The organism is Symbioplanes lichenis, assembly GCF_030709675.1.
In the GTDB taxonomy this organism is placed as follows: Bacteria; Actinomycetota; Actinomycetes; order Mycobacteriales; family Micromonosporaceae; genus Actinoplanes; species Actinoplanes lichenis.
Genome location: NZ_JAUZQD010000008.1, coordinates 1 through 55488 on the forward strand (window position 1 = coordinate 1; position 55488 = coordinate 55488).

Here is a 55488-nt window from a genome sequence, read left to right on the forward strand (position 1 = left end):
CCGGCCTCCCCGCCCCCCCCCCCCCCCCCCCCCACCCCGGGGGGGGCCGGGGCTGCCCCCACCCCCCCCCCCCCCCCGGCCGGTGCTGATCTGGGTCAGATGCGCTCGACGTGGGCGCCCAGCGCCGAGAGCTTGTTCTCGAAGTCCTCGTAGCCCCGGTTGATGAGGTCCACGCCGTAGACGCGCGAGGTGCCCTCGGCGGCGAGGGCCGCGATGAGGTGGCTGAAGCCCGCGCGGAGGTCCGGGATCACCAGGTCGGCCGCGTGGAGCTTGCTCGGGCCGGCGATGACCGCGGAGTGCTTGAAGTTGCGGCGGCCGAAGCGGCAGGGGGTGCCGCCGAGGCAGTCGCGGTAGACCTGGATCGTGGCGCCCATGGAGTTGAGGGCCTCGGTGTAGCCCAGGCGCTGCTCGTACACGGTCTCGTGCATGATCGAGAGGCCGCGGGCCTGGGTGAGGGCGACGACCAGGGGCTGCTGCCAATCGGTCATGAAGCCGGGGTGCACGTCGGTCTCCAGCGCCACGGCCTGCAGCTCGCCGCCCGGGTGCCAGAACTTGATGCCGCCCTCGACGCCGGTGACGCCGGGGCGGGACACGCGGGCGTCGGTGACCTCGTACTGGCCGCCGATGGAGCGGAAGACGTTGAGGAACGTCATCATGTCGGCCTGCTGCGCGCCGAGCACCTCGATCTCGCCGCGGGTGGCGAGGGCAGCGGCGGCCCAGCTGGCGGCCTCGATGCGGTCCGGGATCGGCTTGTGCTGGTAGCCGTAGAGCCGGGGCACGCCCTGGATCTCGATGACCCGGTCGGTGTGGACCTTGATGATCGCGCCCATCTTCTGCAGGACGCAGATGAGGTCGACGATCTCGGGCTCGATGGCGGCGTTGCGCAGCTCGGTGACGCCCTCGGCGCGGACGGCGGTGAGCAGCACCTGCTCGGTCGCGCCGACGCTGGGGTACGGGAGCTCGAGCTTCGTACCGTGCAGGCCGTTGGGCGCCGTCAGGTGCATGCCCTGGGGGGTCTTGTCGACGATCGCGCCGAACTCCCGCAGGGCCTGGATGTGGAAGTCGATCGGCCGCGGGCCGATGTGGCAGCCACCCAGGTCCGGGATGAAGGCGTGGCCGAGCCGGTGCAGCAGGGGCCCGCAGAACAGGATCGGAATCCGCGAGGAGCCGGCGTGGACGTTGATCTCGTCGCTGCTGGCACTCTCCACGTTCGTGGGGTCCATGATCAGCTCGCCGTCGTCGGTGCCCTTCGCCACCTTGACGCCGTGCAGCTCGAGGAGGCCGCTGACGACCTCGACGTCGCGGATGCGCGGGACGTCGAAGAGCGTGCTCGGGGTCTCCCCGAGCAGGGCGGCCACCATGGCCTTGGAAACCAGGTTCTTGGCGCCACGGACCCGGATCTGCCCGTTCAGCGGCGTACCGCCGTGGACGGCCAGGACGTCGTCGGTCAACGCAACCTCCTGAGGCGGGCGCATCAGTGCGCCCGGAGCGAGTAGGGGTGCTGCCGGCGGTGGGGGGTTCACCGGTGGCAGCCGCCCGGGCAGCATAGCCCTGCGTGACCATCACGAAAATCACCACAACACTCAGCGGGGCACGAATTGCTGATGATTAAGCCAAGAAAAAGGTGCGGTGGAGCGCTGGGCTTATCCTTGACTACCCGCTGTGACGGATTTACGGCAGCGCGAGCATCTGGTCGAGGGCCACGCGGGCGTATTTCGCGGTGTCCTCGTCGACCGTGATCTGGTTGGGCACCCGCCCCGCGACCAGCTCCTCGAGCGCCCACACGAGGTGGGGGAGATCGATGCGGTTCATGGTCGAGCAGTAGCAGACCGTTCGGTCGAGAAACATGATCTGTTTGTCCGGGTGGGCGAGCGCCAACCGGCGTACGAGATTGAGCTCGGTGCCCACCGCCCAGGCCGAGCCGGCGGGGGCGGCGTCGAGCGCCTTGATGATGTATTCGGTCGAGCCCACGTAGTCGGCGGCGCGCACGACCTCGTGGCGGCACTCCGGGTGGACCAGCACGTTGACGCCGGGGACCCGCTCGCGCACCTCGCGCACGCTGTCGATCGTGAAGCGCCCGTGCACCGAGCAGTGCCCGCGCCACAGGATCATCTTCGCGTCGCGCAGCTGCTCGGCCGTCAGGCCGCCCTGCGGCTTGTGCGGGTCGTAGAGCACGCAGTCGTCGAGGTCGAAGCCCATCTCGAGGACGGCGGTGTTGCGGCCCAGGTGCTGGTCGGGGAGGAAGAAGACCTTCTGACCCTGCTCGTACGCCCACCGCAGCGCGCGCTCCGCATTCGACGACGTGCACACGACGCCGCCGTTGCGGCCGACGAAGCCCTTGATGTCGGCGGAGCTGTTCATGTAGGTCACGGGGACGACGTCGCCCGCGATGCCGAGATCGGTGAACTGCTCCCACGCGGTCTCGACCTGCCCGAGCACCGCCATGTCGGCCATCGAGCAGCCGGCCGCGAGGTCGGGCAGGATGACCTGCTGGGCGGCGCTGGTCAGGATGTCGGCGCTCTCCGCCATGAAGTGCACGCCGCAGAAGACGATGAACTCGGCGTCGGGCTTGGCGGCGGCCTCGCGGGCCAGCTTGAACGAGTCGCCGGTGACGTCGGCGAACTGGATGACCTCGTCGCGCTGGTAGTGGTGGCCCAGCACGAAGACGCGGTCGCCCAGGGCGGCCTTGGCTGCGGTGGCCCGGGCGACCAGGTCGGGGTCGCTGGGCGCGGGCAGGTCGCCGGGGCAGTCGACGCCGCGCTCGCTGGCGGGGTCGGTGCCCTGGCCGAGGAGCAGCAGCGCGAGAGGGGTGTTCGCGGGTTCGGTCCAGGTCGACGTCACGCCGTCCATGTTTCCACAGCGTGACGTCGATCGAGGTGTGGCGAAGCACTCACCGGCCGGCGCCCGAGCGGCGAACGCCAGGCGGGCGTCGCGCGAACCGCCGCGCCGGGCGAGCGGGCGGACGGCGCCGTGCGATCCGCCGCTCCGCCCGCCGGGCGAGCGGGCAGACGGCGCCGCGCGAGCAGCGGGCGGAAGACGGCTCAGCGCGGCCGGCGGCTCTGGAACCGGGTCGCGAGTTGCTTCAGCTTCGCCTGGTTCTCCGGCTTGGCCAGCTGGCGGCGCCCCTCAGCGACCACCTTCTGGCCCTGCGGGCTGGCAAGGAATTTCTGCAGTCTCTGAACAAGCGTGGGCATGCCTATAAGGTTGCCAGCCCCGCCTGAGCGAAACCTGTACTTTCTGCTCGTGCGCGTACTCATCTGCCCCGACAAGTTCGCCGGAACGCTCAGCGCCGCCGAGGTGGCCACCGCCGTGGCGGAGGGCTGGCACGAGGTCGCGCCCGCCGACGAGTGCGTGCTCCGGCCGCTGTCCGACGGCGGCCCCGGCTTCGTCGACGTTCTGGGCACCGCGCTCGGCGGGCGCCGGCTGCCGGTCGCCACGGTCGACCCGCTCGGGCGTCCCGCGCGCGGCGACGTACTGCTGGCGGGCAGCACGGCCTATGTCGAGAGCGCCCAGGCGTGCGGCCTGCACCTGCTCACCGCGGAGGAGCGGGACCCCAACCGCACGACGTCGTACGGGCTGGGCCTCCTGCTGGCCGCCGCGGTCGAGGCCGGCGCGTCCGAGGTGGTCGTCGGGCTGGGCGGGTCGGCGGTCAACGACGCCGGCGCCGGGATGCTCGCCGCGCTGGGTGCGGGGCCGGTCGACGTCGGCGGCTACGCGCTTCCCTACGGCGGAGCAGCCCTGGGTACGGCCGAAGCGCTCGCCGGATCGCCCCAGCTGCGCCAGGTCAACCTGGTCGCCGCGACGGATGTGGACAACCCGCTGACCGGCCTGTACGGGGCCAGCAACGTCTTCGGGCCCCAGAAGGGCGCCTCGCGCGACGACGTCATGCGACTGGACGCCGCGCTCGAGCACTTCTCGGCCGTGCTCGGGAAGGCTTTCGATGTTGACGGTCTGGCCTCGATGCCCGGGGCGGGCGCGGCCGGAGGCATCGGCGCGGCGCTCCTCGCCCTGGGCGGCCGGGTGACCTCCGGCATCTCCCTGGTCACCAGTCTGATCGGCCTCGACGCGTCGCTCGCGGCGGCCGAGCTGGTCATCACGGGCGAGGGCTCGTTCGATCACCAGTCGCTGCGGGGCAAGGTCACCGCCGGCATCGCCAACCAGGCCCGCGACCACGGCCTGCCCTGCGTCGTCGTCGCCGGCCGCAACGAGACGGGTCACCGCGAGGCGGCCGCCGCGGGCGTCACCGAGACGTACGCCCTGGTGGAGCATTTCGGGTCGACCGAGCGCGCGCTGGCGGAGCCAGCCGTGGGCCTGCGTGAGATCGGCGCCCGCCTGGCCCGCCAGTGGAGCCGCTGAGCCCGTGGTGCCGCTGAGGATCCCGGTGTCGGACATCTCGCCCCCGGCCGTTGGGAATAGGCGGCGGGAGAGTTAGCGTTGGCCTCTACGGCACATCAGCTGACCGGCAGGGAGAACCGCACGTGACCACTGAAGCGCACACCGAGTCGACCGAGGCCACCACGGCCGCGCCGACCGGCGTCATTTTGACCGACGTCGCGGCTGTCAAGGTCAAGGCCCTGATCGAGCAGGAAGGGCGCGACGACCTGCGGCTCCGCATCGCCGTCCAGCCCGGCGGCTGCTCCGGCCTCCGCTACCAGCTCTTCTTCGACGAGCGCTCGCTCGACGGCGACGTCGTCAGCGACTTCAACGGCGTCGAGGTCGTCGTCGACCGCATGAGCTCCCCCTACCTCGCGGGCGCCACGATCGACTTCGCCGACCGCATCGACGCCCAGGGCTTCACGATCGACAACCCCAACGCGCAGAACTCCTGCGCCTGCGGCGACTCCTTCCACTGACGCGAAGGTGGCCGGGGCCCTGTGTCCGCCGGAAGCGCGGACCGGGGCCCCTTCGCCTCACCGGGGGCCGAGCCCCCGAGCCTCCCACGGTGCTCACCGGTCACGCTTGCTGCCGGGCGACCCGCGGCGGGCGTGAACGATCCATTGCTTGACGCGAGGCCGTCTCGCCCTTCGGGACGGGCGGCCTTTGGCATGTCCAGCTGTCATGGTGCGGCGACACGCGCGGCGTACTCGAAGGCGGGTCTTGACGCGGTGGAGGCGGGGCGACGCCGGGGTGTCCGGGGGACGAACCCCCGGTAGGCTCCTGGGGTAATCGCACCCGACCCCCGAGGGCCGCCATGAAGATCGCCGTTACCGGCTCGATCGCCACCGACCACCTGATGCATTTTCCCGGCAAGTTCTCCGAGCAGTTGATCGCCGATCAGCTGCACAAGGTCTCGCTCTCCTTCCTCGTCGACGATCTCGTGGTCCGGCGGGGCGGCGTGGCGCCGAACATCGCGTTCGGCATGGGCCAGATGGGGCTGCGCCCGATCCTGGTGGGAGCGGTCGGCGCCGACTTCGCCGACTACCGGTCGTGGCTCGAGCGGCACGGGGTCGACTGCGGCTCGGTGCACGTCAGCGACGTGCTGCACACCGCGCGGTTCGTCTGCACGACGGACGAGGAGCTCAACCAGATCGCGTCGTTCTACGCCGGGGCAATGGCCGAGGCGCGCAACATCGAGCTCGCCCCCGTCGCGGAGCGGGCGGGCGGCCTCGACCTGGTGCTGATCGGCGCGAACGACCCGGCCGCCATGCAGCGCCACTCGCAGGAGTGCCGCGCCCGGGGCTACGCGTTCGCCGCGGACCCGTCGCAGCAGCTCGCGTGGATGGACGGCAAGGACGTGCTGCCGCTCATCGACGGGGCGCGCTACCTGCTCACCAACGAGTACGAGCGGTCGCTGCTCGAGACCAAGTCCGGTCTCACGAGCGACCAGGTGCTCGAGCACGTGACGATCCGGGTCACCACGCTCGGCGCGGACGGCGTGGAGATCACCGGGCGGGACATCGAGCGGATCCACGTGCCGGTCGCCCGGGACGTCGTGCCCCAGGACCCGACCGGGGTCGGCGACGGCTTCCGGGCCGGCTTCTTCGCGGCGCTCAGCTGGGGCGTCGGGCTCGAGCGGGCGGCGCAGGTGGGCTCGCTGGTCGCCGCGCACGTCCTCGAGACGGACGGCGGCCAGGAATACGACATCAAGGCCGACCTCTTCCTCAAGCGCCTCGCCGACTCGTACGGCGACGAGGCCGCCGCCGAGATCCAGCCCTTCCTGACGAAGGCCTGAGCCCGCGCGAGACCACAGGCCCGGGCCCGAACGTGAGCGAAGGCCCGGGCCCGAACGTGAGCGAAGGCCCGGGCCCGAACGTGAGCGAAGGCCCGGACCGGCACGAAGCCGGGCGCCCGCGCCGGCGGAACGAGCACGAAGCGGGCGCCGAGCCGGCGGAACGAGCACGAAGCCGGGGCCCGAGCGACGCCGAGCGAAACAGTGGAGCGGCGTGGCCGTGAAACGGCGGATGTTCGGTGAACCATGGCAAGGTAAGGCGAGAAGGTCCGCCTCGTAGCGATGAGCCTGAGGGTCACCGGCTCGCGCCGGGCGGACAGCGGACGAGGAGAGCGACTGTGGTGCTGGCCGTCTTCGCCGGGCTGCCGGGTGTGGGCAAGTCCACGCTGGCCCGGCAGGTGGGGGCGGCTCTGCCCGCGGCTGTTCTGGGGGTGGACGCGGTCGACGCCGCCCTGCGCGTCTATGACGTGAGCGAGCCGCGGCCGGGACACGCCGCGTACGGGGTGGTGGCCGCGCTGGCCGAGACGCAGCTCACGCTCGGGCTCAGTGTGATCATCGACGCGGTGAATCCCGTGGCGGCGACCCGGCGGATGTGGACGGAGCTGGCCGAGCGGCTCGACGTGCCGCTGCGCGTGGTCGAGGTGGTCTGCGGCGACGAGGACGTGCTGCGGCGCCGCAGGAGCAGCCGGGGCGAGACGGGCGGCGGGCCCGTTGAGTACGAGCCCTATCTCGGCCCTCGGATCGTCGTCGACACGCATCTGGCCGTGGACCCCGTGCTGCCGGTCGTGGAATACCTGCGGAAGTGAAGAAGATCAGCTGAGGCGACGCACCTCGTAGACGCCCGGCGACGGACTCCCCGCGTACTCCTGCTGCTTGAGCCGGCACCACGCCGGGATGTCGTTGGCCGCGGCCGGGTCGTCGGCCAGCACCCGGATCATGCCGCCCACCTCGACCCCGGGCAGCGCCTTCGCCAAGTCGATGATCGGTAACGGACAGCGCCGCCCCCGGGAGTCGACGACGGTCACAGGCCCGCCTCGGCTCGCAGGCCGGCCACGATGCCGGGCAGCGCCGCCAGGAAACGGTCCACGTCGGCCGACGACACGCCGGGATGCAGCGACACGCGCACGTTCCCGTGGCTCAGCACGCCCATCGCCTCCAGGACGTGGCTGGGCTTCAGCGTCGACGATGTGCACGACGAGCCCGACGAGACGGCGAAGCCGCGCCGGTCGAGGGCGTGGAGCAGCGCTTCCCCGTCCACGTACAGGCACGAGAACGTGACGATATGGGGGAGCCGGTCGTCCGGGTCGCCGATGATCTCCACGTCGGGGACGGTGGCCGCGACGGTGGAGCGGATCCGGCCGATCAGCTTGCTCTGGCGTACACCCTCGGTCCCGGCCTCGGCCTGCACGGCCCGCAGGCTCGCCGCCGCCGCGACCACCGCCGGGAGATCGAGGGGTCCCTGGGCCCGGGGCCTGTGAAGATCGTCACCGGGGTGGGGCGACACCCACCGCGTGCCCTTCCGCACGACCAGGACGCCGATGCCCGCGGGACCGCCCCACTTGCGCGCGCTCGCCGACAACAGGGACCAGCCCGCCGGTACGGGGGCGTGCCCGACCGTCTGCGCGGCGTCCACATACAAGGGCACGTCGCCGCACAACGAGGCCGCGGCCGCGACCGGCTGCACGGTGCCCACCTCGTGGCTGGCGCTGATCAGGCCGGCGAGGGCCACCCCGGGGCGGGTCACGGCGCTCGCCCAGGCGTCCAGGTCGAGGCGGCCGAGGCGGTCCACGCCCACCTCGGCGGCGTCGCCGTGCCGGGCGGCGGCGTGCAGGACGGCGGAGTGCTCGATCGCGGAGTGGACAAACGTCTGACCAGCTCGGACGCGTCCCGCGAGTCCGCCCAGGACGGCGGCGTGGGCGGCGGCGGTGCCGGACGGCCAGAAGGTGACCTCGTCGGGCCGTACTCCCAGGCAGCTCGCGACCGTGGCCGTCGCGGCCTCGCGCAGCTGTTGCGCCCGCCGGCCCGCCGTGTAGAGCTTGTCCGGGTCGGCCCAGCCGTCCTCGAGGGCGGCGAGCAGGGCCTGACGGGCGACCGGATGCAGGGGCGCCGCGCTCGCGGCATCCAAATAAGCGTCGGCTTCCACCCCGGAACGGTATCGTCACGACAACGGGGGTGTGCCCGCAAGATCCGACCCCCGGCAGGCAGAGGGCCCCGGCAGGTCGAGTAGTGTGCGACCGTCGGTGACACCTTGCCGTCGGTGTCCGGATTCGTGGCACCGGGCGGTGCTCTAGGGAGGCAGGAGCAGGTGGTCTCAAGGAGTTCGGTCGCGCGACCTCGCGTCGTTCGGCTCGCCGGGCTCGGTGTCGGTGGTGCTCTGCTGCTCGCCGTGCTGTCCGGCTGTTCGGCCGATGGGATCGGTGACGCCATGGGCGGCTTCGGCTGGCCCAAGCACGGCATCACCGAGCAGGCGCACAGCATGTACGACATGTGGATCGCGTCGGTCATCGCGGCCCTGATCGTGGGCATTTTCGTGTGGGGCCTGATCTTCTGGTGCATCATCCGGTACCGCAAGCGGGGCGACAAGCTCCCGGTGCAGACCCGGTTCAACATGCCCATGGAGGTCCTCTACACGGTCACCCCGGTGCTGATCGTGGCGGTGCTCTTCTACTACACCGCGATCGTGCAGACCGAGGTGGACAAGCTCTCCGCCAAGCCCGACATGACCGTCGAGGTCGTCGCGTTCAAGTGGAACTGGCAGTTCAACTATCGCGACGGCATGGGCGAGGACGCCAACACGGTCGCCTCGACGCTCGGCTCGACCGACGTCATCCCGCTGCTCGTGCTCCCGACCGGCAAGAAGGTCCGGTTCGAGGAGACCAGCAAGGACGTCATCCACTCGTTCTGGGTGCCGGAGATGCTGTTCAAGCGGGACGTCTTCCCGGGCAACGTGCGCAACGCCTTCGAGGTGACGCTCGACAAGGAGGGCCGCTACGTCGGCCGGTGCGCCGAGCTCTGCGGCACCTACCACGCGTTCATGCAGTTCGAGCTGGTCGTGGTCTCGCCGGAGAAGTTCGACACCTTCCTGCAGGCCAAGGAGAGCGGCAAGACCACCGAGGACGCCATGGAGGCCATCGGCTTCACCGGTGACCAGCGCTTCGCCGTGACGACGCAGCCGTACGACAGCCGCCGCCACACGGAGTCCTGGAACCAGTCCGGCCAGACGACGGCGCTCGGGAAGTAGGGGACAGACAAGTGAAGACCGAATACAAGATCTTCGCGGGCGTCGCCGTCTTCCTCTTCGGCGCGGCGATCGTCTACGGCCTCTACACCCACGGCGAGACCGGCCACCTCGAGTGGATCGGCACCGTGGCGCTGGTCCTGTCGGGCCTGCTCTGCTCGATGTGCGGCGGCTTCTTCTGGTTCGTCGCGCGGCGCATCGACGACCGCCCCGAGGACCGTGAGGACGGCGAGATCGCCGAGGGCGCCGGCGAGATCGGCTTCTTCAGCCCCGGCAGCTACTGGCCGTTCGGCCTCGCGCTGGCCGCGGCCACCGCGGGCCTGGGCCTCGTCTTCTGGATGTGGTGGCTGATCGCGCTGGGCATGCTGATGGTGGTCTTCGCCGCCTGCGGTCTGCTCTTCGAGTACTACTCGGGCACCCGGCACCCGGTCGAGCACTGATCCGCTGAGTTTCCTCGCAAGGCCCGCACTTCGGTGCGGGCCTTTTGCGTTGCCCCCGCCCCGTCGCCTCGCTGCCGCCGAGGCGGTCGTTTCACGCGCGGCGTGGGGGTGGGAAAGGGCCGAGCTTCCGGCCGCGCCAGGTGGCCCGGTCGCGGCGGGTGCGGCTTGCCGCTCACACCGCCCGGGTACGCCCCCCAGCGGCGCTCTGACGGCCGGAAACGTCGCCGCCGCCCTTCCCCCGGGGGCAGGGCGGCGGCGACGGCTCAGGCGGCTGTGCGCTGGAGCGGGGCGACCCGATTGCCGTTGGGGCGCAGCCAGACGCGGATCTCCAGGGGCGCCAGGATCTCGGCGGCACCGCAGCGGGTGCAGACGAGCTCGGGGCAGTCGTCGTGGCCGTCGGTGCACGGCGGCACCTCGAACGGCATCTCGGCGTCGCAGAGGACGCAGCGCAGCTCTCGTTCGTCCACGGGTGGCTCCTCTTCGTCGGAAGGTGGAATTACCCGAATGTCATTCAAACGTTGTCACGGAACCACCCGGCAGTGGTGGGATCTCGCCCCGGCGTGTCCGGACAAATTGCGGACTTCCGGCACGAACCGGCCACCCCGGTCACAGGTCCGGCGGTTTACTGCTCGGCGGCCTTGGCTTGCTTGGCGGCTTCCACCCAGGTGCTCAGCAGAGCCGTGGCCGCGCCGGAATCCACCGTACTCGCGGCGCGGTCGATGCCGGCCCGCATGGTCTCCGTCAGCGAGCCCGGGAAGCCGTCGTGGGCCGCGAAGGCCGCCGCCGCGTTGAGCAGGACGGCATCGCGCACCGGGCCCTTCTCGCCCGCGAACATGCGCAGCGCCGCGGCGGCGTTGAACGCGGCGTCGCCGCCGCGCAGGGCGCCCGGGGCGCTGCGCGGGAGACCGAACTCCTCGGCGTCGACCAGCGACTCCGTGACCTCGCCGCCGCGGACCAGCCAGACCCGGGTGGGTGCGGCCGTGGTGAACTCGTCGAGGCCGTCCTCGCCCCGCATGACCAGGGCGGCGTCGCCGCGGCGGGCGAAGACCTCGGCCATCACCGGGGCCATCCGCAGATCGAAGCAGCCGACCGCCGCGTTGCGCGGGCGGGCCGGGTTGGACAGCGGGCCGAGGAAGTTGAAGAACGTGGGGTGACCCAGCTCGCGACGCGGGACCGAGGCGTGGCGCATGCCCGGGTGGTAGCGGGCCGCGAAGCAGAAGCCGACGCCGGCCTCGGCCACGGTCCGGCGTACGCCCTCCGGGCCCAGGTCGAGCGGGATGCCGAAGTACTCGAGCAGGTCCGCGGTGCCGCAGGCCGACGACGCCGCCCGGTTGCCGTGCTTGACCACGGTCACCCCGGCGGCGGCGACGATGATCGCTGCCATCGTGGAGATGTTGACGGTGTGGGCGCGGTCGCCGCCCGTGCCGACCACGTCGACCGCGTCGGCCCGGGTCTCCTCGGGCAGGTCCACCGGCGTGGCGTTGGCGATCATGGCGTCGACCAGGCCGGTCAGCTCGGCCGGGGTCTCGCCCTTGGCCCGCAGCGCCACCGCGAAGCCCGCGATCTGCACCGGGGTGGCGTTGCCCGCCATGATCTCGCCCATCGCCCACGCCGTGTGCTCCCGGGGCAGCTCCTCGCCGCGCAGCAGTGCGCCGAGCAGATCGGGCCAGGTGGGCGTGGCCATGGGGGCCTCCGGGGGAGCGGGTGATCGGGGGTTCAAACCTCGGCGCGGGCCGGGCGGCCCGCGCGGGCCAGGATGGCGGCCGCGAAAACCCGGGCCCGGCGGACCGGACCCGGGCGGGGGTCAGGCGAGCTTGCCGAGACTGCCCAGCGGTACGGCACCGGAGCGCCGGGCGCGGAGCATGCCGGCGACCGTGCGGCCGGTGGTGACCGGGTCGAGCGGGAACGTCAGCGTCTCGTCGACCTGGGCGAAGGCGGCCAGCCAGCGGTCCGCCGCCCGGGCGATGACGACGCAGGTGGGCGGCGGGTCCGCATATTCGTCCTTGGTCTGCCGGGCGATGCCGAGGCCGCCCGCGGGACTGGCCTCGCCGTCCAGCACCATCAGGTCGATCTCGTACTCGTCGAGGAGCCGGCGACAGTCTTCCCACGTCGACGCGTCGACGAACTCCACGGTCAGGTCCGCGGCGGGGCGCACGCCGATCGCCAGACGGATCTTGTCGCGGACGGCGATGTCGTCGCTGTAGAGCAGGACGGTGTAGGTGCTCGGCTCGGTCTTGCTGGCATCACTCATATGATCTGCCCCGGCTTCCGACGCTCGTAGATGCCCGCTGATGGTACCCGCCCGGTCACTCGGGCTCGGTGCGTGGTCCGGTCGTGGCGTGCGCGTTTGTGATCTTGGTCGCCGCGCCGGGGGACGTGGCCTGCGTCTCTTCCGTCACTTCCGCCCCGTCGTCCGTACCCGGGGAAGCGGTTGCGGCCGCCGCTTCCTCGGCCTCCGCGCGGTCGAGGGCGCGGTCGACCCGGCGGGCCTCACGCTCGGACTGCTTGATCCACTGCAGGACCAGGATGCCCAGCATCGTGACGCTCACGATCTCGCCGCCGGCCCACAGGATGCCGCCCGCCGTGACCTGGTCGCTGTGCGGGTCGATCCAGGTCAGGTGCAGGTTGGGGTACCAGTCGCCGCCCAGCAGGTCCTTGCTCTGCATGATCGTCAGCCCGAGGACCGTGTGGAACGGCACGGACAGGACCATGAGCAGGGCGCGAGCCGGGTACGGCCACCGGTTGGGCAGCGGGTCGAGCCCCAGCAGCGGCCAGAAGAACAGGCAGCCCGTCACGATGAAGTGCACGTGGATGAACTCGTGCAGCCAGGCGTGCTCGAGCGTGGCCCGGTAGAGCCCCGTGAAGTAGAGGACGAACGGGTTCGCGATGAAGATGCCGAACGCCACCAGCGGGAACGTGAGCACCCGGGCCACGCGGCTGTGGACGATCGCGAGCAGCACCTTGCGCCCGTCCTTGGGCAGCGTGCGCAGCGCCAGCGTCATCGGGGCGCCCAGGGCCAGGAAGATCGGGCCCACCATGGACAGGACCATGTGCTGCACCATGTGCACGCTGATCAGCGTCGTGTCGTACGCCTCGATGCCGGTCACCGAGACGGCCGCGATCGAGCCCAGCCCGCCGGCCAGGAACGCCACCGTGCGGCCCGTGGGCCACTGGTCGCCGCGCTGCCTCAGGCGGTGCACGCCGTAGAGGTAGAGGGCCGCCGCGATCAGCAGGAAGAGCGCGATGAGGCTGGTCAGGCGGATCTCGGTGAAGATGGCGCCGACGGTGAACGGCGGGGGGACAGTATCGCCCGCCGGCGCCGCGAGCGTGGCCGTTTCGACGTGTTGCACCACTTCAGGCTATGCCCGGACGGGGTGCGCGCGTTCTACCGGGCCACGACACACACCGGATTGGGCCCCCCGCGACACGTTGAGGTGATCGCGGGGCAATAATGAGCCTCGTGACAGCGGCCTCAGCCATCGACAAGAGCCGGATCCACTCGCTGACCCGACCCAACATGGTCAGCGTCGGGACCATCGTGTGGCTCTCCAGCGAGCTCATGTTCTTCGCGGCGTTGTTCGCCATGTACTTCGCCATCCGCGCGGCTGACTACAGCATGTGGGAAGAGCACACCGAAGCTCTCAAGATCCCGTACGCGACGACGTTCACGATCATTCTCGTGCTCTCGTCCGTCACCTGCCAGCTCGGCGTGTTCGCGGCGGAGAAGGGTGACGTGTTCGCGCTGCGGCGCTGGTTCACGATCACTTTCGTCATGGGCCTGATCTTCGTGCTCGGCCAGGCGAACGAGTACCGCAACCTCGTCCACGAGGGCATCAAGCTCAACGGCGACGGGTACGGCTCGATGTTCTACCTGACGACCGGGTTCCACGGTCTGCACGTGACCGGCGGGCTCATCGCCTTCATCGTCTACATGATCCGCACGACCATGGGCCGCTTCACGCCGGCCCAGGCCACGTCGGCGATCGTGGTGTCGTACTACTGGCACTTCGTCGACGTCGTGTGGATCGCGCTGTTCGCCATGATCTATTGGCTGCAGTAGCCCGCCGCCGTCCGTGAGTTTCAAGGTCAACACCCAGAGGGACACAGCCCATGACTTCTGACACCCCCGCCGGACGGCGCTTCCGGGTGTTCACCCGGCGGCGTTCCGCGCCCAGCCGGGCTCGCCGGCGTATCGGTGCAGCGGTCCGCATGCTGGCCGCGCTCGCCCTGGCCGGAGGCGTCTACACCGCCTTCGCGCCCGGCGCCTTCGCCGAGGACGACCGGCAGCTCTCCACCGCGGCCCAGGAGGGCAAGGCCCTCTTCGACAACAGCTGCATCACGTGCCACGGCCGCAACGCCGAGGGCGTCGAGGGCCGCGGCCCGAGCCTCATCGGCGTCGGCTCCGCCTCCGTGGAGTTCCAGGTCGGCACCGGCCGCATGCCGATGACCCGCCAGGAGGCCCAGGCCGAGCAGAAGCGCCCCGTCTTCGACGAGACGCAGACCAAGCAGCTGGGGCAGTACATCCAGGAGATCGGCGGCGGCCCGGAGATCCCGGCCGGCTCGCTGACCAAGGACGTCGAGTCCGACCCCGAGGCGCTGGCCAAGGGCGGTGAGCTCTTCCGGCTCAACTGCGCCCAGTGCCACGGCAACGTCGGGGCCGGCGGCGCGCTCTCCTCCGGCAAGTTCGCCCCGAGCCTGCACGACCCGACGGCGGAGCAGATCTACGGCGCCATGCTGACCGGCCCGCAGAACATGCCCGTCTTCGGCGACAATGAGCTCACGCCGGACGAGAAGCAGGAGATCATCACCTACATCACCACCCAGATCCAGAACGACAAGGACCCGGGCGGTCTGTTCAACCTGGGTGGTTACGGCCCGGCGACCGAGGGTCTGGCGATCTTCGTGGTCGGCATCACGATCCTGGTCTTCGCGGCGCTGTGGATTGCGGGGAAGTCATGACCGTCACGCACGGTGGGTCGCACGGCACCAACACCGGCACCGAGCCGGTCGACGTCAACGACCCCAAGCTGTCGCGCTTCGACATCGTCCGTGAGGGCGCCCGGCGCGACGACATCGAGATCGTCACGTACGAGTCGCAGTTCGAGGGCACGAACTCCAAGGCGGAGAAGCGCATCGTGCGCAACATCGCCCTGCTGTTCGTCATCTCGGGCCTGTTCGCGCTGGCGTTCGTCGTCCTCTTCATCGTGTTGCCGTGGGAGTTCGAGCTCGGCAACCACCTGAGCGACTACTACACGCCGGCCCTGGGCATCACGCTCGGCATCTCGCTCTTCGCCCTCGGCATCGCGATCCTCGCCTGGGCCAAGAAGCTGCTGCCGCACGAGGTCTCGATCCAGGACCGGCACAACCAGCCCTCCAGCGACGACGACCGGCTGATCACCGGCCAGACCATGGTCTACATGGTCGACGAGCTGGGCGTGCAGCGCCGGCCGCTGCTCAAGGGCGCGATCGCGCTGGGTCTCGCCCCGCTCGGGGTGGCCGCGGCCGCCCCGCTCATCGGCGGTCTGATCGAGAACCCGCACAAGGGCGAAGAGCCGATGATGTACCACACCGGCTTCGACCCCGTCAGCAACAACGGGCAGCTCGTGCGGCTCGCCCGCGAGGACGGCTCGCCGGTCCGGCCGGACGACGTCAGCGTCGGCGGTCAGATCACGGTCTTCCCGGGCATCCCGGGCGGCTCGACCAACCACTACGCCGACTCGCCGACCCTGCTGGTGCACCTGCGCGCCACCGACGCCGAGGCCACCCGGGCCGCGGCCGAGGGCGACGAGATCAACAAGGGCGGCATGTGGGGCAACTACGTGGCGTTCTCGAAGATCTGCACCCACGCCGGCTGCCCGGCTAGTCTTTACGAGCAGCAGACCAACCGTCTGCTCTGCCCGTGTCACCAGTCGCAGTTCCTGATCACCGACAACGCTCGTCCTGTCTTCGGACCGGCCAGCCGCCGCCTGCCTCTCCTGCCTCTCGAGGTGGACGAGGAGGGGTTCTTCGTGGCAGCGTCTGACTTCCGGGAAGCTGTTGGACCCGACTTCTGGGAGCGGCCATGAAACGCCGGAAGCTGGACCTGGCCCAGGTCCCCGCGAACATCGGCAAGGGGCTCGACGACCGTTACCAGGCTGCCACCCCGCTGCGCGGTCTGCTGAACAAGGTCTTCCCCGACCACTGGTCGTTCCTGCTCGGTGAGATCGCGCTCTTCTCCTTCGTCGTGCTGTTGCTGAGTGGCGTGTTCCTCACGCTGTTCTTCGACCCGTCGATGAAGGAGGTCGTCTACGACGGTCCCTACACCGCCCTGCGCGGCGTGGAGATGTCGGCGGCCTACGAGTCCTCGCTGCACCTGTCCTTCGAGGTGCGCGGCGGTCTGTTCATGCGGCAGATGCACCACTGGGCGGCGCTGCTGTTCATGGCCTCGATCGTCATCCACATGGCGCGCATCTTCTTCACCGGTGCGTTCCGCAAGCCCCGCGAGGCCAACTGGACGATCGGCGTCATCCTCTTCCTGCTCGGCTTCTTCGCCGGCTTCACCGGTTACTCGCTCCCGGACGACGGCCTGTCCGGCACGGGTCTCCGCATCGCCTCGGCGATCATGCTCTCCATCCCGGTCATCGGCACGTGGCTGTCCGCCGCGGTCTTCGGCGGGGAGTACCCGGGCGAGCTGATCATCGGCCGCTTCTACATCGCCCACGTGCTGCTGATCCCGGGCGGCCTGCTCGCCCTGATCGCCGCCCACCTGGGCATCGTGTTCAAGCAGAAGCACACCCAGTGGCCGGGCCCGATGCGGACCAACGACAACGTCGTGGGCGAGCGCATGTTCCCGCGTTACGCGCTCAAGCAGGGCGGCTTCTTCATGGCCGTCTTCGGCACGATCGCGCTCATGGCGGGTCTGTTCCAGATCAACCCGATCTGGCTCTTCGGCCCCTACCTGGCCTCCGCGGTGTCCTCGGCGAGCCAGCCCGACTGGTACGTCATGTTCATGGACGGCCTGGTCCGGCTCATGCCCGCCTGGCAGATCGACATCCCGATCGGCGACGGCTATGTGATCCCGCCGCTGTTCTGGCCCGCGGTGGTCGGCCTCGGCGCGCTGTTCACGCTCCCGATGCTCTACCCGAGCATGGAGGCGCGGCGGCTCAAGGACCACAAGTCGCACCACATCCTCCAGCGGCCCCGGGACGCGCCCGAGCGCACCGGTGTCGGCGCGATGGCCTTCTCGTTCTTCTTCATCGCGACGATCTCCGGCGCCAACGACGTCATCGCCGACAAGTTCCACATCAGCCTCAACGCGATGACCTGGGCCGGCCGCATCGGCCTGGTGCTGATCCCGCCGCTGGCCTACTACCTCGCCGTCCGCATCTGCCTCGGTCTGCAGCAGCACGACCGCGAGGTGCTGGCGCACGGTGTGGAGACCGGCATCATCCGGCGGCTGCCGAACGGCAAGTTCGAGGAGGTCCACCAGCCGCTCGGCCCGGTGGACGACCACGGCCACCCGATCCCGCTGGAGTACGCCGGCTGGGTCGTCCCGAAGAAGATGAACCGCCTCGGCGCCCTCGGGCCCGCGGTCAAGGGCTTCTTCTTCCCGGTCGAGAAGCCGGTCGAGGCGCCGGTGTCCCCGGCCGTCCCGCCGGTGACCGGCTCCAGCCGCGAGGAGATCACCTCCGGCCGCTGAGGTCACGAGCACGACAAAAGGGGCCCCCTGGTCAGGGGGCCCCTTTTCGCATGTCCGGGGACGGGCCGCCGGTCTCGGGTCGGTTCGCTGCTGCGGGTCAGTCGGCGTCGGGGAGGCCGATCGCGAAGGCGTCCTCGAGGTCGTGGCGGGAGTAGGCGCGGAAGGCGATGTAGGTCTCGGTGTTGACGACGCCGGGGGTCTTGGAGATGCGGCCCGCGATGACCTCGGCGATGTCGTCGAACTTCGGGACGCGCACGATGGCGATCAGGTCCGCGCCGCCGGCCACGGAATAGACCTCGCTGACCCCGGGCGTCGCCGCGAGGGCCTCGGCCACCTCGGGAATCTGGTCGGTGGCGCAGTCGATGTGCACGATGGCGGTGTTCACGCGGGCTCCTCTGATCGGCGTCGCTTCATGCTAGGGCCTTCCCGCGCCGGTGACTGCGGGTCAGGCTCGGACGGTCATGTCGGCGCCGGCGCGGATGACGCCGGTGAGGGTCTCGCCGGGGGCGACGGTCGCGCCGGGCCAGACGACGCTGCGGGTGACGGTGCCGGCGACGGTGGCGCCGGGGCCGATGACCGACTCGGTGACGTCTCCGGTGATGGTGGCGCCGGGGCCGATGACGGACGCCGTGACGGTGGCGACTGCCGTGGGGTCGGCTGTGCCGGCGGCGTGAAGGTTGGCGGCCAGGTAGTCGGCGGGGGTTCCGGTGTCGATGTAGGTCCCGGCGTACCGGATCAGGGAAAGGTCTCCCGCCGCCTCCGCGGGGCGCCAGACGGTCCGGACCAGGTCGGAGAAGGCGGGGGTGAGGTCGCGCACGTAGCGCCAGGGAAGCAGCGAGAAGCCCGCGAAGCACTCTCCGCCGAACTCGCCCGCCCGGCCGGGCCGGGGCGCCGTGGTGAGCATGCGGACCGAGTTGCCGTCCCAGCCGTCGAGCAGTGCGGCGATGTCCTTGCCCGGGGCGCGGGCGGGATCGGCCAGGTAGGCGTCCGCGTTGCCGACCAGGACGCCGCGGCCGTCGATCCAGTCGCGGAGCAGGCCGAGGCCGCCCGAGGTGCCCAGCGGGCCGTCCGGCTCGACCGAGACGTGGGCGCGGGCGCCGGCGTGGGCGACGACCTGCTCGCCCAGGTAGGCGGCGTTGACGGCGGCGTCGAGCCCGAGCGCCTCGACGCGTTGCAGAGCGCGGTCGAGGAGGGCGATGTTGCCGACCGGGCACAGGGCCTTCGGCAGCAGTGTCGTCAGGGGACGCAGCCGCCGCCCCTCGCCGGCCGCGAGGACGACCGCGCAGATGCCGGCCATCACGAAACCGCGCGGGCCGGGCGGACGGTGTGGAGGCCGATCATCACAAAGCTGCGGGCCGGGCGGACGGTGTGGAGGCCGATCATCACGGAGCCGCGGGCCGGGCGGGCGGTGTGGAGGGCGGTCATGAGGCGTGCGGGCCCATGCCGTAGACGCCGAGGACCTTGGCCGTGTTGGGGGTGAGCCTGGGCAGGTCGTCCAGCGCGAACCAGCCGGCCTCGATCACCTCGCCGCCGTCCACGATCAGCTCCGTCGTCGAGGCCGGGACCGAGCCGGTGAACATCATGTCGACCCAACCCTTGGCGTGCACGATGGCGTTGGGCGTGGCGGGCTCGAGGTCGTCGGGGTCGATCCGGACGCCGGACTCCTCGCGCAGCTCGCGGGCGGCGCCGACGTGCGGCGGCTCGGCCTTCTTGAGCAGGCCGGCGGGCAGGCCCCAGGCGCGGCCGGGCGGCTGACGCAGCAGCAGAAGGCGGCCCGGCTCGGGCGCCTCGGCGTCGCGGATCAGGCAGACGGCCCCGACCGTGTATTTCGGGACCACCATGCGGACGATTCCGCGGCGCACCGGGTGCGGCAGGTTGTAGAACGCTCGATAGGCCGCACCGCGCACCCGCCGGGGAATCTTCACGTCGCACAGGCTATCGGTGATCGCCAACCCGCCTAGTCGGGGTGGTCGACCAGGGCGATGAGCTGCTCGACCACCTGGTCGGGCTCGAGATTGCGCTCGGTCACGGCCACCAGCATGGTCTCCAGGTCGGGATAGCCGAGCTCCTCGGCCAGCCGCCGCAGCGGCACCTCGCTGGCCAGGCCGCGGTCGTGCTTGCGCAGCGTCAGCCCGATGGTGGCGCGGCCCAGGCGCACCTTGTCCTGGATGCTGATGCCGGGCGCGTTCTCCTCCGAGAAGTGGCGCTTGATCTGCATCTGGGCCTGGGTCGACTTGACGAACTCGAGCCACTCCTTGCGGGGGCCCTTCTGCGCGCCGGGCGCCGCGGGGACCTGGCTCTCATTCTCCGAGAAGATCTCCACGACGTCACCGTCGCGGAGCTCCGAGCTCAGCGGGGCGAGACGCCCGTTGATGGTCGCGGCGAGCGTCTGGTCACCCTGGTCGGGATTGAGCTCGTACGCGAGGTCGACCGGCGTGGATCCGGACGGCAGCTCGACCATCCGGCCCTTGGCGAAGACGGTGATCTGCGCCTCGGACAGGTCGCAGCGCAGGGAGGCGAGGAACTGGCTCGCGTCCGTCGCCTCCTCCTGCCAGTCGAGCACCCGCTTGAGCCAGGTGAGCTGGTCCTGACCCGGCGACGCCATCTCGGACTTGGGGAAGCGGTAGCCGGTCGCCACGCCGTATTCGGCGCACCGGTGCATCGAGACCGTGCGGATGAGGACCTCGACCAGGCGCCCCTCCGGGCCCGTCACCGTGGTGTGCAGCGAGCGGTAGAGGTTGTTCTTCGGGGTGGCGATGAAGTCCTTGAACCGGCCGGCCACCGGGCGCCACTGCCCGTGGATGGCACCGAGCGCGGCGTAACAGTCGGTCTCGGGGCCGTCCACCACCACGGCGATGCGGGGCAGGTCGAAGGGGACGGCGTGCCCGCCCGCGACCGTGTCCTTCCAGATCGAGTAGTAGTGGCGGGGGCGGGGCGTGACCTCGGCGTCGACGCGGGACCGGCGCAGGGCCGTGCGGGCCTTGGCGGTGACGTCAGCGAGATATTCGTCCCAGCCCGGGCGGTTCTTCACGTGCTCGTCGATGCGCGCGAAGGAGTCGGGCTCGAGGTGGTAGAGCACCACGTCGTCGAGGTCGCGCTTGAGGGCCTGGATGCCGAGCCGGTCGCAGAGCGGCACCAGCACGTCGAGGGTGGCCGTGGCAATGCGGGCGCGGGAGGCGGGGGAGCGGGCGCCGAGCGTGCGCATGTTGTGCAGCCGGTCGGCGAGCTTGATCACCAGGACCCGGACGTCCTTGCCGGCCGCGACGATCATCTTGCGGATGGTCTCGCCCTCGGCGGCCTTGCCGTAGAACTCCTTGTCGAACTTGGTCACGCCGTCGACGAGATGGCTCACCTCGGGCCCGAAGTCGCCGTGCAGCGTCTCCAGCGTGTAGCTCGTGTCCTCGACGGTGTCGTGCAGCAGGGCCGCGACCAGCGTCGTCGTGTCCATCCCGAGCTCGGCGCAGATCTGGGCGACCGCGAGCGGATGGGTGATGTAGGGATCGCCGCTCTTGCGGAACTGCCCGCGGTGCATGTTTTCCGCGACCGCGTAGCTGCGGCGCAGGACCGCGGCGTCGGCGGTCGGATGGACTGCGCGATGGGTCCGGGTCAGAGTGGTGACCGGGTCGTCGTCGTTGCCCTGGAAGCTGAGGAAGGACCGGAGCCGCCGCGCGAGCGGCGTTGCGGGCAAGGCACGTCCCAGCGCGGCGCCGTGGCCGGCGTCGACGTCCACTCGGACACCTCCTCACCGCTTCGCCCGCGCTCCGGGCGCGGGATCGCCACTTCGCTCCGAAAGCCCCTACCCCTGTTTCGGGGGAGCCAACCGAGTTCCCTACAGCCTAAGCGAGCGAGCGTCGTCCGAACGGTCAGTTACCGATGAGCGAACGGATGAGTCTCTTCTCGACGACGCGGCTTCCGCCCTGGTGAGGAGGCTAGTGAACCGCGCAGCGCCACGCGCCGGTGACACCCAGTCGCCGGAAACTTCCACCAGCCGGGTGTCCGGCTTGTCGAGCCACGCGAGGATCTTTTCCGTCTCCTCGGCCGTCGCGGCGGGCACGGGCCCCGGTCCCGGTAGGACCGTCTCGGCCGTCGCGAGGGCCATGTCGAGGGTCGGCCGGGGGTGCACCCGGGGCGGCGAGGAGGCCGCGGCGGCGAGCCGGCCGTGGCGGACCACGGCGATGTCCCAGCCGTACGCGTCGTTGCGCCGGGCGGCCACGAGCTCGCCGAGCCGGGTCAGGGCGCCCAGCCGCTGCATGCGTACGACGGCGCGAAGCAGGGCCACGAGTCGCGACCGGAGCACCGCCGCCTCCTCGTAGCGCTGCTGGGCGGACATCGCCTCGATGCGCGCCATCAACGCCTCGACCAGCGGCTCGGGGTCGCCGTGGGTCGCCGTGCGGAACGGGTCGGCGGCCGTGGCCGCGTACTCCTCGGGGGTGATCAGGTGCTCGCAGGGCGCCGGGCACCGCCCCAGCTCGGCCAGCGCGCAGGCCGCGGTCCTGGTGCGCAGCGAGAGCTTGTGGGTGCACTGGCGCAAGGGGACGGCGTCATAGACGGCCGCGGCGGCGAGCTCGGCGGTGCGCCGCGACGAGAACGGGCCCAGATAGGACGCGCCGTCCTCGGCCAGCTGCCGCACGACCGACAGCCGGGGGTACGCCTCGGCGGTCAGCTTGAGCCAGACGACGCGCTCGGGATATTTCGACCGGCGGTTGTAGGGCGGCGCGTGCGACGCGATGAGACGCAGCTCACGGACCTCGGCCTCGAGCGGGTGCGCGCACTCCACCGCCTCGACCCGGGTCGCCGCGGCGATCATCTCGGACATCCGGGCGCGTTTCTCCGCGGCCGTGAAATAGCTGCGCACCCGCTTGGCGATGTCGACGGACGTGCCCACATAGAGCGGGCGGTCGTCGGCGGCCCGGAAGACATAGACCCCCGGCACGTGCGGCAGATCATCGGCGAGGTGCCGCTTGCGGCGCTGGGCGGGCGTGATGACCTTGGCGAACTCGACCGCGTCGCCCAGCGTGTGGACCTTGAAGCTGCCCAGCCGCTCGATCAGCCCGTGCAGCACGTCGACGGTGGCCCGCGCGTCGTCGAGCGCCCGGTGGTTGGGCGTGACCGCGGCCCCGAAGAACTGCGCCAGCGTGCCGAGCTTGCGGTTGGGCACCTCGTCGCGGGTCAGCGCCCGCCGGGCCAGCGCCGCCGTGTCCACCACGCGCGGGTTGGGCCACGGATAGCCGTGCCGCGCACAGGCCGCTTTCAGGAACCCCACGTCGTACGGGGCGTTGTGCGCGACCAGCACCGCCCCGCGCAGGAACTCGAGCAGGCTCGGCAGCACCACCTCGATCGGCGGCGCCGGGGCCAGCATCGCCTCGGTGATGCCGGTCAGCACCGTGATGAACGGCGGCAGCGGCTCGCCCGGGTTGACCAGCGTCGCGAAGACGCCCAGCTCCTCGCCCGCGCGGACCTTGACCGCCCCGATCTCGGTGATGCCGCCGCCGTCGGGAGCGCCGCCCGTGGTCTCCAGGTCGAGTACCACGAACGTGGTGTCCCGCAGGGAGAGGGCCGCGGGGTCGACCGATCCGTCGGCGGTGAGCAGGGTGTCCAGAGTGCCCTGGACATATGCCGGTTGTGCCACGGCGGGCAGAGTAGAGGCAGGGTGTGACATTCCCTCCGGGCCGGCCGGAAACATCACTTGCCTCCGCAAGCTTTTTCCCTGCCCAGGGTGGAAGAATAGGAAGATGTCCGCGCCGCACGAGTCCGACGACCGCCCCGAGGAGGTGGCGGCGCCTCTCGACGAGCCCTCCCTCCCGGAGGCCGTGCGGCAGCGCATCACCACCCTGGCCGCCGCGGCGCTGCCCGGGCTGCCGGGCGAGGAGGTCCCGGTCGCGTTGCGCCGGGTCGCCCGCTTCGCCCCCAACCGCCGGGCCCGGCTGGGCGGTCAGGCGATCGCCGCCCAGCTCGCCGCGGACCCGCTCTTCCGCCAGCGGCTCGGCGGCAAGATCCTCACCGACGCCGGTGACCTGGGCGAGGCCGTCGCGGCCGGGCTGGCCCCCGCCGCGGCCGACCCCGTCGAGGTGGCCGCGCTGGCCTATCTGGCCCGCCCCGAGAGCTGGCTCACGCTGATCGAGGCGGCCGGCGAGTCGGTGCGCGCCGAGGCCGACAGCGCCGCCGTGGCGAGCCAGATCCGCGAGGCCGAGCAGCGGGCCGCCCGGGCCGAGCACGACCGCGCCGTGGCCAAGGTCGAGGCCGACAAGCTCCGCGACGAGCTGGCCCGGGTCCGCGAGGAGCTCGGCCAGGTGCGCGAGGAGGCCCGCAGCGCCGCCCGCGCCCTGCGCGAGACCCAGGCCGCCCACAAGCGCGCGACCGACCTGGTGGCCACCGAGAAGGGACGCGCGGCCAAGGCCGCGGCCGAGCACGACGCCGAGGTACGCAGGATGAAGGCGCGCCTCGCGGAAGCCGAGGCCCAGGCCGCCTCGGGCAAGCAGACGGTCAAGGACGCCCGGGCCGCCGGCGACGCCCGCCTCTGGCTGCTGCTCGAGACCATCGGGCAGGCGGCGACCGGTCTGCGCCGCGAGCTGGCCCTCGGGCCGCAGGACAAGCTGCCCGCCGACTTCGTGGCCGACCACGCCGCCGACCGGCCCGCGGCGCTGGAGCGGTCCCGGCCCCGCGCGCAGGACACCGACGACCCGGGGCGGCTCGACCAGCTCCTCGCGCTGCCCCGCGCGCATCTGATCGTCGACGGTTACAACGTCACCAAGCGCGGCTTCGCCGAGATGTCGCTGGAGCAGCAGCGCAAGCGCCTCATCACCGGGCTGGGCGGGATCGCCGCGCAGACGGGCGACGAGGTGACCGTGGTCTTCGACGGGGCGGAGCGGGTGCACGGGCTGCCGCCCGCGCCGCGCGGGGTGCGGGTGCTCTTCTCGCACAAGGGCGACACCGCGGACGAGCTCATCCGGCAGCTGGTGCGGGCCGAGCCGGCGGGGCGGCCGCTGGTGGTGATCTCGTCGGACCGGGAGGTCGCGGACGGGGTGCGGCGGCACGGGGCGTACCCGATGGGGGCCGACTCCCTGCTGCGCCGGCTGTCGCGCACGTAATTTTGTCGTACCCCTCGCCTAGCGTGATGGTTACCGATGGTGGCCGGTCCGCGGCACGCACTTCCCCCGGATCGCGGCCGGGTCGCCGCCGGTGAGGAGGAAGGATGCTCATCGACTGTGGCCGCTGCCCCGGACGGGGGCGCGGATGCGAGGGTTGCCTGATCAAGACGCTGGCGGACACGCCGGACGGGCTCGCCGACCTGACGCCCGCGGAGGTGCGGGCGGTGGAGGTCTTCGAGCTGGCGGGGTTCGAGGTGGAGCTGCTGGAGACGCCGGAGCCGCCGGTGTCCGTGCCGCTGTTCCGGCCGCGCGGACACGTGGCGTGATCATCTCGGCGCTTCGGGCCGTGTCGCCTTGAGTTGTCCACAGGCGGGGTGGCGGCTCCGCCGGGCGGTGCTCTTGACGACCTAGGATTGGGCCTCCCTTTTCTTTTACCGGCGGGAGGTGGGCGTGTGACACCGCGTGGGTGGGCCTTGTGTGCCTTGGCCGTGCTGGTGGTGGCGCTGGCCGCCTTCGCCGCCGCGACTGTTCCGTGGCATCGGCCGCCGGCGCCCCGGGCCGATCAAGTGGCCGCGCTGCGGGAGTTCCCGGCCGAGCAGGTCGCGCGGGCGCGGGCTTTCCACGCGGCGCTGCGCCCGGCGACGTACGGATCGATGGTCCTCGGCCTGGCCGGCGCCCTCGTCCTCGGGCTGACGCCGCTCGGGGCGCGGCTGGTGAGCCTGGCCGGGCGGCCGTTCGGCGACCACTGGATCGCGCGGGCCGTGCTCGGCGGGCTGCTGGTCGTGCTCGTGGTCGAGGTGCTGACCCTGCCCTTCGCGGCCTGGCGGCACCGGATCGTCGTGGACTACGGCATCTCCACCCAGTCGTGGGGTGCCTGGGCCGTCGACCTCGCCAAGTCCTACGCGGTGGGTGCCGTGCTGGGCGGCGTCGTCCTGCTCGGCTTCTTCACCGTGACCCGGCTCGCGCCGCGCTGGTGGTGGGCCTTCGGGGCGACGGGCGCGGCGGTGCTCGTCGTGCTGCTGTCGTTCGTGCTGCCCGTGGTGGTCGAGCCGATCTTCAACAAGTTCACGCCGATGGCGGCGGGCCCGCTGCGCAGCGAGCTGATGCAGCTGGCGGCGCGTGACGGCGTCCCGGTCAAGGACGTGCTCGTCGCCGACGCGTCCCGGCGCACCCGGGCGGTCAACGCCTATGTGTCGGGGTTCGGCCCCACGCGCCGCATCGTCGTCTACGACACCATGCTCACCGAGGCCACCCCCGACGAGGTCGTCTCCGTCGCGGCCCACGAGCTGGGCCACGCCAAGCGCAACGACGTGCTGACCGGCACGATCCTGGGGGCGCTCGGGGCGGCCGCCGCGGTGGTGGCGCTTTATCTGCTCGGCTCGCTGGGCTGGCTGCTGCGCTGGGCCGGCGTCGAGTCGATGGGCGAGCCGCGGGCGATCGCGCTGCTGCTCGCGCTGGTGACGCTCGCGGGCCTGATCGGCGGGCCGGCGCAGGCGTTCGTCTCGCGCCGGATCGAGGCCCGGGCCGACGACCACGCCCTGGAGCTGACCGGCGAGCCGGAGACCATGGCCGCGATGCAGCGCCGCCTCGGCACCGTCAACCTGTCCGACCCGGACCCGCCGGCGTGGGAGCACACGCTGACCGCGTCCCACCCCTCCACGGTGGAGCGCATCGCCGCGGCCGCCGCCTACGCACGAGGAGAACGATGACGGGCACCGGGCGGACGCTGCTGGTCACGAACGACTTTCCGCCGCGGCCGGGCGGCATCCAGCAGTTCGTGCACAACCTGGCGGTGCGGCAGCCGGCCGGATCGGTGGTCGTCTACGCGTCGACGTGGCGGGGGGCGGAGAAGTTCGACGCCGAGCAGCCGTTCGAGGTGATCCGGGAGGACACCGGGGTGCTGCTGCCCACGCCGGCCGTGGCGAAACGGGCGGCGGAGATCGCGCGGTCCCACGAGTGCGACTCGGTGTGGTTCGGGGCGGCGGCGCCGCTCGGGCTGCTGGCCGGGGGACTGCGGCGGCGGGCCGGGATCGAGCGGGCCGTCGCCCTCACGCACGGGCACGAGATCGGCTGGGCGGCCCTGCCCGGCGCCCGGCAGCTGCTCCAGCGCATCGGCCGGGGCAATGACGTCGTCACCTATCTCACCGACTACCAGCGGCGGCGGCTGGACGGGGCGCTGCACGGCCGCACCGCGCTCGAGCGGCTCACGCCCGGCGTCGACGTCGACGCCTATCACCCCGGCGTCGACGGGTCGGCGGTCCGGGCCTCGTGGGGTCTGAGCGACCGGCCCGTCGTGGTGTGCATCTCCCGCCTCGTGCCTCGCAAGGGCCAGGACATGCTGATCCGCGCGCTGCCGGAGGTGCGGCGGCGGGTGCCCGGGGCGGCGCTGCTGATCGTGAGCGGGGGGCCTTACCGGAAGAAGCTGACCGAGCTGGCGCGCGCCCAGGGCGTCGAGTCCGACGTGGTCTTCACCGGCTCGGTGCCGTGGGAGGAGCTGCCGGCGCACTACGCGGCCGGGGACGTCTTCGCGATGCCGTGCCGCACCCGGAGCGCGGGCCTCGACGTCGAGGGGCTGGGCATCGTCTACCTGGAGGCGTCGGCCACCGGGCTGCCGGTCGTGGCGGGCGACTCGGGCGGTGCGCCGGACGCGGTGCGCGAGGGCGAGACCGGCTACGTCGTCGGCGGCCGCGACGTGGCGGCGCTGGCCGACCGGGTGGCGAGGCTGCTCGGCGACCGCGAGCTGGCGCGGCGGATGGGGGCGGCCGGGCGCGCGTGGGTCGAGGCGGAGTGGCGCTGGGAGACGAAGGCGGCGCGCCTGGGGGAGCTGCTGCGCAACCCGGCGTGACGCGGCGGGACCCGGCGTGAGGCGGCGGGGCGGGGCGTGCCAGATAGGGGTGAATGGCGGTCACTCATGGTGGGTGGGTGGACGCTTTGCGTCAGGGCGGGGTAGGAACGGCGGAGAGCCCATGGGACGGGAGCCGTTGATGGCCCACGCGAGTTCTCAGGATGCTGCCACCGGAGAGACCGTGCCGCCGGAGCCCGCCGGCGCCGGCGACGGGGAGAAGAGCGTCGGGGAGCAGGGCGACGGCGCCGGGCCGTTGACTGCTGCGCTGGAGAGCGACGAGGGCGAGGAGTCCGAGCTGGCGCTGCCCTACTGGTTGCGGAGCACGGAGGAGGCGGCCAAGGCGAGCTTTCTGCAGATGTGCCGGCGCCTGCCCCGGCTGCTGCGGGACGCGTGGGCGCTGGCGTGGCGAGCCAGTCCGCGGACCACGGCGGCGCTCGTGGTGCTGCAGCTGCTCGGCGGGGTGGCCAGTGCTGCGGGGCTGATCAGTGTGGTGGGGGTGTTCGACGGGCTGTTGCAGGCGGGGGCGACGCCGGAGCGGGTGCGGGCGGCCGTACCCTCGCTGCTTCTGCTGGTGGGGGCGCTGGCCGTGCGCGGGGCGCTGACCTCGGCCGCCGCGGCGGCGAACGGGCGGTTGTCGCCGCTGGTGTATCAGGCGGCCGAGATGCGGCTGCTGGAGCTGACCACGGCGGTGGGGCTGTCCACGTTCGACGACCCGGACTGGCGCGACGCCATGGAGCGGGCGCGGGACCGGGGCATCATGGCCGGGCAGATGCTGGTGGACCGGGCCGTCGAGCTGGGCACCAACCTGATCGGGCTGGTCGCGGCGGCGAGCGTGCTGGCGGTGCTGCATCCGGTGCTGCTGCCGCTGCTGGTGGTGGCCGTGGTGCCGATCGCGTGGGCGGCGGTGCGGTCGGCGCGGCTCGGGTACCGGCAGATGTTGAAGTACATCACGGTGTGGCGGCGGCAGCGGATGCTCGCGCACTTGCTGGCGGCGCGGGAGCCGGCCGCCGAGCTGCGGGCCTTCACGGTCCGGGAGTTCCTGCTCACCGAGATCCGGCGGCTGCTGGCGGCGGCGACGCGGGAGGAGATCCGGCTTTCCACGCAACAGGTACGCACGACCTTGATCGGCAACTCGCTGAGTTCGGTGGCGACCGGGGTGACGTACGCGATGCTGCTCTGGCTCTTGTGGACCGGGCGCATGGAGCTGGCCGCGGGTGGGGCGGCCGCGTATGCGATCAGCACCGGGATCGGGAAGCTGACCGAGCTGGCGTACAGCGCGAACCGGGTGTTCGAACAAGGGCTGTACTTCTCCGACTTCCAGGGCTTCTGTGAGCTGTCACGCGCGCGTTCCGAGCCGGGCGCCGGGCACGAAGCGCCACCCGCGTTCGAGGAGATCCGGGTCGAGGGGGTCACGTTCCGGTATCCGGATGCCGAGCGGGCGGCCGTACGCGATGTCAGCATGACCCTGCGCCGCGGCGAGATCATCGCGCTGGTGGGCGAGAACGGGTCCGGCAAGTCGACGCTCGCGAGCCTGCTGGCGGGGCTCTACCGGCCCGAGTCCGGGCGGATCACCTGGGACGGCCGCGACCTCGCCGGCATCGACCCGGAGTCGGTGCGCCGCCGGGTCGCCGTGGTCATGCAGGAGCCGACCCGCTGGCCGCTCTCGGCCCGCCAATCCATCACCATCGGCCGGTACGAACGGCAGGCGCACACCCCGGACGTGCACCGCGCGGCCCGGGCAGGCGACGCGCACGACTTCGTGATGGAGCTGCCCCGCGAGTACCAGACCCTGCTGTCCCGGCACTTCACCGACGGCGCCGACCTCTCCGGCGGGCAGTGGCAGCGGCTGGCCGTGAGCCGGGCGTTCTATCGGGACGCGCCGCTGCTGATCTGCGACGAGCCCACGGCCAACCTCGACGCGCGGGCCGAGCACGACATCTACAGCCGGCTGCGCGAGCTGGCCGCCGGCCGTACCGTGGTGCTCATCACGCACCGCATGGCCAGCGTCCGCGAGGCCGACCGGATCTATGTCTTCGACCACGGTGAGCTGGTGGAAGAGGGCGACCATGAGGCGCTGATGGCGGTCGGCGGCACCTATGAGCAGTTGTTCACGCTGCAGGCGAGTGCCTATCAGGACGCGGCGTGAGGCACAGTTGAGCCGTGGAGATCGACGAGGGCCTGCGGGCCGAGCTGGGCGTGGAGCCGGGTGGCGTGACGCTGCTGCAGTTCTCGACGGCTTTCTGCGCGCCGTGCCGGGCGTTGCGCCGGGTCAGCGCCGAGGTCGCCGCCCTGGTGCCGGGGGTGCGCCACGTCGAGGTCGACGCGGAGAGCCATCTCGAGGCGGTGCGGGCGCTGGGGATCGAGCAGACGCCGACGCTGCTGGTGCTGGACGCGCGCGGTGGGGTGGCGAAGCGGGCGGCCGGGGTGCCGACGAAGCCGCAGCTGCTGACCGCGGTGGCCGCGGCCATGCCGTAAGAAAGCGAGGCCGCGCGGCGCCGAGTGGGGCGGTGATGGCGGCGCTGCCATGAGTGAAAATTGACGTGTCGGGACACGCCGCAGATGTCCGCTTGATGCGAATAGTCCACCCGAACGGGTGACAACGAGAACACCGCCGGTCCCCGAAAGCGGGAACCGGCGGTGGCGGGAGAGATCAGAACTTGGGGGCGTCGGGCGCCTCGAGCAGCCCCAGCCGCAGCGCGGTCATGAGGGCCTGGGCGCGGTTGGCCGCACCGAGCTTCTCGTAGAGCTTCGAGATGTGGGTCTTGGCCGTCGACTCCGAGACGAAGAGCTGCTTGGCGATCCCGGCCACGCTCATGCCGTCGGCGAGCAGGCGCAGGACCTGGCCCTCGCGCGGGGAGAGCTGCGGGCCGGAGGGGGCGAGCCGGCGCTTCATGGCCTCGGCGAGATCGGCCGCGGTGAACGCGCTGGGCGCCGACGCCGCGTGCCGGGCGGCCGCCACGACCTCGTCGGCGGGGGCCGTCTTGGGGACGAATGCGCTGGCCCCGGCCTCGAGCGCACCGAAGAGCTGGTCGTCGCCCGCGTACATGGTCAGCACCACGATGCCCATGTTCGCGTTGTTCTTGCGCAGGGCGCGGGTCGCCTCGAGGCCGCTGCCGTCGGGCAGCCGGAGGTCCATGATGACGACGTCGGGCTGGAGCGCGCCGGCCTGGCGGACGGCCTCGGCGGCCGTGGCGGCCTCGCCGACCACCTCGAACTGCCGGTCCCGCTCGAACGCGTGCCGCAGCCCCTTACGGATCAGGTCGTGATCGTCGACGAGCAGCACCTTGGTGCGGGTCGTCGGCATCGGACTGGTCGACATGCTCGGGTTACTCCCCTTCTGGTGCGGAAACGCTATCCCGCACGCTATCGCGCCGAGCGGAGGTTCCGAGCACTACCGCTACGGTTGTCCCGCTGGGGTGTCGCGGCCTGATCTCCAGCCGACCCCGGATACGTTCCGCTCTCTCCGCCATGATCGCAAGGCCGTAGCGCCCGTCCGGACGGTCGTCGGCGAAGCCCTTGCCGTCGTCCGAGACCTCGATCTCCGCGTACGGGGGATCGACCGTGCACGTGACCCACAGATTGGACGCGCCGGCGTGCTTGCGCGCGTTGGTGATCGCCTCCTGGGCGATGCGCAGCAGCTCGGCCTCCGTCGCGGCGGGCAGCCGGGCCGTGGACTCGTCGAAGGTGAAGTGGACGCGCAGGCCGGCCGAGGTGCCGAGGGTCCGCGCGTACTCGGCGATCGCCGCCGCCAGGCCGCCGTTGCGGTCCACCTCGGAGCGCAGCTCGAAGAGGCTCAGCCGCAGCTCGGTGATGACCCGGGTCACCTCGCTGCGGAGCGTGCGCAGCTCCTCGGCGGTCTCGTCGGCGCCGTCGGGCAGGGTGGCCTGGGCGTTGTCGATGCCGTAGCCGACCATCACGAGCTCCTGCGCCACGCCGTCGTGGATCTCGCGGGCGAGCCGCTGACGCTCCTCATTGGTCGCCAGCGAGCGCACCTCGTCGAAGAGCAGGGCGGCCTCGAGCCGCAGGGCGGCCGGTCCGGTCACGTCCGTGACCTTGGCGATCACCGGTGAGGGGTAGGCGCTCGCGGTGTCGGCCTCCAGGACGACCAGCCCGATCGTACGGACCCCCGCGACCAGCGGCACGACCAGCGACGACGCCTCCCCGCCGGCGTGCGAGCGGGCCTGCGACCGGTTGGCCGTGATCGGGGTCTGCGAGGCCCACGCGTCGGCGATGGCGGAGTCCGCGTCGAGCGTGGTTTCCCAGTCGACCCGCTCGGCCCCCGACTGCGCCAGCACGACGAGCCGTCCGCCGCCACTGGCCGACAGCACCGCCGTCCGGGCCGCGGGCGCGACGGTACGCAACTCCTCCAGCAAGTGCTCCGAGATGCCGCCCGGGTCCAGCGTCGCCCCCGGCAGCGATCGGGCCACGCTGCGCAGCTGGGTCAGCAGGCGGGTGGCTTCCTCGTACGGCTGGGGCTGGGGTTCCGCGGGGGTCATGAACTGCCGCATGGTGTCCGCGGCGAACGTCATGATCGCCCCGAGCACCAGCCACTGCGCGCCCGCGGCGAGATAGCCGAGCTGGGTGATGACCGCGGTGCCCCCGCCCACGACGACGCCGCCGACGACCATCGCCACGGCGGCGACGCCGAGCAGGGCGGCACCCTCGGTGGGACGGCGGCGCAGGGCGGCGGTGAGGAGCGGCACAGCCAGGTACGGGAGGACGGCCTCGGCGCCGAAGCCCACGTCGACCGTGCCGAGGGTGTTGGCGGCCGCCGCGACGGATCCGGCGGCCAGTCCGGTGATCGTGACCTCGGCGATCCGGCCCAGCGGCGCCGCGAACCGGTGGTCCGGGGCCAGCACCGCGGGCAGGGCGGCGATCAGCAGCAACGCGATCCACCCGAGCTGCTTCCAGTCCTGCGTCGCGATCAGGGTGAGCGCGGTGACGAGGGCGAGCATGACGAGACGGGCGGCCACGGCGAGCGGATGGAGGCGCAGGGGGACGCTGGCTGAGGCTGGCACGTGACGGATCGTAGCCGCAGGGGGTCGGCGCGGCCCATCGGGCGACAGGCGCACCGGCCCGGCGAACGTCGGAGGCGGCGGTGCACCGCGACCCGGTGAGCGGAGGGGAGGGCGGCAACGCGCCGGGCTGGTGAGCGGGGGAGATCGCCGTGCCGGGACCGGTACCGGGTAGCCTCCCAGCCATGGCGGACACGTCGACGCAGTCGATCCTCATCCAGGCCCCGCCGGCCGTCGTGGCCGCGGTGATCTGCGACTTCCCGCGCTATCCGGAGTGGGCCGACGCGGTGAAGGTGGCCGAGGTCGTCGAGGAGTACGAGGACGGCTACGCGGCGCGCGTGCACTTCGTGATCGACGCCGGGCCGCTGGCCGACGACTACGAGCTCGACTACGCGTACGCGGAGGACCTGTCGCGCGTCGAGTGGCATCTCGTGGCACCGTCGAAGGTGCAGAAGGCGCTGACCGGCTCCTACGACCTGGTCGCCGAGGGGGAGGGTGCGACGCGGGTCACGTACTCCCTGGAGGTCGAGCTGACCGTGGGCATGCTGGGGATGTTCAAGCGCAAGGCCGAGAAGATGATCATGGACACGGCGCTCAAGGAGCTCAAGCGCCGCGTCGAGAGCAACTGAGCCGAGAGCTGACAACGGGAGGCCGGGCCATGGCGGGGAGCACGGGAACGGCACGCGAAGAAGCCGAGCGGCTTGTCGCCACGGTGCTCGCGATGGCCTCGCAAGTAAGCGCGAGCCGGCCGGGCAGGTCGAGCGAGTCGAGCGGGTCCGGAGAGGGGCAATCCGGCGGCTCCGGAGGGCCCGGGTCCGGCTTCGGTGGTCTGAGCGGCCTCGGCGACCTGGTGACCGGCGCGATCGGCCGCATCGCGGATGCCGTCACCGGCGACTCCGATGCCGAATTCGACAATTCCGACAAGTCGGAAAAGGCAACCGTCCATCGGGGCTGGTCGACCGGGTCGCCGGAGTGCTGCGTCTGTCCGATCTGCCGGGCCATGGCGTCGATGCGCGACCCGGGCCCCGACACGGCGGCGAAGCTGGCCGCGGGCGCGGGCGACTTCGCGACCGGCGTGGCCGGCCTCATGCGCGCCTTCTCGGCGGTGAGCTCGGCGACCGCGCCGAAGGCCAGGAGCGCTCCGCCCCGGCCCGAGCCGACGCCCGACCAGTCGTGGTCGGCGGCCACTCGGGCGACCGCCGGGCCGGCCCGCGAGGCGCCCGTCGACGAGAGCGCCGACCCGTGGGGCGCGGCCACGCGACGCGACGCCGCCACCGCGCGCGAAAAGCCCGAGCGCGAAGAGCCCGTGCCCGGGAAACCCGTACCCGGAAAGCCCTCAGTGCGGAGGGAAAAGCCCGCGGAAGAACCCGTCGTGACAGGTCACACCGGCGATGTCTGGGCGGCAGCCACCGCAAACGGGCGGAAACCGGGCGAAAGTGCCGTGGCGGGATCCTCCGCAGTAGATCATGATGTGGCAGCGCCGGAGGAACACCCCGGCGCCGCGGAGCAAGACGGGCGCGACTGACCCTCGCGACCGGGATGACAGAGGGGACGGGCAGCGTGGCGCTGACCATCGGAATCGACGTCGGCGGCACGAAGGTGGCCGGCGGCGTGGTCGACGAGCGGGGGCAGGTGATCGCGCAGACGCGGCGCGAGACCCCGGCCGACGACCCCGCCGGCACGCGCGACACGATCGTGGCGGTGGCGACCGAGCTGGCGGCGCAGCACCCGGAGGCCACGGCCGTCGGCATCGGCGCCGCCGCGTGGATCGACGCCGCGGGCGCGACCGTGCTGTTCGCGCCCAATCTGGCCTGGCGCGACGAGCCGGTGCGGGACTACGTGGCGAAGGCCGTCGGCCTGCCGACCGTGCTGGAGAACGACGCCAACGTGGCCGCCTGGGCCGAGTTCCGCTTCGGCGCGGCGCGGCAGGCGGACGACTCGATGGTGATGATCACCGTCGGGACGGGCATCGGCGGCGGGATCGTGCTCGGCGGCAAGCTGTGGCGCGGGGCGAACGGCATCGCCGGCGAGCTGGGTCACATCCAGTCGGTCAACGGCGGCCACCCGTGCGGGTGCGGGCGGCTGGGCTGCCTCGAGCAGTACGCGAGCGGCAAGGCGCTGGTCCGCTTCGCCCGCGCCGGGGCCCGGCAGGAGCCGGAGAAGGCGGCCCTGCTGCTCAAGCTGGCCGGCGGGGACGCCGACGCGATCACCGGCCGGCAGATCACCGAGGCGGCGCAGGCCGGCGACGGGGTGGCCCGGGACGCGTTCGCCCAGATCGGCTACTGGCTCGGGGTGGCCATGGCCGACCTCGCGCAGGCGTTCGACCCGCAGGTGCTGGTCGTCGGGGGCGGCGTGATCGACGCCGGGGAGCTGCTGATGGGCCCGACCCAGGCGACCTATCAGGAGCAGCTGGCCAACCGCAGCCGCTTCCCGGTGGCGCCCATCGTCGCCGCCGAGACGGGCAACACGGCCGGCGTGCTCGGCGCGGCCGACCTGGCCCGGCGGATCTGACCGTCGTGTCCGGGGCCGCGCTGCGGGTGCTCAGCTGGAACGTGCACGGGCTGCGCGACGACCGGTCCGCGCTGACCGGTCTGGTCCGCGAGCTGGCCCCGGACGTGATGGTCGTGCAGGAGGCGCCGCGGCGTTTCCGCTGGCGGCACAAGTGCGCCGCGCTCGCCGACGAGTGCGGCATGATCGTGGCCGCCGGCGGCCTGCCGTCGCTCGGCAATCTGATCCTGGTCAGCCTGCGCGTCCGGGTGCAGGACACCTGGTGCCTGCAATATCCGCTGACGCCGGGCCGGCACATGCGCGGGGCCGCGTTCGCGCGCTGTTCCGTGCCGGGCGGCCGGTTCACGATCTCCGGCTCGCACCTGGCCACCGACCCGGTCGAGCGGCCCGCCCAGGCCGCCCTGTGGAAAGAGGCGCTGGCCGCGGCCGAGGGCCCGCTGATCGCCGCCGCGGACCTCAACGAGGGCCCGGGCGGGGGCGCGTGGCGCACGGTCGCCGACGGTCTCGCGAGCCCGGAGTGCGGGCACACCTTCCCGGCGCGCCTGCCCGCGCGGCGCATCGACGGGATGTTCTTCTCGCCCGATCTCCAGGTCACCCGGTACGAGGCCGTCGGCACCGCGGCGGCCCGCCGGGCGAGCGACCATCTTCCCGTACTGGCGGAGTTGACGCTGCCTTCCGCCTGACGCGAGTATTCCGGGGTGCAAGACACCCCTGACATCGCCGACCGGCACGACGCGGTCTGCGTGATCGGTGCGGGCGCCAGCGGTCTGGCCACCGTCAAGAACCTGCGTGAGCAGGGTTTCTCGGTCGACTGCTACGAGCGGGAGACGTCGGTCGGCGGCGCCTGGAACTGGCGCCACGACCGCAGTCCCGTCTATGCGTCGATGCACCTGGTCTCCTCCCGCCCGCTCACCGAGTTCCCCGACTTCCCGATGCCGGACGACTGGCCGGACTATCCCCACCACACCCGGCTGCTGACCTATCTCGAGCGTTACGCCGACCACTTCGGCCTGCGGGACAGCATCTGGTTCGGCACCGAGGTGGTCGCGGTGACCCCGGCGGGCGACGGCCGGTGGGAGGTCACAACGCGCAGCACGGGCGGCGGCGCCGAGCGGGTCCAGCGCTACGCGGCCGTGGTCGCGGCCAACGGGCACAACTGGGCGCCGAAGCCGCTGTCCGTGGACACCTCCGGCTTCCGCGGCAAGGTGATGCACGCCTCCGCCTTCAAGGACCCGGCCCAGCTGCGGGGCCGCCGGGTGCTGGTGGTCGGCGGCGGCAACAGCGGCTGCGACATCGCGGTCGAGGCGGCCCAGCAGGCGGAGACGGTCTGGCACTCCACCCGGCGCGGCTACTGGTACGCCCCCAAGTACCTCTTCGGCCGCCCGCTCGACCAGATGCTCCTGCACTGGCGGCTGCCCCAGTGGCTCTACGAGCGGGTGCTCCGGCTGGCCGTCGGCGACCTCACCCGCTTCGGGCTGCCGGCTCCCGACCACCGCCCGTACGAGAGCCATCCCGTCGTCAACAGCCAGCTCGCCTACTATCTGGGCCACGGCCGGATCACCGCGGTCGGCGACGTGGCCCGGATGGAGGGCTCCACGGTGGAGCTCGCCGACGGCCGGCGCATCGACCCGGACCTCGTCGTGACCGCCACTGGCTACCTGCCGCACTTCGGCTTCCTCGCCCCCGAGCTGCTCGACATGGACGAGGACGGGCGCCCCGACCTGCATCTGCACACGTTCGCGCGCAAGCACCCGACGCTGGCCGTGGTCGGCCTGGTGCAGTCCGACGCCGGGCTGTTCCCGCTGGCCCACTGGCAGAGCGTCGCCGTCGCCCGGTGGCTGCGGCTGCGCCTGACGGACCCGGACCGCGCCGCCGCCGTCCAGCAGAAGGAGTCGTCCCGGCCGCTGCGCAGCTGGACCCGGCTCAAGGTGGTGCCCTCGTCGCGGCACTGGTTCGAGGTGGGCCACCTGTCCTATCTGCGCGCCGTCCAAGGCCTGCTCGACGAGATGGAGCCCGCCCGATGAGCCCCCGCGTGCTGCGGACGGAGGACTGGACGGCGCCGGTGCCCCCGGTCAAGCGCGAAGTGCTCAGCGCCCTGCCGCATCCCGACGACGGCCGGCCGCCCCTGCTCTTCGTGCCGGGGCTCGGGCACGCCGCGTGGTCCTTCCGCGAGCACTGGCTCGGCCATGCGGCGACCCGGGGCTTCCCGGCGTACGCGATCAGTCCGCGCGAGCGGGGCACCCTGCGCGCCTACGTCCACGACGTCGTGCAGGCGGCCGCCGGTCTGCCGCGCCAGACGGTCCTGATCGGACACGGCTTCGGCGCCCTCGTCGTCGCCCATGCCCTGGCCCGCTATCCGGCCCGGGCGGCCGTGCTCTCGGCGCCGCTGCTGAACGGCTGGGCGGCGGTGGGCGCGGCGCTCCGGGCCAACCCGGCCGGCGCCCTGCCGGGCCTGCTCGGGCGGCCGGTGCGCCTCTCCGGGCCGCAGCTCGGGCTGGCCGACACCGCGCGCGTCGCCGGCGTCCCGGCCCGGCTCTGCCGCGAGCTGATCATGGCTCCGGACCCGGGCGAGCCGGTCGGCGCCCCGCCCACCCTGGTCCTCGGCAGCCCCGACGACCGCGTGGTCACCCGCCGCGCCCTGGACGCCGCGGCCGCGCGCTACGGCGGCGCGCCGCTGCTCTTCCCGGGCATGGGTCACGACCTGATGCTGGCGCCGGGCTGGGAGGAGCCGATCGACGCCGTCCTGGACTGGCTGCTCAAGGAGCTGCCGTCGTGACGGTCACCCTCCGCTCGCTCACGCTGGAGGACACCGCCGCGGTGCACGACTACGCCCGGCTGCCGGAGTCGTCGGCCTTCCAGCCGTGGGGCCCGAACACCGAGGAGGAGACGGCCGCCTACGTCCGCGAGGCCGTCGCCGCGGGCCCGGATCGGCTGGTCTTCGCCATCCTGCGCGACGGCGGCCTCGTGGGCGCGGCGGAGCTTCTCCTGCGCGGCCCGGCGGCCGCCGAGATCGGCTACGTCGTCCACCCTCGGCACCACGGCCAGGGCATCGCCACGGCCGCGGCGCGTCAGCTGCTCCGCCTGGGCTTCGACGAGTACGCCCGGCACCGCATCTATGCCACCTGCGACCCCCGCAACCTCGCCTCGGCGGCCGTCCTCCGCAGGATCGGCATGCGCCACGAGGGCCGGATGCGCGGCACGATCCTCCTGCCCACCGGCTGGCGCGACTCCGACCTCTACGCCGTCCTCGAGGACGACTGACCGCCACAGCTCAAGTCGGCCCGGGCCAGGCCGATGGGCGGGCCGACATGAGAAAGCTGTGGATCGCCGTGAGCGTCGCCTGGGTGCTGCTGCTCGGCGCCGCCGTGCCCCCGCACCCGCCCACGCCCGCGATCCCGGACGCCGCCGCGGCCGTCGCGTGGGGAGACGTCGCCGCGCAGGCCGCCGAGGGCAAGGCGCTGGTCCTCCACGCGCTGACCTACTCCGACTCCGGACCGTCCTGCGAGCTGTTCCCGGTGCCGCGATCGCTGCCGGTCCGGCTCCGGCTCGGCGAGTTCGTGGCTGTCGGCCCGGATCTCTACCAGATCACCGCGGTCACGTCCGAGCGGAACATCGAGCGCGTGTGGCTCGCCGCGGATGTCGTCGTCCGGTCGCCCTCGTGCGCCTCCGGGCTGATCTCGCTGTGGGACTTCCTCTTCGTGGCCACCGACGGCTCGGTGGTGCAGCCGACGCCGCGGGGCCGGGCGGACGAGCTCACCATGTACGCGCTGCCCGCCGGTGGGTGGACGGCCGGGCGGGTCTGGTTCGACCTGCCGGCCGGCGCGGTCGCGGGCGGTGCGGTGGCCGTACGCCGACCGCCGTGGAGCGGCTCGTGGAGCCGGCCGGAGCCGTTCGTCCCGTACGGGATGTGGCCGGTCTAACCCGGGATGCGGGCGGCGACCCGGCCGGTGCTGTCGAGGGTGGTCAGGTAGGAGCGGGCCCACTGGACGATGTCGTGACCGGTCAGGTGGTCGCGCATGGCGGTCATGCGGCGTTCGAGGTCGGCGGGGTCGGCCTCCATGGCCTGCAGCAGGCGTTCCTTGAGGCCGTCGACGTCGTGCGGGTTGACCTGGAAGGCGTCGGTGAACTCGTCGGCGGCGCCCGCGAACTCGCTGAGGACCAGGGCGCCGGTGGCGTCGGCGCGGGCGGCGACGTACTCCTTGGCGACCAGGTTCATGCCGTCGCGCAGCGGGGTGACGACCATGATGTCGGCGGTCTGGTAGAGGGCGGCCAGTTCGGCGCGGTCGAAGGGCTGGATGAGGTAGTGGACGGCCGGCTCGCCGACCCGGCCGTACTCGCCGTTGATCCGGCCGACCTCGCTCTCGATGCGGTCGCGCAGGCGGCGGTACTTCTCGACGCGTTCGCGGCTGGGGACGGCGACCTGGACCATGACGGTGTCGCGGACCTTGACGCGGCCGTCACGCAGGAGCTCGCTGTACGCGGTGAGGCGCTGCTCGATGCCCTTGATGTAGTCGAGGCGGTCGACGCTGAGCAGGACCCGGCGCGGGCGGCCCAGGTCGGAGCGGAGCTGGGCGGCCCGGGTGCGGACGTCGCGGCGAGCGGCGAGGGCCTGCATCTCGGCGACGTCGATCGACATGGGGAAGGCGCCCGTCCGGATGGTCCGGCCCTCGAAGGAGATCTGGTCGTCCCCGGTGACCTCGGCCCCGAGCAGCTTGGCGGTCAGCTGGGCGATGTTGTGGGCGGCCTGGGGACGCTGGAAGCCGACCAGGTCGGCGCCGAGCATGCCGCGCAGCAGCTCGATGCGCCGGGGGAGCTGCATGAAGAGCTCGGGCGGCGGGAAGGGCACGTGCAGGAAGAAGCCGATGAGGACGTCCGGCCGGCGCTCGCGGATCATCTGCGGCACCAGCTGCAGGTGGTAGTCCTGCACCCAGACCGTGCCGCCCGGCTCGACGGCCTCGGCGGCGGCCTCGGCGAAGCGGCGGTTGACCTCGCGATAGGTCTCCCACCAGCCGCGGTCGAAGACGGCCTGCTCGACGGCGTCGTGGTAGAGCGGCCACAGCGTGGAGTTCGCGAAGCCCTCGTAGTAGCCGGCCAGGTCGTCGGCGGACAGGGCGATCGGGCACATCCGCAGGCTGCCGATGTCGGGCAGGTCGGGGGCGGGCCCCTCGTGGCCGGACCAGCCGACCCAGGTGGCGGGGGTCTGCTCGAGGATGGCGTGCAGCGCGCCGGCCAGGCCGCCGGGGCTGCGCCGCCACTCGAAGGCGCCGTCGAAGGCGCTGTTGTCATCCACGGGCAGACGGTTGGCGACGACCACGAGCGAGCTCTGGCGCATCCACGAGACGTTAGTGGACGACTACCCAGCGAAACAACAAAGGGCCTCGATGGGACAGATCACACCACGGCGCGCCGCGCGCCAACCCCCCAGGTCACACCACGGCGCCGTCGTCGTCGTCGTCCTCGTCGTCGCCCGAGCGCAGCCGCCACACCAGCGTCACCGCGCCCGCCACGATCGCGGCGAAGCCCATCAGCGTCACGATCCGCGCCTCGATCGGCAGCAGCGTCGGGAACAGGAAGAGCACGAAGCCCACGACCACGCCCAGCACGCCGGCGATCGCGTATTTCGACACGTGGGGCAGCGGCGGCGGAGGCGGCGGGACATAGCGCTCGTCCTCGTCCTCGTCGTCGTCCGGGAGACCGGTGCCGAAGGTGTCGAGCCCGTCGAGCAGCGACTCCTGGTCCGTGCGGCGGCGGTTGTGCCGCACCTCACCGGCCGGCGGGGCGGGCTCCGGGGGCGGCGGCTCGGTGGCGCGGGCCGGGTCGATGCCCTCGGCCTCGGGCCACGGCGGGGCGGCCGGGTCGACCGCGGTGTGGAAGCCGGCGACGATCCGGGCCCACTCGGCGTCGACGTCGCTCTGCTCGCCGCCGGGTGGGGTGTCCGGGCGGGCCGGGCCGCCGGCCGCGGGCGACGACGCCGGCAGGGGCTCGGCCGTGGGGTCGGGCCAGGCCGGCGGGGTCTGCGTCAGCTTCCGCAGGTGCTCGCGGGCGGTGTCGAGGTGGTCGCGATCGACATAGAGCCGGTCGGTCGGGGTCGCCGGGAAGGTCGTCGCCCGGAAGATCGGGTCACGGTCGGCGGACGGCTGGAGATAGGCGGCGATGCCGCCCGCGGCGAGCACGTCGAGCAGGTGCTCACCCACGCGCGGATCCACGTCGCCCGCGGCTGCGTAGTCAGCCGCGTCGAGCCCGTTGTCCCGCCGCCCGCGACGGGCGCCACCCGCAGACACCCTGCACACCTCTCGCCCCCGCGCTCCACACGCGCGTGCCCCATGGTGACACGGCGAAGGGCCGTTCCGGGAGTGCGTGTGGCGTGCCGCTCGGTTTCGGTCTCGACAAGATCACGTCAGCGCGGTGATCAAATCGGCGGGCGCGCAGGTCACGGGCCGGTCGCTGACCTGACCGTCGCCCAGCTCGACCAGCCGCCACCGGCCGTCCTCGTGCCGGACCAGGTCGGCCGTCACGAAGGGCAGCCCGAGCCCGGCGACGGCCGCGGCGAGCCCGGCCGGCACCTCGACGCCGCCGGGCAGCTCGCCGGGAGTGTCGGGATGGGCCGTGACCAGCCGGCACTCCCCGCCGACCCACCACGTCCGCGCCTCGGCCCCGGTGAACGCCTCGAACCGCCGCACCACGAACCCGCCCGTGAACTCCTCCGCCCGCAACTCCCGGAACCGGCGGGCCACCTTTCCGGCCGTGGAGAGATCCGTCACGTCGGGGACGAACGCCGCCTCGGCCCAGTGGTGCTTCAGCGACTTGCTGTAGTCCCGGAGCACCGCGGCGCCGCCGCCGAGCGCCGTGCAAGCCTGCTCGAACGCGCCGACATCCTGCCCCACCGTCCATGCCGTGTCCGGGGTCCACGCGGCCAGCGGCTCGTACCACCCTGGCAGCTCGTGGGCCCGCCGGTACTGCGCGGCGCTCGTCCGGAGCGTCACGTCCCGGGCAACCAGCGCCGCCTCGAACGCTTCATAGTGTGCGGAGCGCAGCATCCAGCCCCGGTACACCGCGTCGGGGCCGGCGGGGACGCGGGCGACGGCGGCCGCGGCGTCCCCGCCGCCGGCCAGCGCGTCATGATCGATGACGGCGACCGTGAGCCCCGCCTCCCGGGCCGCCGCGGCCTCGGCCGCGAAGTGCTCGTCGGGCCGCCGCGGGCGCAGCGGGTCGCCGGGGACCAGGAGCATCATCCGGCTGCTCCCGTCACGGGCCGCTCAGTCACCGGGCCGTACGTCGTCCCGGCCCGGTCCCGCTCCAGCCACCCGGTCTCGACCAGCATCCGCCGCACGGCCGCCACGTCGTCGGTCACCACGGCGAGCCGCTTGTTCAGCGTGTCCTCGTCGCACAGCCCGTCGAGCGCCAGATAGCGGGTGAGCAGCTCGCCGACGAGCGGATAGCGCTCGCTCTGGGTCGGCGGCAGCGAGGTCAGCCGCCCGTGGGCGAAGAACCCGCGCAGCGCCGGGTACTCCGCCAGCAGCGGGGCCAGTGGCTGGGCCTTGTCGACGGCCTGGGCGACCTCGCGCAGCTCGCCGGGCTTCACCCGGTAGACCCCGTTGCCGGTGCCGGTCGCCACGCCGACCCCGACCAGCCGGGCCAGGATGGTGCCGACCTCCTGCACCGGCTTGTCCATCGCGTACGCCAGCTCGGCCAGCGTGACGCCCTCCTTGCCCCGGCGGGTCAGCTCGGCGAACGCCGTCAGCCGCTCGGGCACGGCGAGCTGGGTGAGGATCTCGGCGGCACGCGCCGCTTCGGCAGACATGCCGACCACCGTAGGAGTTCCGGCCGGAGCGGGCATCCGATTACCGCGTCCGGACGGATCAGTGACAAGGCGGTGGCCGGGCCCGGATCGCGATGGAAGGGTGCCGGGATGGACACCGGCACGCATACGGCCGCCGACGCGCTGGCCGATCGGCTGCTCACGGACACGCTCGGGGCGCTGGAGCTGTTCAGCGTCTTCCTCGGCCGCGAGCTGGGGCTCTACGAGGCGCTCGCCGCCGGCCCGTGCACCCCGGACGGGCTGGCGCGGACGGCCGGCATCGCGCCCCGCTACGCCCGCGAGTGGCTGGAGCAGCAGGCCGCCGCGGGACTGCTGGAGACCATCACGAGCAAGGACCTCCGCCGGTACGCGCTCCCGGCCGCGTACCGGCCGGTGTTGCTCGAACCGGAGAGCCCGGCGCACGTCGCCCCGCTCGCCGATCTGATCGCGGGCATCGCGGGGGTGCTGCCCCGGCTGCCGGACGCCTACCGGTCGGGCGCCGGGGTCCCGTACCGGGACTATGGTCCGATCTTCCGCCGGGGGCAGGGCGGCATCAACCGGCCCATGATCGCGCACGAGTTGCCCGGGTGGCTGGCCGCCGTGCCCGGGCTGGGCGCGCGGCTGACCGCCCCGGCGTCGCCGCGCATCGCCGACGTGGCCTGCGGGGAGGGCTGGTCGACGGTGGCGCTGGCGCGGGCCTTCCCGGGCGCGCTGCTGGACGCGTACGACATCGATCCGGACAGCGTCGGCGTCGCCCGGAGCAACGCCGCGGCCGCCGGGGTCGCCTCCCGCGTCGAGTGCCACCTGGCCGACGCGGCGGAGAAGGGCGCGCTCGGCGGCCCGTACGACCTGATCCTGATCGTCGAGGCGCTGCACGACCTCGCCCGGCCGGTCCCGCTGCTGGAGGCCGCCCGCGACGCGCTCGGCCCCGGCGGCGTGATCGTCGTGGTGGACGAGCGGGTGGCGGACCGCTTCCGCGCGCCGGCGGGCGAGGTCGAACGGCTCATGTACGGCTGGAGCGTCACCCACTGCCTGCCCGCCGCCCTGGCCGAGCAGCCGTCGGCCGGGCTCGGGACGGTGCTGCGGGCGCCGGCCGTGGTGGCGCTGGCCGAGGCGGCGGGTCTCGGCGCGGAGGTCCTGCCGCTCGGCAACGACTTCTTCCGCGTGTACGCGCTCAGCGCTTCGGCTGGTTGAAGCGGAGCAGATTGCCCGACGGGTCGCGGAACGCGCAGTCCCGGACCCCGTACGGCTGGTCGGCCGGCTCCTGCAGCACCTCGGCCCCGGCCGCGCGGATGCGCTCGAAGGTGGCGTCGACGTCGCCGGTCGTGAAGATGACCCCGCGGAGCAGGCCCTTGGCGAGCATCTCGGCCATGGTCCGCTTGTCGGCCTCGGACGCGTTGGGGTCGGCGAGCGGCGGTTCGAGCACGATGCTGACGTCGGGCTGGGCCGGCGAGCCGACCGTCACCCAGCGCATGTTCTCGTAGCCGACGTCGTTGCGGACCTCGAAGCCGAGCGCGTCCCGGTAGAACGCGATGGCCTTGTCGAAGTCGGAGGTGGCGAGGAAGGTCTGCGCAAGTGTGATGTCCATGCAGCTCACGCTACGGGTGAGGGGCCCGGCCGGGCTTCTCCGTTCCTGACCGGTCGCGTATAGATCTTGGCGATGCACGGCGGGATGACGGCGCTGTCGTCGTGCGAGCGGGCCCGGTAGGCGCTCGGGCTCTCGCCGACCAGCTCGGTGAAGCGGCTGCTGAAGGAGCCGAGCGACGTACACCCGACGGCGAAGCAGACCTCGGTCACGCTCAGATCGCCCCGCCGCAGCAGCGCCTTGGCCCGCTCGATGCGGCGGGTCATGAGATAGCTGTACGGGGTCTCGCCGTACGCCTCGCGGAAGCTGCGCGAGAAATGGCCCGCCGACATGAGCGCCGTGCGGGCCAGGGCCGGGACGTCGAGCGGCTGGGCGTAGTCGCGATCCATCCGGTCGCGGGCCTGCCGCAGCCGTACCAGATCCGCCAGCTCCATCTCAGCCTCCCATGGCCCGCCAGCGCGCCAGGTTGTGCTTCGCGTCGACCAGGGCGTCGTGGCGCCCCTGCATCGTAGGCAGGGTGGGCCGCCCCTTGTCGTCCCACAGCTGACGCAAATCCTTGGTGAACCGGGGGATGATCCGCGGCAGGGCCGGCATCGCGCCCCAGAGCTGGGCCAGCGCCACGTGGTCGTAGGCGGCGTACCAGGCCCAGAGCTCGATCGGCTCGTCGCGGCCGCGGACCGGCTCGGTGAGGAAGTCGTAGAGATCGGTCCGGATGCGCTCGCGGGAGCGCCAGGCCGGATCGGCGGGGGAGGGGAGCTTGTCGAGCACGTTGCGGCGGACCCACGGGATCGCCTTGGACTCGTCGAACTCGGTGGAGACCGCGTAGAACTCGCGGCCGTGCTCGTCGACCAGGCCGATGGACACCAGGTCGACCGTCCGGCCGTCCTCGATGAACTCGCAGTCGTAGAAATAGCGGTAGGGCATCGTCGTCCATCCTCGCCTACCCGCCGCGGCCTGTCCCCGTCAGGGCCGCTGTTCATCCCTCTTGTCTGCCGCTTTCATCCGCCGCCGCTCCGGGTCAGGGCTTCTTCTAGCCGCCGCTCCCTGTTCCGGTGAGGGCATCTTTCATCCGCCGCCGCTTGTTCCGGTGAGGGCCTCGCGGGCGCGGCTCAGCACCTCGCGGCCTTCGGCGCCCGCGCACTCCAGGCGTCGTGCGGCCCAGTCGGCGCGTACGGCCCACCGGAAGCGCAACATGACCGGCAACCCGGCGTGCAGCTCGTCCTCGGTCAGGGGCCCCGCCGCGAGATAGCCGTCGAGCAGCTCGGCCGACGTCTCCTCCCCGCCCGCGTAGAGCACGGCGGCCGCCACGTCGTAGAGCAGCGGCCCGCTGCCCCCGGCGCCGCAGTCGAGCAGTCCGGCGCTGCCCGTGGCGGGATCGATGACGAAGGTCTCCGGGGCCGGGTCGCCGTGCAGGACCCCGTACGTCAGCCGGTCGGTGATCGTGAGCCGGGTGGTGGCCGTGATGGCGTCGGCCACGGCGGGCCGCAGCCACGGCTCGATCGCGAGGTGCGGGGCGCCGGCGTCGAGGCGGTTCCAGTGCCGCAGCCCGGGGTGCTGGAAGGTCTGCAACTGCCGGTGCACCGCCCCGAGCCGGTCGCCCCAGAACTGCTGGTCGACCGGGTCCCGCCCGTCGAGCGTCCGGCCGGGGCCGCGGCGCAGGACGGTCAGGGTGCCGTACGGGGTCTCGACGGTGAGCGCGCCGCCGAGGGTGCGTACGGGCTCCCCGGCCTGGATGCCGCCGGCCCGCAGGTGGGCGGAGACGGCGACCCCGGCCTCGACCGGCTGGCGGGCCGCGGAGTCGCCGAGGTGCGCGACGAACTGCCGGCCGCCCGCCGCGACCTCCCAGCGGCAGGACAGCCGGCCGCGCGGCAGCTCCGTGATGCCGTCGGGCATCAGGTGCCACTCGTCGCGCAAAGTGGATCTCAGCAGCTCGTCAGGTGACACGGCGCGGATTATTTACGTACGCACCGTGTGCATGACGGACACAGTGGGCGACTTTAACCGGAACCATGATCAACGACTACGGGCGGCAATTGGGGGGTTCACAGAAAGCGACATACGCGAAATGATCGAACCGGAGCGCAGTGGAGGTATCAAATGGCGTTGATGGCACTCTGCATGCTAAGAGTGATCGTTCACGCCTTGGGGCCGGCGGCGGACAGCAATGCCCGTGGCGGTCCCGACCGGGGGAAGGACTGACCGTGGATCATCGGCTGCCGGAGCCGGGAGACGCGCTGACGGGCGTGGAGATGTTCGCCGGGCTCGAGCCCGACGTGCGCCAGCGGGTCATCGCCGCAGCCGTCCCGCGCACCTATCGCAAGGGCCAGATCCTCTTCGTCGAGCACGACCCGGGCGACTCCCTGATCGTCCTGCGGCGCGGGGCCATCGCGGTCTTCCGCACCGCCCCGACCGGCGAGCGCGCGGTCCTGACCGTGGTCCGCCCGCCCGACGTTCTCGGCGAGGTGTCCCTGCTGGACGCCTCGACCCGCTCGGCCAGCGCGGAGGCCATCGAGGACAGCCAGGCGCTCGCGCTCTCCCGGGTGGCCTTCATGGACCTCGTCCACTCCAACCCGCGCATCCTCGACGCGGTGATGCGCTCGGTCGGCGGCCTCATCCGCCGGCTCACCGAGCAGAATGCCGATCACGTCTTCCTCGACCTGCCCGGGCGGGTGGCCAAGACCCTGGTCCGCCTCGCGGGGGACAGCCAGGCCCCGATGATCACGATCGAGCTCAACCAGAGCCAGCTGGCCGAGATGGCGGGCGGCTCCCGGCAGAGCGTCAACCAGGCGATCGGCTCGTTCGCCACGCGCGGGTGGTTGCGGACGGAGGGCCGCCGCATCGTGGTGACCGACGTGTCCGCGCTGCGCCGCCGCGCCGGGATGGCCGAGCGCTGAGGTTGATCTTCCCCGGCGGGCTTGCCGGTCGCTGCGCCAGCGGTCGCTGCGCTGCCGGTCGCTGCGCCGCTGGTCGCTGCGCCGCTGGTCGCTGCGCCGGCGGCCGCCGGTCTGTTTCGTCGGTGTCACTCCGGGAACGACTACGGGTGACACCGACGAAGGAGATCTCATGGCTGAGCACACCGAGCAGGAGAAGCGCGAGAAGCTCAAGGGCCTGGTCAAGGACGCCAAGATCGGCATGCTGACGACCATGACCACGGACGGGCGGCACGTGAGCCGGCCGATGGCGCTGCAGGACGTCGAGTTCGACGGGGACCTCTGGTTCTTCACCTACTCCGACAGCGACCTCGTGGCCCAGGTCCGGGTCAACCCGCAGGTGAACGTCTCGTTCAGCGACGGCAAGCAGAACTCGTGGACCTCGGTCTCCGGCACCGCGCTGCAGACCGACGACCCGGCGAAGGCCAAGGAGTTGTGGAACCCGCTGCTCAAGGCCTGGTTCCCGGACGGCCTCGAGACGCCGAACCTCACGCTGGTCAAGGTCACGGCCGAGACCGCCGAGTACTGGGAGGCGGCTCACAGCTCCAACGTCGTCACCCTTCTGGGCTACGTGAAGGCGGCTGTGACCGGAAAGACGCCGGACGCTGGCGAGAACGAAACAGTGCGCCTGTAACGCGTGGACGGTGGTCCGGGTGTCGTCGGCCGACTACAGTGCGCACTGCGGCCCGCCCCGGACCGGCGCCGACGCCGGCCGTTTCCCCTCGCAGGGTGCCGGGCCTCTCGCGACCCGATCAGGGAGGACGAGCAAATATGCGCATCGGCGTGCTCACCGGGGGCGGCGACTGCCCCGGTCTCAACGCGGTGATCCGGGCCGTGGTCCGCAAGGGCGTGGCCACGTACGGACATGAGTTCGTCGGTTTCCGGGACGGCTGGAAGGGCCCGCTCGAGGGCCTCACGAAGCCGCTCGGCATCGCGGAGGTCCGGGGCATCCTGCCGCGCGGCGGCACCATCCTCGGCTCGTCGCGGACCAACCCCTTCAAGATCGAGGGCGGCGTCGAGAAGATCAAGGCCAACCTCGCCGAACAGGGTGTCGACGCGCTGGTCGCCATCGGCGGCGAGGACACCCTCGGCGTGGCGACCCAGCTCGGCGATCTCGGCGTCAACGTGGTCGGCGTCCCCAAGACGATCGACAACGACCTGAACGCCACCGACTTCACCTTCGGCTTCGACACCGCGGTCAACATCGCGATGGAGGCCATCGACCGGCTGCACACCACGGCCGAGTCGCACCACCGCACCCTCGTCGTCGAGGTCATGGGCCGGCACGCCGGCTGGATCGCCCTGCACGCGGGTCTCGCCGGCGGCGCCAACGTCATCCTGCTGCCGGAGCGCAACTTCGACGTCGAGCAGGTCGCCACGTACGTGACCAAGCGCTTCCAGGTCGAGTACGCCCCGATCGTCGTCGTGGCCGAGGGCGCCCAGCCGCTCGAGGGCCAGATGGTCACCCAGGACAAGGGGCTGGACTCGTTCGGCCACGTCCGGCTGGGCGGCATCGGCCAGTGGCTCGCCGAGCAGCTGGAGGAGAAGACCGGCAAGGAGGCCCGCACGGTCGTCCTGGGTCACATCCAGCGCGGCGGCACCCCGTCGGCGTTCGACCGGGTCCTCGCCACGCGCTTCGGGCTGCAGGCCATCGACGCCGTCCACGAGGGCGACTTCGGCAAGATGATGGCGCTGCGCGGGACGGACATCGTGCGCGTGCCGCTCATCGACGGCACCGGCGAGCTGAAGACCGTACCTTTGTCGCGGTACGAAGAGGCCGAGGTCTTCTTCGGCAGCTGAGCCGTCGTCACCGGGGCGGGCTGTCCTCCATGGCCCGCCCCCGCGCAAGGGGAGAACATGATCGCAGTCATCGGCGCCGGCAAGATCGGCGAGCTGGTCGTCTCGGGCCTGTTGCGCGCGGGCCGCCCCGCCGACCAGATCCTGGTCACCGCCCGGCGCCCCGAGCGCGGCAAGGAGCTGGCCGACCGCTACGGCGTCCGCGTCGTCGACAACAGCACCGCCGTCGCCGAGGCGGACATCCTCGCCGTCGCCGTGAAGCCCCAGGACGCCGGGACGCTGCTGGACGAGGTCGGCCCCCAGGTGCCCGCGGGCAAGCTCATCGTGTCGCTCTGCGCGGGCCTGCCCACCAGCTTCTTCGCCGCGCGGCTGCCCGAGGGCACCCCGGTCGTCCGCGTCATGACCAACACCCCGGCCCTGGTCGACCAGGCGATGACCGCGATCTCCGCCGGCCCGCACGCCACCGGCGAGCACCTGGCGATCGCCGAGGAGATGTTCCAGCCGCTCGGCTCGACCATCCGCGTCCCCGAGTCCCAGCAGGACGCCGTGACGGCGCTCTCCGGCTCGGGCCCGGCCTACTTCTACCTGCTGGTCGAAGCCATGATCGACGCGGGCATCCTGCTCGGCCTGCCGCGCCAGGTCGCCCACGACCTCATCGTCCAGACCGCGATCGGCTCGGCGGTCATGCTCCGCGACTCCGGCGAGCACCCGGTCAAGCTCCGCGAGGCCGTCACCTCCCCGGCCGGCACAACCATCTCCGCAATCCGCGAGCTGGAGAACCACGGCGTCCGCGCGGCCCTCCTCGCCGCCCTCGAAGCCGCCCGCGACCGCGCCCGCGAGATCGCCGCCCAGAGCGCCTGAGCCGGCCCCGGCAGCCGGTGAGGCCGTGGCCCGCTCTTCAACTGGTGAGGCCGTGGCCGGCTCCTCAGCCGGTGAGGCCGTGGTCGGCGCGGAGGAACGTCGCGGCCTGCTCGCCGACGAGGACGCTGGGGGCCATCGTGTTGGCGACCGTCACCCGGGGGAGGACCGAGGCGTCCGCCACCCGCAGACCGTCGCAGCCGATGACGCGCAGCCGCGAGTCGACCACCGCCGAGTCGTCGCGGCCCATGCGGGCGGTGCCGCTCTGGTGCCAGAAGGTCTGCACCACGTCGCGCAAGTAGTCCACGGTGGCGGCCCGGCCGACCGGCCCCGGCAGTGCTTCCGCCTTCAGGTACGGCCGCAGCGGTCCGGCCGTACCGATGGCTCGTGCGGTCTCCAGGGCCCGCAGGGCGCTGTCGATGTCGGCCGGATCGGTGAAGTAGCCCGTGTCGATCAGCGGATTGACGGCCGGGTCGGCCGACGCGAGCCGGACGCGGCCGGTGTTGTGCATCTTCATGCCGATCAGGAACTTAGCCGCCCGCTCGGGCAGGCCGCCCTGCGCGGCGATCGTCGGCGACGCCTGGGCCCGGCCGGTCGAGTACATGACCACCGGTGGGTCGCCGGCGGTGTCGGTGAGGTTCCAGAACACTCCGGCGCGGGCCTCGAGCGGGCCGCTGAGGTCGGCGTCCGCCGTGGCTTCCCAGAGGTGGTCGAGCAGGGCGTGATCGTTGAGGTTGCGGCCGACGCCGGGGGAGTGCACCCGGACCGGAATGCCGTGCTCACTGAGGTGCGCGGCGTCGCCCACGCCCGACAGCATCAGGGTCTTCGGGGTGTTGACCGCGCCGAGCGACAGCACCACCTCGTGCGTGGCGTGCACGTCCAGGGTCCGGCCGCCGTGCCGGAGGCGGACCCCGGCGGCCCGGTTCTTCTCGAAGAGGACCTCGGTGACCAGCGCGCTGTGCAGCACGGTCAGGTTCGGACGCGGGCGGTTCGCGACATACGACCGGTACGGCGACTGGCGGCGTCCGTCCCGGATGATCTCCTGGCGAGGTGCGGCGCCGCGTTCCGACTCCATCAGTGCGCCGTTGGGGTTGCCGTGCCGCGGGAAGCCGGCTTCTTCGGCGGCGGCGAGCACAGCTTCCCCGTACGGATGGATGTCCTGGGTGTCCTGCACCCACATCGGGCCCTTCTCGATGCGGTCGAACAGGGTCCGGACATTGTCGTGGCCCCAGACCGGGTCACCGGTCTCGCGGGCGAAGAAGTCCCAGTCGTCGCGGTGCCCGCGGATCTAGATCGAGACGTTGACGCTGCCGCCGCCGCCCAGCACGCGGCCCATGGCGTACGGGAGCACCCGGCCGTTGACCGCCGGATCGGGCGCGGTCGTGAAGTCCCACACCCGGTCGGTGCCCTGGTTGAGCGGCCACATCTCCGGGTTCCCGACGGCCGGATCATCGTCCTCGCCGCCCGCCTCGACGAGCAGGACGGAGACGGCGGGGTCCTCGGCCAGCCGTCCGGCCACGGCCGACCCGGCGGGCCCGGCGCCGCAGACCACGAAGTCGTAGCGTGAATCAGTCATGGGTGGACTGTGCGCCGGAGCGATTCCGGCGGCGAGCCGGCGTCCGCTGAGCGGACGGAATCAGCCGGGCCGGGCCGTCAGCCGCTGCAGTGCCCGCGCCGCCCGGTGCACCTGCGGGGCGAAGCGATCCGCAGGCCGCGGGTCGACGGAGGCCAGCTGCAACGCCGCCCGCCGCCCCTCGGGCAGCAGCACCGGTACGGCATAACAGGTGAACCCCTCGTGCACGGCGGTGTGGTCGGCGCTGACGCCGGTCAACTCGGGGCTGACGAGGACACGGCCGGACGCGGTGAAGGCGGGCAGCTGATCACCCGGCCGGTGCCCGACCGGCAGGCTCATGTGACCGGGCACGGTCTCCAGCACGACGTACGCGTCCTGCTCCGGAACCACCAGCGACGCCGCCGCTCCGGTGCCCGCCCGCAGTGCCCGCAGGATGTCGGCCGCCGACTCGCGCAGCCCGGCGTGCGGCTCGACGTGACGGGCCAGGCGCAGCAGATCGGCCGCCAGCACCCAGTGGCCGTCGACCAGGTCGACGGCACCGGCCTCGCGCAACTGACCCAGCAGCCGGTGCACCGTGGGCCGGGGCAGCCCGGTGCGGCGGACCAGCTGCGCCACCTGACGTCCCGGCACCGTCTGCGGCACCGCGCGCAGCAGCTGGAACGCTCCGTCGATCACGCCGCGGCCGGCGGCCGGTGAACCCGGTTCGGGCATGGCGATCACCACCTCCGCGATCAAAGATCGCAGGTCGGTGCAATCAGTACCAGATGGCGACCTGGGCGCCGTCGCTCTGTTCGGGCGGGCTGGGGTGGCTGGAGGCGGTGCCGTTGGCCATGCGGTTGGCGGTCCAGGCGACGGCGGCGGCGTCGAGGATGTCGTCGGGCGGGGCCTGGCCGGCCGGGCCGAGGTGGTCGGGGAGGACGATGCCGTGCTTGGCCAGGAGCTCGCGGCGGCGGGCCTGGCCGCTCCAGGTCTTTTTCGCGTACGTGAGGGGCTCGCCCGCCATCTCGCGGAACGACACCTCCGGGTGGGCCTCGAAGAGCAGCCCCGGGTGGCGCTCCCAGATGGCGTTGGCCTCGAGCAGCTTGGGGCGCAGCGCCCACGACTGGCGGCTCAGGCCGGAGCCGGTGAGCTCGCGGCAGATGCGGTTGGCCGTGGCGAAGTCGGTCTCCTGCCACACCGCGCGCGGCGGCACCCGGAAGACGCTGCTGCGCCGGGGGCCCAGGGTGTCGGCGGCGAGGGTGTCGGCGGCGCGCCAGCGGTCGGGGAACATGCCCAGCGGGATGTCGACGCCGATGACGGCGGCGCCCGAGCTGCCCGCCACGATCTCGTACAGGGTGGCGGCCAGCATGGCCCGGCCGAACTGGCCGTCGCGCAGCTCGACGCCCACCCAGCCCAGGGCGTACGCGTCGACGCCGATCACGTGGATGCTCATCGTGGGAGCAGGTTCTCGATCGGGGGGATCAGGTCGGACGGCTGGGTGCCGGGGTCGAAGCGGCCCTCGACGGTGCCGGACGGGCCGACCAGGAACTTCTCGAAGTTCCACTGGATGTCGGGGCCGTCGCCGATCAGCTCCCGGTAGAGCTCGTGCCGGTCCGGGCCGTTGACGTCGACCTTCGCGGTGAGCGGGAAGGTCACGCCATAGTTGACCTGGCAGAACTCCTCGATCTCGGCGGCCGATCCGGGCTCCTGGCCGGCGAACTGGTTGCACGGGACCCCGAGGACGACCAGGCCGCGGTCGCGGAATTCGTCGTAGAGCTTCTGCAGGCCCTCGTACTGGGGGGTCAGGCCGCAGCGGGAGGCCACATTGACCACCAGGACGACGCTGCCGCGGTAGCGTCGCAGATCGGCGGAGCCGCCCGTGAGGGCATCGATGTCGACGTCGTGGATGGTCATGACGGCAGACTACGCGCAGTGCGTACGTGAGTGCACGCTGTGGCTCTCGGGCGGCCAAAGTTACGACCGTGGGTAATCCGCCGTCACAGTCTTGACTGATGTTCATTGATGTGACTACCGTCTCTTCAACTTCCCTTTGGAAAGTTTCCTAATTGTTCCGAGGAGACGCCCCGTGAACACATCCCCCCGCCGCGCCCTCTGGGCCGGTGCGATCGCGGCAGTCGCCGTGGCCGTGGTGCCGCTCGTGTCGGCCCCGTCGGCCTCGGCCGCGGCGGCCTGCGCCTCCGCCTGGAGCGCCACGGCCACCTACACCAACGGCAACCAGGCCTCGCAGAACGGTCACAACTACACCGCGAAGTGGTGGACCCAGAACGAAGCCCCGGCCACGCACAGCGGCCAGTGGGACGTCTGGGCCGACAACGGCACCTGCGACGGCGGCTCGACCCCCACGACGCCGCCCACCACTCCGCCCACCACGCCCCCGACCACCCCGCCCACCACACCCCCGACAACGACCCCGCCGGGCACGGCAGGCAAGAACGTGGTGGGCTACTTCGCCGAGTGGGGCGTCTACGGACGCAACTACCACGTGAAGAACCTCGTGACGAGCGGCTCGGCGAGCAAGCTCACGCACATCCTGTACGCGTTCGGCAACACCACGAACGGTCAGTGCAGCATCGGTGACAGCTACGCCGACTACGAGAAGGCGTACACCGCGGCGGACAGTGTGGACGGCGTCGCCGACACCTGGGACCAGACGCTGCGCGGCTCCTTCAACCAGCTCAAGAAGCTGAAGGCGGCCTACCCGAACATCAAGCTGATCTGGTCGTTCGGCGGCTGGACCTGGTCCGGCGGCTTCACCCAGGCCGCCGCGAACCCGACCGGCTTCGCCAACTCCTGCTACAACCTGCTCAACGACAGCCGCTGGGCCGGCCTGTGGGACGGCATCGACGTCGACTGGGAGTACCCGAACGCGTGCGGGCTCTCCTGCGACAGCAGCGGCCCGGCCTCGTACAACAACGTGGTCTCGGCCCTGCGCACCAAGTTCGGCTCGAACTTCCTGGTCACCTCGGCCATCTCGGCCGACGGCAGCAACGGCGGCAAGCTGGACGCGGCCGACTACGCGTCGGGCATCAGCAAGCTCAGCCTGGTCTTCCCGATGACCTACGACTACTACGGCGCCTTCAACCCGCAGGGCCCGACCGCGCCGCACTCGCCGCTGACCTCCTACGCCGGCATCCCGACGCAGGGCTTCTGGTCCGACGCCGCGATCCAGAAGCTGAAGAGCAAGGGCGTCCCGTCGAACAAGATCCTGCTCGGCATCGGCTTCTACGGCCGCGGCTGGACGGGCGTCACGCAGTCGGCTCCCGGCGGCACGGCGACCGGCGCGGCCCCCGGCACGTACGAGCAGGGCATCGAGGACTACAAGGTGCTCAAGAACACCTGCCCGGCCACCGGCACCATCGGCGGCACCGCCTACGCCAAGTGCGGCAGCAACTGGTGGGGCTACGACACCCCGGCCACCATCGGGACGAAGATGACGTACGCCAAGCAGCAGGGTCTCGGCGGCGCCTTCTTCTGGGAGTTCTCCGGCGACACGACCAACGGTGAACTGATCTCGGCCATCAGCAACGGCCTCAAGTAGGGCCCGTCCAACCGCCCCACCACCGCCCATAAAGCGGACTGAAGACTGTTGTCCCAAGGTTCGGGGCGCCGGGTGACCACCCGGCGCCCCGTTTCGGTTACTGGATAGGCTCTACGTCATGCACCGTGAGTGGCATCAGCTCAGTCATCCCGGACTCGGCGCGACGGCGCTGCAGACCTCCCGACCCTCGACCGACTCGGCCGAGGACGCCGCGCTCGGCCTGGACCGATGGCGTGAGCTGCCGCGCGTGCAGATGCCCCCGTGGCAGAACATGACCGAGGTCGCCGACGTCTGCAAGGTGCTCGGCAACGTCCCCTCGATCGTGGCGCCCTACGAGGTCGACCAGCTCCGGCAGAAGCTCGCCGACGTGTGCGAGGGCCGCGCGTTCCTGCTGCAGGGCGGCGACTGCGCCGAGACGTTCGACGGCA

60 protein-coding genes (1 of these 60 only partly in view) are annotated in these 55488 nt (G+C 72.2%); 31 read left to right on the forward strand and 29 right to left on the reverse strand.

Annotated features, from left to right (window positions below; genetic code table 11):
• Positions 1-95: 95 nt before the first annotated feature.
• The 3 genes from murA to RAN62_RS19930 form a co-directional block, all read right to left on the reverse strand.
• Positions 96-1451 (reverse strand): UDP-N-acetylglucosamine 1-carboxyvinyltransferase, encoded by a 1356-nt coding sequence (gene murA, locus RAN62_RS19920; RefSeq protein ID WP_369077180.1) that lies wholly within the window; start codon positions 1449-1451, stop codon positions 96-98.
• 220 nt (positions 1452-1671) lie between these two features.
• Positions 1672-2841, reverse strand: coding sequence for a quinolinate synthase NadA (gene nadA / locus RAN62_RS19925; RefSeq protein WP_305786200.1), 1170 nt, complete (start codon positions 2839-2841; stop codon positions 1672-1674).
• Positions 2842-3041: 200 nt separating this feature from the next.
• The gene (locus RAN62_RS19930; protein ID WP_305786201.1) at positions 3042-3194 is read right to left on the reverse strand and encodes a hypothetical protein; all 153 of its coding nucleotides are present in this window, start codon (positions 3192-3194) and stop codon (positions 3042-3044) included.
• Here RAN62_RS19930 and RAN62_RS19935 point away from each other — a divergent pair.
• From RAN62_RS19935 to RAN62_RS19950, 4 genes are all read left to right on the forward strand, one after another.
• On the forward strand, positions 3193-4356 hold the full coding sequence (locus RAN62_RS19935; RefSeq protein ID WP_305786202.1) for a glycerate kinase family protein: 1164 nt from the start codon (positions 3193-3195) through the stop codon (positions 4354-4356). The two genes, RAN62_RS19930 and RAN62_RS19935, sit on opposite strands and share 2 nt — an antisense overlap.
• A 122-nt stretch (positions 4357-4478) precedes the next feature.
• Positions 4479-4853, forward strand: a complete 375-nt coding sequence (gene erpA, locus RAN62_RS19940; protein WP_305786203.1) for an iron-sulfur cluster insertion protein ErpA — start codon at positions 4479-4481, stop codon at positions 4851-4853.
• 338 nt (positions 4854-5191) lie between these two features.
• Entirely contained in the window at positions 5192-6172 is a 981-nt protein-coding gene (locus RAN62_RS19945; protein ID WP_305786204.1) for a carbohydrate kinase family protein, read from the forward strand.
• A 335-nt stretch (positions 6173-6507) separates the two neighbouring features.
• Positions 6508-6975 carry a P-loop nucleotide/nucleoside kinase family protein gene (locus RAN62_RS19950; protein ID WP_305786205.1) on the forward strand — a complete coding sequence of 156 codons (468 nt, stop codon included), beginning with the start codon at positions 6508-6510 and terminating at the stop codon, positions 6973-6975.
• 6 nt (positions 6976-6981) lie between these two features.
• Here RAN62_RS19950 and RAN62_RS19955 read toward each other — a convergent pair whose 3' ends face one another.
• Together RAN62_RS19955 and RAN62_RS19960 are read right to left on the reverse strand one after the other, a co-directional pair.
• Positions 6982-7194, reverse strand: coding sequence for a sulfurtransferase TusA family protein (locus tag RAN62_RS19955; protein ID WP_305786206.1), 213 nt, complete (start codon positions 7192-7194; stop codon positions 6982-6984).
• A complete protein-coding gene (locus tag RAN62_RS19960) occupies positions 7191-8312 on the reverse strand; it encodes a cysteine desulfurase family protein (RefSeq protein ID WP_305786207.1) in 1122 nt (373 codons plus the stop codon). The genes RAN62_RS19955 and RAN62_RS19960 overlap by 4 nt, the downstream gene beginning before the upstream one ends.
• Positions 8313-8474: 162 nt before the next feature.
• On the opposite strand from RAN62_RS19960, the gene ctaC reads away from it, so the two are divergent.
• Together ctaC and RAN62_RS19970 are read left to right on the forward strand one after the other, a co-directional pair.
• A complete protein-coding gene (gene ctaC, locus RAN62_RS19965; RefSeq protein WP_305786208.1) occupies positions 8475-9410 on the forward strand; it encodes an aa3-type cytochrome oxidase subunit II in 936 nt (311 codons plus the stop codon).
• 11 nt (positions 9411-9421) lie between these two features.
• Entirely contained in the window at positions 9422-9847 is a 426-nt protein-coding gene (locus RAN62_RS19970) for a cytochrome c oxidase subunit 4 (RefSeq protein WP_305786209.1), read from the forward strand.
• Positions 9848-10110: 263 nt separating this feature from the next.
• On the opposite strand, the gene RAN62_RS19975 is transcribed toward RAN62_RS19970, so the two are convergent.
• The 4 genes from RAN62_RS19975 to RAN62_RS19990 form a co-directional block, all read right to left on the reverse strand.
• Complete coding sequence (locus RAN62_RS19975) at positions 10111-10314, reverse strand: hypothetical protein (RefSeq protein ID WP_305786210.1); 204 nt, start codon at positions 10312-10314, stop codon at positions 10111-10113.
• Between the two features lie 155 nt (positions 10315-10469).
• Positions 10470-11531: an anthranilate phosphoribosyltransferase gene (trpD, locus tag RAN62_RS19980; protein WP_305786211.1), complete on the reverse strand. Its 1062-nt coding sequence runs from the start codon at positions 11529-11531 to the stop codon at positions 10470-10472.
• 120 nt (positions 11532-11651) lie between these two features.
• Positions 11652-12098: a hypothetical protein gene (locus RAN62_RS19985; protein ID WP_305786212.1), complete on the reverse strand. Its 447-nt coding sequence runs from the start codon at positions 12096-12098 to the stop codon at positions 11652-11654.
• A gap of 55 nt (positions 12099-12153) precedes the next feature.
• The gene (locus RAN62_RS19990; RefSeq protein WP_305786213.1) at positions 12154-13197 is read right to left on the reverse strand and encodes a cytochrome c oxidase assembly protein; all 1044 of its coding nucleotides are present in this window, start codon (positions 13195-13197) and stop codon (positions 12154-12156) included.
• Positions 13198-13307: 110 nt separating this feature from the next.
• Between RAN62_RS19990 and ctaE the strand changes: the two genes are divergently transcribed.
• Genes ctaE through qcrB form a run of 4 tightly spaced genes read left to right on the forward strand, consistent with a single transcriptional unit; the run spans position 13308 to position 17525 of the window.
• A complete protein-coding gene (gene ctaE / locus RAN62_RS19995) occupies positions 13308-13907 on the forward strand; it encodes an aa3-type cytochrome oxidase subunit III (protein WP_305786214.1) in 600 nt (199 codons plus the stop codon).
• Between the two features lie 50 nt (positions 13908-13957).
• A complete protein-coding gene (gene qcrC / locus RAN62_RS20000) occupies positions 13958-14806 on the forward strand; it encodes a cytochrome bc1 complex diheme cytochrome c subunit (protein WP_305786215.1) in 849 nt (282 codons plus the stop codon).
• Positions 14803-15912, forward strand: a complete 1110-nt coding sequence (gene qcrA, locus RAN62_RS20005; protein WP_305786216.1) for a cytochrome bc1 complex Rieske iron-sulfur subunit — start codon at positions 14803-14805, stop codon at positions 15910-15912. Before qcrC ends, qcrA begins: the two co-directional genes overlap by 4 nt.
• Entirely contained in the window at positions 15909-17525 is a 1617-nt protein-coding gene (qcrB, locus tag RAN62_RS20010; protein ID WP_305786217.1) for a cytochrome bc1 complex cytochrome b subunit, read from the forward strand. Before qcrA ends, qcrB begins: the two co-directional genes overlap by 4 nt.
• A 97-nt stretch (positions 17526-17622) precedes the next feature.
• On the opposite strand, the gene RAN62_RS20015 is transcribed toward qcrB, so the two are convergent.
• From RAN62_RS20015 to RAN62_RS20035, 5 genes are all read right to left on the reverse strand, one after another.
• Positions 17623-17910, reverse strand: a complete 288-nt coding sequence (locus RAN62_RS20015) for an Lrp/AsnC family transcriptional regulator (protein WP_305786218.1) — start codon at positions 17908-17910, stop codon at positions 17623-17625.
• Positions 17911-17970: 60 nt separating this feature from the next.
• Positions 17971-18822: an NTP transferase domain-containing protein gene (locus tag RAN62_RS20020; protein ID WP_305786219.1), complete on the reverse strand. Its 852-nt coding sequence runs from the start codon at positions 18820-18822 to the stop codon at positions 17971-17973.
• Positions 18823-18946: 124 nt separating this feature from the next.
• Entirely contained in the window at positions 18947-19450 is a 504-nt protein-coding gene (locus RAN62_RS20025; RefSeq protein ID WP_305786220.1) for an NUDIX domain-containing protein, read from the reverse strand.
• 32 nt (positions 19451-19482) lie between these two features.
• Positions 19483-21255: a RelA/SpoT family protein gene (locus RAN62_RS20030; RefSeq protein WP_305786221.1), complete on the reverse strand. Its 1773-nt coding sequence runs from the start codon at positions 21253-21255 to the stop codon at positions 19483-19485.
• Between the two features lie 99 nt (positions 21256-21354).
• Positions 21355-23154: a DEDD exonuclease domain-containing protein gene (locus RAN62_RS20035; protein ID WP_305786222.1), complete on the reverse strand. Its 1800-nt coding sequence runs from the start codon at positions 23152-23154 to the stop codon at positions 21355-21357.
• Between the two features lie 103 nt (positions 23155-23257).
• On the opposite strand from RAN62_RS20035, the gene RAN62_RS20040 reads away from it, so the two are divergent.
• The 6 genes from RAN62_RS20040 to RAN62_RS20065 all read left to right on the forward strand — a co-directional run bounded on the left by RAN62_RS20040 (position 23258) and on the right by RAN62_RS20065 (position 29933).
• On the forward strand, positions 23258-24613 hold the full coding sequence (locus RAN62_RS20040) for an NYN domain-containing protein (RefSeq protein WP_305786223.1): 1356 nt from the start codon (positions 23258-23260) through the stop codon (positions 24611-24613).
• 104 nt (positions 24614-24717) lie between these two features.
• The gene (locus RAN62_RS20045) at positions 24718-24939 is read left to right on the forward strand and encodes an NUDIX hydrolase (protein WP_305786224.1); all 222 of its coding nucleotides are present in this window, start codon (positions 24718-24720) and stop codon (positions 24937-24939) included.
• A gap of 126 nt (positions 24940-25065) precedes the next feature.
• On the forward strand, positions 25066-26322 hold the full coding sequence (locus tag RAN62_RS20050) for a M48 family metallopeptidase (RefSeq protein ID WP_305786225.1): 1257 nt from the start codon (positions 25066-25068) through the stop codon (positions 26320-26322).
• Entirely contained in the window at positions 26319-27458 is a 1140-nt protein-coding gene (locus RAN62_RS20055; RefSeq protein ID WP_305786226.1) for a glycosyltransferase family 4 protein, read from the forward strand. Before RAN62_RS20050 ends, RAN62_RS20055 begins: the two co-directional genes overlap by 4 nt.
• 121 nt (positions 27459-27579) lie before the next feature.
• Complete coding sequence (locus tag RAN62_RS20060) at positions 27580-29604, forward strand: ABC transporter ATP-binding protein (protein ID WP_305786227.1); 2025 nt, start codon at positions 27580-27582, stop codon at positions 29602-29604.
• A gap of 14 nt (positions 29605-29618) precedes the next feature.
• Positions 29619-29933 (forward strand): thioredoxin family protein, encoded by a 315-nt coding sequence (locus tag RAN62_RS20065; RefSeq protein WP_305786228.1) that lies wholly within the window; start codon positions 29619-29621, stop codon positions 29931-29933.
• Positions 29934-30108: 175 nt separating this feature from the next.
• On the opposite strand, the gene RAN62_RS20070 is transcribed toward RAN62_RS20065, so the two are convergent.
• Positions 30109-30777, reverse strand: a complete 669-nt coding sequence (locus tag RAN62_RS20070) for a response regulator transcription factor (protein ID WP_023359837.1) — start codon at positions 30775-30777, stop codon at positions 30109-30111.
• Between the two features lie 7 nt (positions 30778-30784).
• Positions 30785-32476, reverse strand: a complete 1692-nt coding sequence (locus RAN62_RS20075; protein WP_305786229.1) for a GAF domain-containing sensor histidine kinase — start codon at positions 32474-32476, stop codon at positions 30785-30787.
• A 182-nt stretch (positions 32477-32658) separates the two neighbouring features.
• Between RAN62_RS20075 and RAN62_RS20080 the strand changes: the two genes are divergently transcribed.
• From RAN62_RS20080 to RAN62_RS20115, 8 genes are all read left to right on the forward strand, one after another.
• Entirely contained in the window at positions 32659-33102 is a 444-nt protein-coding gene (locus tag RAN62_RS20080; RefSeq protein WP_305786230.1) for an SRPBCC family protein, read from the forward strand.
• A gap of 92 nt (positions 33103-33194) precedes the next feature.
• On the forward strand, positions 33195-33998 hold the full coding sequence (locus RAN62_RS20085) for a hypothetical protein (RefSeq protein WP_305786231.1): 804 nt from the start codon (positions 33195-33197) through the stop codon (positions 33996-33998).
• A 14-nt stretch (positions 33999-34012) separates the two neighbouring features.
• The gene (locus tag RAN62_RS20090) at positions 34013-34984 is read left to right on the forward strand and encodes an ROK family glucokinase (protein WP_438874524.1); all 972 of its coding nucleotides are present in this window, start codon (positions 34013-34015) and stop codon (positions 34982-34984) included.
• A gap of 5 nt (positions 34985-34989) precedes the next feature.
• Positions 34990-35664 (forward strand): endonuclease/exonuclease/phosphatase family protein, encoded by a 675-nt coding sequence (locus RAN62_RS20095; RefSeq protein ID WP_305786232.1) that lies wholly within the window; start codon positions 34990-34992, stop codon positions 35662-35664.
• A 15-nt stretch (positions 35665-35679) separates the two neighbouring features.
• Complete coding sequence (locus RAN62_RS20100) at positions 35680-37005, forward strand: flavin-containing monooxygenase (RefSeq protein WP_305786233.1); 1326 nt, start codon at positions 35680-35682, stop codon at positions 37003-37005.
• Positions 37002-37757 carry an alpha/beta hydrolase gene (locus RAN62_RS20105; protein ID WP_305786234.1) on the forward strand — a complete coding sequence of 252 codons (756 nt, stop codon included), beginning with the start codon at positions 37002-37004 and terminating at the stop codon, positions 37755-37757. Before RAN62_RS20100 ends, RAN62_RS20105 begins: the two co-directional genes overlap by 4 nt.
• On the forward strand, positions 37754-38242 hold the full coding sequence (locus tag RAN62_RS20110; protein WP_305786235.1) for a GNAT family N-acetyltransferase: 489 nt from the start codon (positions 37754-37756) through the stop codon (positions 38240-38242). The genes RAN62_RS20105 and RAN62_RS20110 overlap by 4 nt, the downstream gene beginning before the upstream one ends.
• Before the next feature lie 47 nt (positions 38243-38289).
• Positions 38290-38901: a hypothetical protein gene (locus RAN62_RS20115; protein WP_305786236.1), complete on the forward strand. Its 612-nt coding sequence runs from the start codon at positions 38290-38292 to the stop codon at positions 38899-38901.
• On the opposite strand, the gene RAN62_RS20120 is transcribed toward RAN62_RS20115, so the two are convergent.
• The 4 genes from RAN62_RS20120 to RAN62_RS20135 form a co-directional block, all read right to left on the reverse strand.
• Positions 38898-40313, reverse strand: coding sequence for an alpha,alpha-trehalose-phosphate synthase (UDP-forming) (locus RAN62_RS20120; protein ID WP_305786237.1), 1416 nt, complete (start codon positions 40311-40313; stop codon positions 38898-38900). The two genes, RAN62_RS20115 and RAN62_RS20120, sit on opposite strands and share 4 nt — an antisense overlap.
• 94 nt (positions 40314-40407) lie before the next feature.
• On the reverse strand, positions 40408-41262 hold the full coding sequence (locus RAN62_RS20125; protein WP_305786238.1) for a DUF308 domain-containing protein: 855 nt from the start codon (positions 41260-41262) through the stop codon (positions 40408-40410).
• Between the two features lie 111 nt (positions 41263-41373).
• On the reverse strand, positions 41374-42213 hold the full coding sequence (locus tag RAN62_RS20130; protein ID WP_305786239.1) for an ATP-grasp domain-containing protein: 840 nt from the start codon (positions 42211-42213) through the stop codon (positions 41374-41376).
• Entirely contained in the window at positions 42210-42782 is a 573-nt protein-coding gene (locus RAN62_RS20135) for a DUF2087 domain-containing protein (protein WP_305786240.1), read from the reverse strand. Before RAN62_RS20135 ends, RAN62_RS20130 begins: the two co-directional genes overlap by 4 nt.
• 108 nt (positions 42783-42890) lie before the next feature.
• Here RAN62_RS20135 and RAN62_RS20140 point away from each other — a divergent pair, with 108 nt between their 5' ends.
• A complete protein-coding gene (locus RAN62_RS20140; protein WP_305786241.1) occupies positions 42891-43973 on the forward strand; it encodes a class I SAM-dependent methyltransferase in 1083 nt (360 codons plus the stop codon).
• On the opposite strand, the gene RAN62_RS20145 is transcribed toward RAN62_RS20140, so the two are convergent.
• The 4 genes from RAN62_RS20145 to RAN62_RS20160 form a co-directional block, all read right to left on the reverse strand.
• Positions 43954-44367, reverse strand: a complete 414-nt coding sequence (locus RAN62_RS20145) for a VOC family protein (RefSeq protein WP_305786242.1) — start codon at positions 44365-44367, stop codon at positions 43954-43956. The genes RAN62_RS20140 and RAN62_RS20145 overlap by 20 nt on opposite strands.
• 5 nt (positions 44368-44372) lie before the next feature.
• Positions 44373-44798: a helix-turn-helix transcriptional regulator gene (locus tag RAN62_RS20150; RefSeq protein ID WP_305786243.1), complete on the reverse strand. Its 426-nt coding sequence runs from the start codon at positions 44796-44798 to the stop codon at positions 44373-44375.
• 1 nt (position 44799) lies between these two features.
• Positions 44800-45288: a polyadenylate-specific 3'-exoribonuclease AS gene (locus RAN62_RS20155; protein WP_305786244.1), complete on the reverse strand. Its 489-nt coding sequence runs from the start codon at positions 45286-45288 to the stop codon at positions 44800-44802.
• Between the two features lie 141 nt (positions 45289-45429).
• The gene (locus tag RAN62_RS20160) at positions 45430-46308 is read right to left on the reverse strand and encodes a phosphotransferase enzyme family protein (RefSeq protein WP_305786245.1); all 879 of its coding nucleotides are present in this window, start codon (positions 46306-46308) and stop codon (positions 45430-45432) included.
• A 257-nt stretch (positions 46309-46565) separates the two neighbouring features.
• Between RAN62_RS20160 and RAN62_RS20165 the strand changes: the two genes are divergently transcribed.
• The 4 genes from RAN62_RS20165 to proC all read left to right on the forward strand — a co-directional run bounded on the left by RAN62_RS20165 (position 46566) and on the right by proC (position 49952).
• The gene (locus tag RAN62_RS20165; protein ID WP_015620001.1) at positions 46566-47258 is read left to right on the forward strand and encodes a Crp/Fnr family transcriptional regulator; all 693 of its coding nucleotides are present in this window, start codon (positions 46566-46568) and stop codon (positions 47256-47258) included.
• A 169-nt stretch (positions 47259-47427) separates the two neighbouring features.
• Positions 47428-47928, forward strand: a complete 501-nt coding sequence (locus RAN62_RS20170) for a pyridoxamine 5'-phosphate oxidase family protein (RefSeq protein WP_305786246.1) — start codon at positions 47428-47430, stop codon at positions 47926-47928.
• 137 nt (positions 47929-48065) lie between these two features.
• Entirely contained in the window at positions 48066-49094 is a 1029-nt protein-coding gene (locus RAN62_RS20175) for a 6-phosphofructokinase (protein ID WP_305786247.1), read from the forward strand.
• Between the two features lie 57 nt (positions 49095-49151).
• A complete protein-coding gene (gene proC, locus RAN62_RS20180; protein ID WP_305786248.1) occupies positions 49152-49952 on the forward strand; it encodes a pyrroline-5-carboxylate reductase in 801 nt (266 codons plus the stop codon).
• 64 nt (positions 49953-50016) lie between these two features.
• Here proC and RAN62_RS41175 read toward each other — a convergent pair whose 3' ends face one another.
• The 5 genes from RAN62_RS41175 to RAN62_RS20205 are packed head-to-tail and all read right to left on the reverse strand — an operon-like array spanning position 50017 to position 53415.
• Positions 50017-51237: a GMC family oxidoreductase gene (locus tag RAN62_RS41175; RefSeq protein ID WP_369077186.1), complete on the reverse strand. Its 1221-nt coding sequence runs from the start codon at positions 51235-51237 to the stop codon at positions 50017-50019.
• A complete protein-coding gene (locus RAN62_RS41180; RefSeq protein ID WP_369077181.1) occupies positions 51238-51525 on the reverse strand; it encodes a hypothetical protein in 288 nt (95 codons plus the stop codon).
• 60 nt (positions 51526-51585) lie between these two features.
• Positions 51586-52233, reverse strand: a complete 648-nt coding sequence (locus RAN62_RS20195) for an IclR family transcriptional regulator (RefSeq protein ID WP_305786249.1) — start codon at positions 52231-52233, stop codon at positions 51586-51588.
• A gap of 43 nt (positions 52234-52276) precedes the next feature.
• Positions 52277-52954, reverse strand: a complete 678-nt coding sequence (locus RAN62_RS20200; RefSeq protein ID WP_305786250.1) for a DUF429 domain-containing protein — start codon at positions 52952-52954, stop codon at positions 52277-52279.
• Positions 52951-53415, reverse strand: coding sequence for a glutathione peroxidase (locus tag RAN62_RS20205; protein ID WP_305786251.1), 465 nt, complete (start codon positions 53413-53415; stop codon positions 52951-52953). Before RAN62_RS20205 ends, RAN62_RS20200 begins: the two co-directional genes overlap by 4 nt.
• 172 nt (positions 53416-53587) lie before the next feature.
• Here RAN62_RS20205 and RAN62_RS20210 point away from each other — a divergent pair, with 172 nt between their 5' ends.
• Positions 53588-55060 carry a glycosyl hydrolase family 18 protein gene (locus tag RAN62_RS20210; protein WP_305786252.1) on the forward strand — a complete coding sequence of 491 codons (1473 nt, stop codon included), beginning with the start codon at positions 53588-53590 and terminating at the stop codon, positions 55058-55060.
• Between the two features lie 118 nt (positions 55061-55178).
• Positions 55179-55488 carry the start of a class II 3-deoxy-7-phosphoheptulonate synthase gene (locus RAN62_RS20215; RefSeq protein WP_305786253.1) on the forward strand. Its footprint extends 1097 nt past the window's final position, so only the first 310 of its 1407 coding nucleotides appear in the window; its start codon is at positions 55179-55181; the stop codon falls past the right edge of the window.

Coding starts and splice junctions, on each gene's coding strand:
- RAN62_RS20080 (WP_305786230.1), top strand. CDS start 32,659: ATGGCGGACACGTCGACGCAGTCGATCCTCATCCAGGCCCCGCCGGCC.
- RAN62_RS20020 (WP_305786219.1), bottom strand. CDS start 18,822: ATGGCCGGCATCTGCGCGGTCGTCCTCGCGGCCGGCGAGGGGCGGCGG.
- trpD (WP_305786211.1), bottom strand. CDS start 11,531: ATGGCCACGCCCACCTGGCCCGATCTGCTCGGCGCACTGCTGCGCGGC.
- RAN62_RS20155 (WP_305786244.1), bottom strand. CDS start 45,288: ATGCCCTACCGCTATTTCTACGACTGCGAGTTCATCGAGGACGGCCGG.
- proC (WP_305786248.1), top strand. CDS start 49,152: ATGATCGCAGTCATCGGCGCCGGCAAGATCGGCGAGCTGGTCGTCTCG.
- RAN62_RS19945 (WP_305786204.1), top strand. CDS start 5,192: ATGAAGATCGCCGTTACCGGCTCGATCGCCACCGACCACCTGATGCAT.
- RAN62_RS20085 (WP_305786231.1), top strand. CDS start 33,195: ATGGCCTCGCAAGTAAGCGCGAGCCGGCCGGGCAGGTCGAGCGAGTCG.
- RAN62_RS20070 (WP_023359837.1), bottom strand. CDS start 30,777: ATGTCGACCAGTCCGATGCCGACGACCCGCACCAAGGTGCTGCTCGTC.
- RAN62_RS20200 (WP_305786250.1), bottom strand. CDS start 52,954: ATGAGCATCCACGTGATCGGCGTCGACGCGTACGCCCTGGGCTGGGTG.
- RAN62_RS20115 (WP_305786236.1), top strand. CDS start 38,290: ATGAGAAAGCTGTGGATCGCCGTGAGCGTCGCCTGGGTGCTGCTGCTC.
- RAN62_RS20140 (WP_305786241.1), top strand. CDS start 42,891: ATGGACACCGGCACGCATACGGCCGCCGACGCGCTGGCCGATCGGCTG.
- RAN62_RS20045 (WP_305786224.1), top strand. CDS start 24,718: ATGCTCATCGACTGTGGCCGCTGCCCCGGACGGGGGCGCGGATGCGAG.
- RAN62_RS20145 (WP_305786242.1), bottom strand. CDS start 44,367: ATGGACATCACACTTGCGCAGACCTTCCTCGCCACCTCCGACTTCGAC.
- RAN62_RS20195 (WP_305786249.1), bottom strand. CDS start 52,233: ATGCCCGAACCGGGTTCACCGGCCGCCGGCCGCGGCGTGATCGACGGA.
- RAN62_RS19985 (WP_305786212.1), bottom strand. CDS start 12,098: ATGAGTGATGCCAGCAAGACCGAGCCGAGCACCTACACCGTCCTGCTC.
- RAN62_RS20120 (WP_305786237.1), bottom strand. CDS start 40,313: ATGCGCCAGAGCTCGCTCGTGGTCGTCGCCAACCGTCTGCCCGTGGAT.
- RAN62_RS20175 (WP_305786247.1), top strand. CDS start 48,066: ATGCGCATCGGCGTGCTCACCGGGGGCGGCGACTGCCCCGGTCTCAAC.
- RAN62_RS19930 (WP_305786201.1), bottom strand. CDS start 3,194: ATGCCCACGCTTGTTCAGAGACTGCAGAAATTCCTTGCCAGCCCGCAG.
- qcrA (WP_305786216.1), top strand. CDS start 14,803: ATGACCGTCACGCACGGTGGGTCGCACGGCACCAACACCGGCACCGAG.
- RAN62_RS20055 (WP_305786226.1), top strand. CDS start 26,319: ATGACGGGCACCGGGCGGACGCTGCTGGTCACGAACGACTTTCCGCCG.
- RAN62_RS20150 (WP_305786243.1), bottom strand. CDS start 44,798: ATGGAGCTGGCGGATCTGGTACGGCTGCGGCAGGCCCGCGACCGGATG.
- RAN62_RS41180 (WP_369077181.1), bottom strand. CDS start 51,525: ATGACTGATTCACGCTACGACTTCGTGGTCTGCGGCGCCGGGCCCGCC.
- RAN62_RS20060 (WP_305786227.1), top strand. CDS start 27,580: ATGGGACGGGAGCCGTTGATGGCCCACGCGAGTTCTCAGGATGCTGCC.
- RAN62_RS20105 (WP_305786234.1), top strand. CDS start 37,002: ATGAGCCCCCGCGTGCTGCGGACGGAGGACTGGACGGCGCCGGTGCCC.
- RAN62_RS20130 (WP_305786239.1), bottom strand. CDS start 42,213: ATGATGCTCCTGGTCCCCGGCGACCCGCTGCGCCCGCGGCGGCCCGAC.
- RAN62_RS20170 (WP_305786246.1), top strand. CDS start 47,428: ATGGCTGAGCACACCGAGCAGGAGAAGCGCGAGAAGCTCAAGGGCCTG.
- RAN62_RS20135 (WP_305786240.1), bottom strand. CDS start 42,782: ATGTCTGCCGAAGCGGCGCGTGCCGCCGAGATCCTCACCCAGCTCGCC.
- RAN62_RS19935 (WP_305786202.1), top strand. CDS start 3,193: ATGCCTATAAGGTTGCCAGCCCCGCCTGAGCGAAACCTGTACTTTCTG.
- RAN62_RS20040 (WP_305786223.1), top strand. CDS start 23,258: ATGTCCGCGCCGCACGAGTCCGACGACCGCCCCGAGGAGGTGGCGGCG.
- RAN62_RS20205 (WP_305786251.1), bottom strand. CDS start 53,415: ATGACCATCCACGACGTCGACATCGATGCCCTCACGGGCGGCTCCGCC.
- qcrC (WP_305786215.1), top strand. CDS start 13,958: ATGACTTCTGACACCCCCGCCGGACGGCGCTTCCGGGTGTTCACCCGG.
- RAN62_RS20090 (WP_438874524.1), top strand. CDS start 34,013: ATGACAGAGGGGACGGGCAGCGTGGCGCTGACCATCGGAATCGACGTC.
- qcrB (WP_305786217.1), top strand. CDS start 15,909: ATGAAACGCCGGAAGCTGGACCTGGCCCAGGTCCCCGCGAACATCGGC.